53 protein-coding genes and 1 pseudogene (2 of these 54 running past the window's edge) are annotated in these 56823 nt (G+C 64.2%); 31 read left to right on the top strand and 23 right to left on the bottom strand.

What is annotated here, in order from left to right; all coding sequences use genetic code 11:
* From ACX80G_RS01790 to ACX80G_RS01750, 9 genes are all read left to right on the top strand, one after another.
* Nucleotides 1-208 carry the 3' portion of a glycosyltransferase 87 family protein gene (locus tag ACX80G_RS01790; RefSeq protein WP_459305254.1) on the top strand. 1043 nt of this gene lie to the left of the window's left edge, so the window shows 208 of its 1251 coding nt (coding positions 1044-1251); the start codon falls outside the window, past its left edge; the stop codon is at nucleotides 206-208.
* Nucleotides 209-363: 155 nt separating this feature from the next.
* A complete protein-coding gene (sucC, locus tag ACX80G_RS01785) occupies nucleotides 364-1533 on the top strand; it encodes an ADP-forming succinate--CoA ligase subunit beta (RefSeq protein ID WP_459305253.1) in 1170 nt (389 codons plus the stop codon).
* Between the two features lie 59 nt (nucleotides 1534-1592).
* A complete protein-coding gene (sucD, locus tag ACX80G_RS01780; protein WP_459305252.1) occupies nucleotides 1593-2495 on the top strand; it encodes a succinate--CoA ligase subunit alpha in 903 nt (300 codons plus the stop codon).
* Nucleotides 2496-2715: 220 nt separating this feature from the next.
* The gene (locus tag ACX80G_RS01775) at nucleotides 2716-3771 is read left to right on the top strand and encodes a zinc-dependent alcohol dehydrogenase family protein (RefSeq protein ID WP_459305251.1); all 1056 of its coding nucleotides are present in this window, start codon (nucleotides 2716-2718) and stop codon (nucleotides 3769-3771) included.
* A gap of 140 nt (nucleotides 3772-3911) precedes the next feature.
* Nucleotides 3912-4535, top strand: a complete 624-nt coding sequence (locus ACX80G_RS01770; RefSeq protein ID WP_459305250.1) for a TetR/AcrR family transcriptional regulator — start codon at nucleotides 3912-3914, stop codon at nucleotides 4533-4535.
* Complete coding sequence (locus tag ACX80G_RS01765) at nucleotides 4532-6181, top strand: MDR family MFS transporter (protein ID WP_459305249.1); 1650 nt, start codon at nucleotides 4532-4534, stop codon at nucleotides 6179-6181. Before ACX80G_RS01770 ends, ACX80G_RS01765 begins: the two co-directional genes overlap by 4 nt.
* Nucleotides 6182-6242: 61 nt before the next feature.
* Nucleotides 6243-7904, top strand: a complete 1662-nt coding sequence (locus ACX80G_RS01760) for an alkaline phosphatase D family protein (RefSeq protein WP_459305248.1) — start codon at nucleotides 6243-6245, stop codon at nucleotides 7902-7904.
* A complete protein-coding gene (locus ACX80G_RS01755) occupies nucleotides 7901-9163 on the top strand; it encodes an alkaline phosphatase family protein (RefSeq protein WP_459305247.1) in 1263 nt (420 codons plus the stop codon). Before ACX80G_RS01760 ends, ACX80G_RS01755 begins: the two co-directional genes overlap by 4 nt.
* A gap of 43 nt (nucleotides 9164-9206) precedes the next feature.
* Nucleotides 9207-9644 (top strand): SRPBCC family protein, encoded by a 438-nt coding sequence (locus ACX80G_RS01750; RefSeq protein WP_459305246.1) that lies wholly within the window; start codon nucleotides 9207-9209, stop codon nucleotides 9642-9644.
* A gap of 21 nt (nucleotides 9645-9665) precedes the next feature.
* Here the strand turns inward: ACX80G_RS01750 and ACX80G_RS01745 are convergent, their stop codons facing one another.
* Nucleotides 9666-10763 (bottom strand): VIT1/CCC1 transporter family protein, encoded by a 1098-nt coding sequence (locus tag ACX80G_RS01745; protein WP_459305245.1) that lies wholly within the window; start codon nucleotides 10761-10763, stop codon nucleotides 9666-9668.
* A gap of 342 nt (nucleotides 10764-11105) precedes the next feature.
* On the opposite strand from ACX80G_RS01745, the gene ACX80G_RS01740 reads away from it, so the two are divergent.
* From ACX80G_RS01740 to ACX80G_RS01725, 4 genes are all read left to right on the top strand, one after another.
* Nucleotides 11106-11501 (top strand): YidH family protein, encoded by a 396-nt coding sequence (locus ACX80G_RS01740; protein ID WP_459305244.1) that lies wholly within the window; start codon nucleotides 11106-11108, stop codon nucleotides 11499-11501.
* A 10-nt stretch (nucleotides 11502-11511) separates the two neighbouring features.
* The gene (locus tag ACX80G_RS01735; protein WP_459305243.1) at nucleotides 11512-11847 is read left to right on the top strand and encodes a DUF202 domain-containing protein; all 336 of its coding nucleotides are present in this window, start codon (nucleotides 11512-11514) and stop codon (nucleotides 11845-11847) included.
* Nucleotides 11848-11929: 82 nt separating this feature from the next.
* The gene (locus ACX80G_RS01730) at nucleotides 11930-13642 is read left to right on the top strand and encodes a long-chain-fatty-acid--CoA ligase (protein WP_459305242.1); all 1713 of its coding nucleotides are present in this window, start codon (nucleotides 11930-11932) and stop codon (nucleotides 13640-13642) included.
* 87 nt (nucleotides 13643-13729) lie between these two features.
* Complete coding sequence (locus ACX80G_RS01725) at nucleotides 13730-14947, top strand: AI-2E family transporter (RefSeq protein WP_459305350.1); 1218 nt, start codon at nucleotides 13730-13732, stop codon at nucleotides 14945-14947.
* Nucleotides 14948-15007: 60 nt separating this feature from the next.
* Here ACX80G_RS01725 and ACX80G_RS01720 read toward each other — a convergent pair whose 3' ends face one another.
* The gene (locus ACX80G_RS01720; RefSeq protein ID WP_459305241.1) at nucleotides 15008-16540 is read right to left on the bottom strand and encodes a sodium:solute symporter family protein; all 1533 of its coding nucleotides are present in this window, start codon (nucleotides 16538-16540) and stop codon (nucleotides 15008-15010) included.
* A 186-nt stretch (nucleotides 16541-16726) separates the two neighbouring features.
* Here ACX80G_RS01720 and ACX80G_RS01715 point away from each other — a divergent pair, with 186 nt between their 5' ends.
* Nucleotides 16727-17305, top strand: coding sequence for a helix-turn-helix domain-containing protein (locus tag ACX80G_RS01715; protein ID WP_459305349.1), 579 nt, complete (start codon nucleotides 16727-16729; stop codon nucleotides 17303-17305).
* Nucleotides 17306-17332: 27 nt separating this feature from the next.
* On the opposite strand, the gene ACX80G_RS01710 is transcribed toward ACX80G_RS01715, so the two are convergent.
* The gene (locus ACX80G_RS01710) at nucleotides 17333-19141 is read right to left on the bottom strand and encodes an APC family permease (protein WP_459305348.1); all 1809 of its coding nucleotides are present in this window, start codon (nucleotides 19139-19141) and stop codon (nucleotides 17333-17335) included.
* A 353-nt stretch (nucleotides 19142-19494) separates the two neighbouring features.
* On the opposite strand from ACX80G_RS01710, the gene speB reads away from it, so the two are divergent.
* From speB to ACX80G_RS01685, 5 genes and pseudogenes are all read left to right on the top strand, one after another.
* Nucleotides 19495-20487, top strand: coding sequence for an agmatinase (gene speB, locus ACX80G_RS01705; RefSeq protein ID WP_459305240.1), 993 nt, complete (start codon nucleotides 19495-19497; stop codon nucleotides 20485-20487).
* On the top strand, nucleotides 20488-22158 hold the full coding sequence (locus tag ACX80G_RS01700) for a thiamine pyrophosphate-binding protein (RefSeq protein WP_459305239.1): 1671 nt from the start codon (nucleotides 20488-20490) through the stop codon (nucleotides 22156-22158).
* A gap of 58 nt (nucleotides 22159-22216) precedes the next feature.
* Nucleotides 22217-22753 (top strand): DUF222 domain-containing protein, encoded by a 537-nt coding sequence (locus ACX80G_RS01695; RefSeq protein ID WP_459305238.1) that lies wholly within the window; start codon nucleotides 22217-22219, stop codon nucleotides 22751-22753.
* A pseudogene (locus tag ACX80G_RS01690) lies at nucleotides 22740-22997 on the top strand (HNH endonuclease signature motif containing protein); the annotation flags it as partial. The gene ACX80G_RS01695 and the pseudogene ACX80G_RS01690, both read left to right, overlap by 14 nt.
* Before the next feature lie 51 nt (nucleotides 22998-23048).
* Nucleotides 23049-23201 (top strand): hypothetical protein, encoded by a 153-nt coding sequence (locus ACX80G_RS01685; protein ID WP_459305356.1) that lies wholly within the window; start codon nucleotides 23049-23051, stop codon nucleotides 23199-23201.
* A gap of 223 nt (nucleotides 23202-23424) precedes the next feature.
* Here the strand turns inward: ACX80G_RS01685 and ACX80G_RS01680 are convergent, their stop codons facing one another.
* The 4 genes from ACX80G_RS01680 to ACX80G_RS01665 form a co-directional block, all read right to left on the bottom strand.
* On the bottom strand, nucleotides 23425-24552 hold the full coding sequence (locus ACX80G_RS01680) for an FAD-dependent oxidoreductase (RefSeq protein ID WP_459305237.1): 1128 nt from the start codon (nucleotides 24550-24552) through the stop codon (nucleotides 23425-23427).
* A complete protein-coding gene (locus ACX80G_RS01675; protein ID WP_459305236.1) occupies nucleotides 24545-25264 on the bottom strand; it encodes a class I SAM-dependent methyltransferase in 720 nt (239 codons plus the stop codon). The genes ACX80G_RS01680 and ACX80G_RS01675 overlap by 8 nt, the downstream gene beginning before the upstream one ends.
* Nucleotides 25265-26395, bottom strand: coding sequence for a type III polyketide synthase (locus tag ACX80G_RS01670; RefSeq protein ID WP_459305235.1), 1131 nt, complete (start codon nucleotides 26393-26395; stop codon nucleotides 25265-25267). It abuts the gene before it with no gap.
* A 62-nt stretch (nucleotides 26396-26457) separates the two neighbouring features.
* Nucleotides 26458-26928, bottom strand: a complete 471-nt coding sequence (locus ACX80G_RS01665) for an SRPBCC domain-containing protein (protein WP_459305234.1) — start codon at nucleotides 26926-26928, stop codon at nucleotides 26458-26460.
* A 206-nt stretch (nucleotides 26929-27134) separates the two neighbouring features.
* On the opposite strand from ACX80G_RS01665, the gene ACX80G_RS01660 reads away from it, so the two are divergent.
* Together ACX80G_RS01660 and ACX80G_RS01655 are read left to right on the top strand one after the other, a co-directional pair.
* Nucleotides 27135-27812 carry a hypothetical protein gene (locus ACX80G_RS01660; RefSeq protein ID WP_459305233.1) on the top strand — a complete coding sequence of 226 codons (678 nt, stop codon included), beginning with the start codon at nucleotides 27135-27137 and terminating at the stop codon, nucleotides 27810-27812.
* An 86-nt stretch (nucleotides 27813-27898) separates the two neighbouring features.
* Nucleotides 27899-30325, top strand: coding sequence for a Tex family protein (locus tag ACX80G_RS01655; protein WP_459305232.1), 2427 nt, complete (start codon nucleotides 27899-27901; stop codon nucleotides 30323-30325).
* A gap of 133 nt (nucleotides 30326-30458) precedes the next feature.
* Here ACX80G_RS01655 and ACX80G_RS01650 read toward each other — a convergent pair whose 3' ends face one another.
* Nucleotides 30459-31178 (bottom strand): transglycosylase family protein, encoded by a 720-nt coding sequence (locus tag ACX80G_RS01650; RefSeq protein WP_459305231.1) that lies wholly within the window; start codon nucleotides 31176-31178, stop codon nucleotides 30459-30461.
* 270 nt (nucleotides 31179-31448) lie between these two features.
* Between ACX80G_RS01650 and ACX80G_RS01645 the strand changes: the two genes are divergently transcribed.
* Nucleotides 31449-31919 carry an acyl-CoA thioesterase gene (locus ACX80G_RS01645; RefSeq protein ID WP_459305230.1) on the top strand — a complete coding sequence of 157 codons (471 nt, stop codon included), beginning with the start codon at nucleotides 31449-31451 and terminating at the stop codon, nucleotides 31917-31919.
* An 87-nt stretch (nucleotides 31920-32006) separates the two neighbouring features.
* Here the strand turns inward: ACX80G_RS01645 and fdhA are convergent, their stop codons facing one another.
* The 5 genes from fdhA to ACX80G_RS01620 all read right to left on the bottom strand — a co-directional run bounded on the left by fdhA (nucleotide 32007) and on the right by ACX80G_RS01620 (nucleotide 35712).
* Complete coding sequence (gene fdhA / locus ACX80G_RS01640; protein ID WP_459305229.1) at nucleotides 32007-33224, bottom strand: formaldehyde dehydrogenase, glutathione-independent; 1218 nt, start codon at nucleotides 33222-33224, stop codon at nucleotides 32007-32009.
* Nucleotides 33225-33489: 265 nt separating this feature from the next.
* Nucleotides 33490-33690, bottom strand: a complete 201-nt coding sequence (locus ACX80G_RS01635; protein ID WP_459305228.1) for a hypothetical protein — start codon at nucleotides 33688-33690, stop codon at nucleotides 33490-33492.
* A 258-nt stretch (nucleotides 33691-33948) separates the two neighbouring features.
* The gene (locus ACX80G_RS01630; protein WP_459305347.1) at nucleotides 33949-34032 is read right to left on the bottom strand and encodes a hypothetical protein; all 84 of its coding nucleotides are present in this window, start codon (nucleotides 34030-34032) and stop codon (nucleotides 33949-33951) included.
* Nucleotides 34033-34072: 40 nt separating this feature from the next.
* Nucleotides 34073-34993, bottom strand: a complete 921-nt coding sequence (locus ACX80G_RS01625) for an NAD(P)-dependent alcohol dehydrogenase (protein WP_459305227.1) — start codon at nucleotides 34991-34993, stop codon at nucleotides 34073-34075.
* Nucleotides 34990-35712: a DUF4386 domain-containing protein gene (locus ACX80G_RS01620; protein ID WP_459305226.1), complete on the bottom strand. Its 723-nt coding sequence runs from the start codon at nucleotides 35710-35712 to the stop codon at nucleotides 34990-34992. Before ACX80G_RS01620 ends, ACX80G_RS01625 begins: the two co-directional genes overlap by 4 nt.
* Nucleotides 35713-36050: 338 nt before the next feature.
* Between ACX80G_RS01620 and ACX80G_RS01615 the strand changes: the two genes are divergently transcribed.
* The gene (locus ACX80G_RS01615) at nucleotides 36051-36776 is read left to right on the top strand and encodes a TetR/AcrR family transcriptional regulator (protein WP_459305225.1); all 726 of its coding nucleotides are present in this window, start codon (nucleotides 36051-36053) and stop codon (nucleotides 36774-36776) included.
* A gap of 246 nt (nucleotides 36777-37022) precedes the next feature.
* Here the strand turns inward: ACX80G_RS01615 and ACX80G_RS01610 are convergent, their stop codons facing one another.
* Nucleotides 37023-37493: a DUF4383 domain-containing protein gene (locus tag ACX80G_RS01610; RefSeq protein ID WP_459305224.1), complete on the bottom strand. Its 471-nt coding sequence runs from the start codon at nucleotides 37491-37493 to the stop codon at nucleotides 37023-37025.
* Nucleotides 37494-37891: 398 nt separating this feature from the next.
* Between ACX80G_RS01610 and ACX80G_RS01605 the strand changes: the two genes are divergently transcribed.
* Nucleotides 37892-38131: a YegP family protein gene (locus tag ACX80G_RS01605; protein WP_459305223.1), complete on the top strand. Its 240-nt coding sequence runs from the start codon at nucleotides 37892-37894 to the stop codon at nucleotides 38129-38131.
* Nucleotides 38132-38138: 7 nt separating this feature from the next.
* Here ACX80G_RS01605 and uvrA read toward each other — a convergent pair whose 3' ends face one another.
* Complete coding sequence (uvrA, locus tag ACX80G_RS01600; protein WP_459305222.1) at nucleotides 38139-40685, bottom strand: excinuclease ABC subunit UvrA; 2547 nt, start codon at nucleotides 40683-40685, stop codon at nucleotides 38139-38141.
* A gap of 10 nt (nucleotides 40686-40695) precedes the next feature.
* A complete protein-coding gene (locus ACX80G_RS01595; RefSeq protein ID WP_459305221.1) occupies nucleotides 40696-43977 on the bottom strand; it encodes a DEAD/DEAH box helicase in 3282 nt (1093 codons plus the stop codon).
* Between the two features lie 217 nt (nucleotides 43978-44194).
* Between ACX80G_RS01595 and ACX80G_RS01590 the strand changes: the two genes are divergently transcribed.
* The gene (locus tag ACX80G_RS01590; protein ID WP_459305220.1) at nucleotides 44195-45328 is read left to right on the top strand and encodes a hypothetical protein; all 1134 of its coding nucleotides are present in this window, start codon (nucleotides 44195-44197) and stop codon (nucleotides 45326-45328) included.
* 103 nt (nucleotides 45329-45431) lie between these two features.
* Here ACX80G_RS01590 and ACX80G_RS01585 read toward each other — a convergent pair whose 3' ends face one another.
* Nucleotides 45432-46211, bottom strand: coding sequence for an isocitrate lyase/PEP mutase family protein (locus ACX80G_RS01585; RefSeq protein WP_459305219.1), 780 nt, complete (start codon nucleotides 46209-46211; stop codon nucleotides 45432-45434).
* Between the two features lie 23 nt (nucleotides 46212-46234).
* Complete coding sequence (locus tag ACX80G_RS01580) at nucleotides 46235-47068, bottom strand: alpha/beta fold hydrolase (protein ID WP_459305218.1); 834 nt, start codon at nucleotides 47066-47068, stop codon at nucleotides 46235-46237.
* Between the two features lie 88 nt (nucleotides 47069-47156).
* On the opposite strand from ACX80G_RS01580, the gene ACX80G_RS01575 reads away from it, so the two are divergent.
* Nucleotides 47157-47729: a TetR/AcrR family transcriptional regulator gene (locus ACX80G_RS01575; RefSeq protein WP_459305217.1), complete on the top strand. Its 573-nt coding sequence runs from the start codon at nucleotides 47157-47159 to the stop codon at nucleotides 47727-47729.
* A gap of 28 nt (nucleotides 47730-47757) precedes the next feature.
* Here the strand turns inward: ACX80G_RS01575 and ACX80G_RS01570 are convergent, their stop codons facing one another.
* Both ACX80G_RS01570 and ACX80G_RS01565 read right to left on the bottom strand, forming a co-directional pair.
* The gene (locus ACX80G_RS01570; protein WP_459305216.1) at nucleotides 47758-48534 is read right to left on the bottom strand and encodes a VldE C-terminal domain-containing protein; all 777 of its coding nucleotides are present in this window, start codon (nucleotides 48532-48534) and stop codon (nucleotides 47758-47760) included.
* A gap of 100 nt (nucleotides 48535-48634) precedes the next feature.
* A complete protein-coding gene (locus tag ACX80G_RS01565; RefSeq protein ID WP_459305215.1) occupies nucleotides 48635-49234 on the bottom strand; it encodes a cupredoxin domain-containing protein in 600 nt (199 codons plus the stop codon).
* A 346-nt stretch (nucleotides 49235-49580) separates the two neighbouring features.
* On the opposite strand from ACX80G_RS01565, the gene ACX80G_RS01560 reads away from it, so the two are divergent.
* Entirely contained in the window at nucleotides 49581-49784 is a 204-nt protein-coding gene (locus ACX80G_RS01560) for a cold-shock protein (protein ID WP_019483883.1), read from the top strand.
* A gap of 175 nt (nucleotides 49785-49959) precedes the next feature.
* On the opposite strand, the gene ACX80G_RS01555 is transcribed toward ACX80G_RS01560, so the two are convergent.
* Together ACX80G_RS01555 and ACX80G_RS01550 are read right to left on the bottom strand one after the other, a co-directional pair.
* The gene (locus ACX80G_RS01555) at nucleotides 49960-53505 is read right to left on the bottom strand and encodes a TM0106 family RecB-like putative nuclease (protein ID WP_459305214.1); all 3546 of its coding nucleotides are present in this window, start codon (nucleotides 53503-53505) and stop codon (nucleotides 49960-49962) included.
* Between the two features lie 56 nt (nucleotides 53506-53561).
* A complete protein-coding gene (locus ACX80G_RS01550) occupies nucleotides 53562-54047 on the bottom strand; it encodes a MarR family winged helix-turn-helix transcriptional regulator (protein WP_459305213.1) in 486 nt (161 codons plus the stop codon).
* A gap of 45 nt (nucleotides 54048-54092) precedes the next feature.
* On the opposite strand from ACX80G_RS01550, the gene ACX80G_RS01545 reads away from it, so the two are divergent.
* The 4 genes from ACX80G_RS01545 (at nucleotide 54093) to ACX80G_RS01530 (ending at nucleotide 56312) form a co-directional block, all read left to right on the top strand.
* Nucleotides 54093-55016 carry an EamA family transporter gene (locus ACX80G_RS01545; protein WP_459305212.1) on the top strand — a complete coding sequence of 308 codons (924 nt, stop codon included), beginning with the start codon at nucleotides 54093-54095 and terminating at the stop codon, nucleotides 55014-55016.
* 79 nt (nucleotides 55017-55095) lie between these two features.
* Nucleotides 55096-55554: a DUF3817 domain-containing protein gene (locus tag ACX80G_RS01540; RefSeq protein WP_459305211.1), complete on the top strand. Its 459-nt coding sequence runs from the start codon at nucleotides 55096-55098 to the stop codon at nucleotides 55552-55554.
* 45 nt (nucleotides 55555-55599) lie between these two features.
* Nucleotides 55600-55905, top strand: coding sequence for a hypothetical protein (locus ACX80G_RS01535; RefSeq protein WP_459305210.1), 306 nt, complete (start codon nucleotides 55600-55602; stop codon nucleotides 55903-55905).
* Nucleotides 55902-56312 carry a 2-polyprenylphenol hydroxylase gene (locus ACX80G_RS01530; protein ID WP_459305209.1) on the top strand — a complete coding sequence of 137 codons (411 nt, stop codon included), beginning with the start codon at nucleotides 55902-55904 and terminating at the stop codon, nucleotides 56310-56312. The genes ACX80G_RS01535 and ACX80G_RS01530 overlap by 4 nt, the downstream gene beginning before the upstream one ends.
* Here ACX80G_RS01530 and ACX80G_RS01525 read toward each other — a convergent pair.
* Nucleotides 56309-56823, bottom strand: the 3' portion of a protein-coding gene (locus ACX80G_RS01525; RefSeq protein ID WP_459305208.1) for an MBL fold metallo-hydrolase. The gene runs 127 nt beyond the window's last position; 515 of the gene's 642 nt are visible here — the last part of the coding sequence; its start codon lies off the right edge, out of view; its stop codon occupies nucleotides 56309-56311. The two genes, ACX80G_RS01530 and ACX80G_RS01525, sit on opposite strands and share 4 nt — an antisense overlap.

Genomic DNA, 56823 nt, shown 5'->3' with positions numbered 1-56823 from the left:
TATGGCAATGATTCCCCTGTTCATGCTGTCGTCGATCACCATCACCTTTGCCCTGGACGGCAAGGTCAGCGGACGGGGTCCAGTGGGTTTGGAAGTGTTCACGAGTCTCGGCGTCATGCTGGCGATCGTTGCTCTGGTCTACTGGCTAACCGAGCGACGAGGCTTGATCGCCGACATGACGCCAGGGAAACTGGCTGGCCGAGCCTGACGCTAGGGAGTGCGCTATAGCTCATCCATCGACATTTCTACAAACCATAGAAGTGTGCCCTTGGTCACTAAACCGGTAGTCTGTGCAGGGCGCCGAACGCCGAGGGACTAAAGTTCCCTGTGTAAACCCACTTCGACGTAGAAGGACACTGGCCTGTGGATCTGTTCGAATATCAGGCGCGCGATCTTTTTGAGGCACACGGGGTACCCGTGCTCGCCGGCATCGTGGCGCACACCCCCGAGGAAGCAAAGGCGGCGGCCGAGAAAATCGGCGGCGTCGTCGTCGTCAAGGCTCAGGTCAAAGTTGGAGGCCGCGGCAAAGCGGGCGGCGTTAAAGTCGCCAAAACGCCCGACGAGGCGTTCAAATACGCCTCGGACATCCTTGGCATGGACATCAAGGGTCACACTGTTCACAAGGTGATGATCGCGCAGGGCGCCGACATCGTCGAGGAGTACTACTTCTCGGTATTGCTGGACCGGTCCAACCGCAACTACCTGGCCATGTGCTCGGTAGAGGGCGGCGTGGAGATCGAGCAGTTGGCCGTGGAGCGCCCCGAGGCGCTGGCCCGCATCGCCGTCGACCCCGCCGTCGGCATTGACCAGGCGAAGGCCCGTGAAATCGTCGAGACGGCTGGGTTCGCCCCTGAGCTGCACGACGGTGTCATCACCGCGATCATCAAGCTGTGGGACGTCTTCGTCAAGGAGGACGCCACCCTCGTGGAGGTGAACCCGCTGGTCAAGACCGGAAGCGGCGAGATCATCGCCCTCGACGGCAAGGTCACCATCGACGAGAACGCTGGCTTCCGTCAGGCAGGCCACGCAGCCCTTGAGGATCAGGATGAAGCCGATCCTCTCGAAGCCAAAGCCAAGGCCAACGACCTCAACTACGTCAAGCTAGACGGCGAAGTGGGAATCATCGGCAACGGTGCCGGCCTGGTCATGTCAACGCTCGACGTCGTCGCCTACGCCGGCGAAGCCCACGGCAACGTGCGGCCAGCCAACTTCCTGGACATTGGCGGTGGAGCATCAGCGGCCGTCATGGCAGCGGGGCTCGACGTCATCCTGAACGACCCGCAGGTCAAGAGCGTGTTCGTGAACGTGTTCGGTGGCATCACCGCGTGTGACGCGGTCGCCAACGGCATTGTTGAGGCGCTTCAGATCCTGGGCGACAAGGAAAACAAGCCCCTGGTAGTCCGCCTCGACGGCAACAACGTCGAGGAAGGCCGCCGCATCCTTGCCGAGGCGAACCACCCGATGGTCACCCTCGCCGACACCATGGATGAAGGCGCCGACAAGGCCGCCGAACTGGCTTACGCCGCCCGCTGATCGAGCCTGCACTTCCCGGCTTACGAACGTGCCGGGTCCAAAGGATTAAGGAATAACGTATGTCAATCTTTCTCACCAAAGACTCCAGGGTCATTGTGCAAGGCATCACCGGCGGCGAAGGCACCAAGCACACCGCGCTGATGCTCGCTGCGGGTACCCAGGTGGTCGGTGGAGTCAACGCCCGCAAGGCTGGCACCACGGTCACCCACGGCGATGTCATCCTGCCGGTCTTCGGCAAGGTCAGCGAAGCCATGACGGAAACCGGCGCGGACGTCTCTATCGTGTTCGTGCCCCCAGCCTTCACCAAGGACGCGGTCGTTGAGGCGATCGAGGCTGGCATCGGCCTGGTCGTCATCATCACGGAAGGTGTTCCCGTGCAGGATTCGGCCGAGTTCTGGGCGCTTGCCCAGTCACGCGTCGACGCCGACGGCAACCAGGTCACCCGGATCATTGGACCCAACTGTCCCGGTATCATCACGCCGGGCGAGTCCCTGGTCGGCATCACCCCGGCGAACATCACCGGCAAGGGCGGCGTGGGTCTCGTCTCCAAGTCAGGCACCCTGACCTACCAGATGATGTTCGAGCTGCGCGATCTGGGCTTCTCGACCGCCATCGGCATCGGGGGAGACCCCATCGTGGGGACCACCCATATCGACGCACTTGCTGCGTTCGAGGCGGACCCGGAAACGAAGGCCATCGTCATGATCGGTGAAATTGGTGGCGACGCTGAAGAGCGGGCCGCCGAGTACATCAAGGCCAACGTCACCAAGCCGGTGGTCGGCTATGTGGCGGGCTTCACGGCTCCCGAGGGCAAGACCATGGGCCACGCCGGCGCCATCGTCTCCGGCTCCGCGGGAACGGCCCAGGCCAAGAAGGAAGCCCTTGAGGCTGCCGGGGTCAAGGTGGGCAAGACGCCATCCGAGACCGCCACACTGCTCCGCGAGGTGTACGCGGGACTGTAATTCCTTCACCGAGAGGCCCCGGGGGCTGGATTCGTCCAGCCGCCGGGGCCTTTTTTGTGCCCTCGGCGCACACCTGCCCGTTGGGAGGGGGGCGCCGTCGGGCATAGACCTCCATGCTCACCGGGGAGCCAGTCTTAGTGGGCAGCTGTGCCGGAACCCGTGCCGTGATGGCCGCGCTAAGCTGATTGAACACCCACACCCCCCAGTCTGAGGAGTATGCATGCGTGCCACAATCATTCACGGTCCCGGCGACATCAGGGTTGAGGACCGTGACTATCCGACGATCAAGCGTCCAACCGACGTCATCGTGAAGGTCACTGCCTCCTGCGTTTGTGGCTCGGATCTCTGGCCGTACCGCGGGATCAGCAAGAACCGCGGCACCCGGGCGATCGGGCACGAGTTCGTTGGCGTCGTCGAGGAGGTCGGCGCCGAGGTGAAAGACCTGGCCGTCGGCGACTTTGTGATTGCCCCCTTTGTCGACAGCTGTGGCGCGTGCCCCCAGTGCCTGAACGGAGTGACAGTCGCCTGTGACCACCTCACCTCCTGGGGAGGCGACGATGAGTTCGGGCATTACGTTGAGGGAGCACAAGGTGAGGCTGTCCGCGTACCCCAGGCAGAAGGCACCCTCCGACGGGTTGACGGCGTGACGGATCCCGACCGGGAACTGACCGCGAGTCTGCTCACCCTTTCCGATGTGATGTCCACCGGGCATCACGCCGCGGTGAGTGCTCAGGTGGGCCCGGGCCGCACCGTGGTGGTGGTCGGCGACGGCGCCGTCGGCCTGTGCGGTGTGCTGGCGGCGAAACGGCTCGGTGCCGAGCGCATCATCGCCATGTCCCGGCACGAGGACCGGCAAGCGTTGGCGCGCGAGTTCGGCGCCTCTGACATTGTCGCGGAGCGCGGCGAGGAGGGCGTAGCAAAGGTTCGTGAACTGCTCGGGGGAGTGCTGGCGGACTCGGTGCTCGAGTGCGTAGGCACCAAGGAGTCGATGGAGCAGGCCCTGGCCAGCACCCGTCCCGGCGGAAACCTCGGGTTTGTCGGCGTTCCCGCCGGTGGCGCGGAACTACCCATCGGTGTGCTGTTTTCCAAGAACATCACAGTGGGCGGCGGTATGGCGCCGGCCCACACCTACATCCCGGACCTACTAGCCGATGTGCTTGCCGGGAAGCTCAACCCGGGCAAGGTGTTCGACGTCGAGATGCCACTCGAGGATGCAGCGGAGGCCTACAAAGCCATGGACGAGCGCCGCGCCATCAAGGTGCTCCTGAAGCCGTAGCTCCACCCCTGAACGCGCCGGCAGTTGTTGCACAGCGACTGTCGGCGCGTCGGGCGTTTAACGCCCACCTGAACACGAAGATTATGCAGCGCCGCAATTTTGCGGTTGTGTAAAACGTCACCGGGTGGCACAATCGTTCGGTGAGTCAACTACTTTCCCTGCGGGACCGGAAACGCACCGAGACGTGGGCCGCGCTGCATGATGCTGCCGCCCGGCTCACCCTCGAGCACGGCCCCGACCGGGTCACCACCGAGGCGATCGCCGCTCGGGCCAATGTTTCGGCTCGCACCTTCTTCAACTACTTTGGCACCAAAGAGGACGCGATCCTCGGCCTGCAGGATCCGTCAATCGACGACACCTGGCTGACGGCCTTCGACGTCGAAGCGAACCTCCTCGACCAGGTGTCCCGATTGCTCGTCCAGGTGGTGCACTCCACTGAGGGTGGCGGCGACGGCGAAAGTCTCCGCATGGAGGTGATGCAGCAGTTCCCGCAACTCCGCCAGCGCCGTTTCGCCTACTTCCTGAAGGTAGAACAGCTGGTCCGCGACGTGGTCACCGCGGGCATCACCGACTCGGCAAAATGGGCCGACGTCGCCCACCAGCACCGGTCCGAAGACATTTCCCGCATGATCGTGCTGATCGCCGGAGCACCCCTGCGCTACGCGATGCAGGAGTCCGCACACGCCCCCACCCTTGACCACCAGTTCGCGGCCCTCACCACCGCCAACGCACTCCTCAGAGAGGTCCTCCCGGAAATCCAATGAGCACCAGTACCACAACCGCACCGGCCGCCGTTGTCGAGAAACGCACCGGCATGCTCCTGCTGTTCATCGGCCTCATGCTCTCCATGCTTCTGGCGGCCCTCAGCCAGATGATCCTCAGCACGGCGCTACCGACGATTGTCGGCGAGCTCAACGGGGTTGACCAGATGCTCTGGGTGATCACCGCCTACATTCTGACCGCCACTATCGTGATGCCGATCTACGGCAAACTCGGAGACCTGATGGGCCGCAAGAACCTGCTGCTTATCGCGATCAGCATCTTCATGGTCGGCTCGATTGTTGGCGGTCTCGCCCCGGACATGCCGTGGCTGATCACGGGCCGCGCCATCCAGGGACTTGGCGGGGGCGGGCTGATGATCCTCTCCCAGGCGATCATCGCCGACGTCGTCCCCGCCCGCGAACGCGGAAAGTACATGGGCACCATGGGTGGCGTCTTCGCGTTCGCCTCGGTCGCCGGACCCCTGCTCGGAGGCTTCTTCACCGAAGGCCCCGGCTGGCGCTGGATGTTCTGGATCAACATGCCGCTCGGCGTCCTCGCGCTCCTCGTGGTGGGGTTCTTCCTGCACCTGCCGAGCCGCAAGATCAACAGCTCCCGGCTCGACATCGGGGGCATGATGCTGCTGGCCATCGCCACCACCTCCGTAGTGCTGGTCGGTACGTGGGGCGGAACCCAGTACGACTGGACCTCGTCGGTCGTCCTCGGTCTCATCGCTGCAACAATCATCAGCGGTGTCGCCTTCGTCATGGTGGAGCGACGCGCCGCCGAGCCGATCCTGCCGATGCACCTCTTCCGGGAACGCAACTTTAACCTGACCACCGCGGGCGGCCTCCTGATCGGCGTCACCATGTTCGGTGCCATTGGCTACCTGCCGACCTACCTGCAGATGGTCACCGGCGCCAGTGCCACCAACTCAGGTCTGCTGATGATTCCGATGATGGGTGCGCTCCTGCTCACTTCCACCGGGTCGGGGATCGTCGTCAGCCGGACCGGCCGTTATAAATGGATGCCCATCGTGGGGGCACTTATTGTCGCCGTCGCACTCTTCCTGCTCTCGACCATCCAGCCGGCCACCGCGCTGTGGATCATCTCCACCTACATTGGTCTGCTCGGCGCGGGCCTGGGCCTCAGCATGCAGATCCTGGTGCTGATCGTGCAGAACACGTTCCCCAACCGGATGGTCGGAACGGCCACCGCCTCCAACAACTACTTCCGCCAGATCGGTGCGACTCTGGGCTCGGCGATCGTCGGCAGCCTCTTCGCCACGCGGGTCGCCGATCTGATGACCGAACGTCTTCCTGGTGGGTCGGTGACCACCGAGGGCGGCGCCAACTCGCTCACCCCGCAACTGGTCTACACGCTGCCGGACGCCGCCAGGAGCGCAGTGATCGAGTCCTACAACGACGCCCTCACCCCACTTTTCCTCTACCTGGCGCCGCTGGGACTGATAGCTGCCGTGCTGTTGTGCTTTGTGGAGGAAACACCTTTGTCCACGGTAATCGAGCCGGACCCCCTTACATCCGCACCACTGGGCCGGGCCGACATGGGAACCCGGCCAGACACGGGGAACACGCCACCGGAACCAACTTCAGGCCAACTTTCGCCGTCGAGTACTGAAACACTGCGTTAACGTTGCCGCACAGGCGGGATAATTAGTCGCCGGCACCTCATCGTCGTTATCTAATTGAGACATGATGCCCCTCACTCGACGAACTTTACTGCGCTCCGCAGGTGTCACCGCGGTAGCCGGGGCTGCCGCCTGGCCGGCAGTCCTTCCTTCGGCCCAGGCTGCTCGTGTGAGCCGGCCCACGGTCAGCCCCCAGTTCCGGTTCGGGGTCGCCTCCGGTGACCCCCTTCCGAACGGCGTGCTGCTGTGGACGCGGGTCACACCGGAAGCCGCCGCGACCCCGGGCTCCGGCAGAGGGGCGGACGTCACGGTTAAGTGGGAGGTGGCATTGGACCCAGCCTTCCGCCGCGTCGTTGCCCGCGGCGCCACGCTGACAGGAGCCTCCCGTGACCACACCGTCAAAGCTGAGCCAAGGGGCCTGGCTCCAGCAACAACCTACTGGTACCGCTTCAGCTTCGGAAAGACCGTCTCACCGGTTGGCCGGACCCGGACTGCACCGGCACTGGGTGCACCGGTGGATAAGCTGCGAATTGGCGTCGTGTCCTGCGCTAACCTCCAGGCAGGTTGGTTCTCTTCCTACCGGCACCTAGCCGCCCGCGGTGACCTGGATCTTGTGCTGCATCTCGGCGACTACCTCTACGAATATGCTCCCGGTGAGTACCAGGCCCGCGACGTCGTCGTCCGGCCGCATGACCCGGCCGTCGAGATGACCACCCTGGAGCACTATCGCCGACGCCACGCGCAGTACAAGACCGACCCTGATCTCCAGGCGCTGCATGCCGCGGCGCCGTTTGTGGTGACCTGGGACGACCATGAGTCTGCCAACGACGCCTGGGCGAATGGTGCGGAGAACCATACCGAGGGAGCCGAGGGGGCCTGGCGAGCGCGGTTCGGCGCCTCGCAGCAGGCCTATGCCGAGTGGATGCCCGTCCGGTATGAACCGGGTGGCAACTTATACCGGCGGCTCACCTTCGGGGCACTGGCCAGCATTTCGATGCTGGATCTGCGTAGCTACCGTAGCGAGCAGGCATCCTCAGTGGTGGATCCCGCCATCAACAGCCCGGACCGCACCATTACCGGTGAAGCTCAAATGTCCTGGCTGCTCAGCGGGTTGACAGCGCCGGAAGCCCAATGGAAGTTGGTGGGCAACCCGGTCATGATCACGCCGGTTCGCTTCCCTTCGACGCTGAGCGCGTCAGAGGTGGGTGCCGTCCAGGAGCTGGTCGGCACCACCACGGTCGACGGTGCTCCTTACAACGTCGATCAGTGGGACGGCTACACGGCCGACCGGTCGCGGGTCCTTCGGCATCTGCGGGACAACGCTGTCACCGACACAGTGTTTCTGACCGGTGACATCCACTCGGGTTGGGCCTGCGACCTTCCGGCGGATCCTCTCACCTACCCGGCTTCGGGCAACTCCGTTGCCACCGAACTGGTCTGCACCTCAGTGACCAGCGACAACCTCGATGACATCCTGAACGTTCCCCCTCGCACAGCGTCGATCGCGGTGGAGGAGGCCTTCAAAGCCAGCAATCCACACGTGAAGTACCTGGACTTCGACTCCCACGGGTACTCGGTGCTGGACGTCACCCCGTCCGGGGTTCGAATGGACTGGTACGTGTTGTCTGAGCGAACAGACAAAGCCTCGACCAGCAGAATTTCCACCTCGTGGCGGGTCGACGCAGGCACTCAACGCGTCACTCCTGCTGCAGGCGGTGTACTGTGAGCGGCTCCTCACGCAGGCAGTTCCTGCGGATAGCCGCGGCAGGTGGAACCGCCGTCGTTCTTTCCGGAATGCACGGTGCGGCTTGGGCGCGGACCACGGCGGCGAGCAGCCCGCTCAGGGTGTATGTGCTGGTGGTGGATGGCTGCAAACCCAGCGAAATTACGTCGTCGCTCACACCGAATTTGGCGCAGCTGCGGTCACAAGGCACCAACTTCCCGGCTGCGCGCTCCCTGCCGGTGATGGAAACCATTCCCAATCACGTCATGATGATGACCGGCGCCCGGCCCGACCGGACCGGGGTGCCAGCGAACAAGATCTATGACCGCGCCGAGTCGGTGCTGCGCGATCTCGACCGGCCCTCCGACCTCCGGTTCATCACCCTCTTGGAACGCCTGAATGCGGCGGGCCATACCACCGGTACCGTGCTCAGCAAGGACTACCTGTTCGGTATTTTCGGTGAGCGGGCAACGTACCGCTGGGAGCCGAACCCGATCATTCCCGTGAGCGGCCATGCCCCGGACGTTGCGACCATGAACGCGCTAATCGCTATGGTGGACTCGGTGGACCCTGACCTGGTCTTCACCAACCTGGGTGATGTGGATCGGATGGGCCACAGCGATCTCAGCGGCACCACGGTGAAGGCCGCGCGTACCGCTGCCCTCAAATCGACTGACCTTCAGGTGGGCCGGTTCATCACCCGTCTTAAAGAAACGGGGAAATGGGAATCCAGCGTAGTTCTCGTGCTGGCCGATCATTCGATGGACTGGTCCATTCCCACCAACGTTATTTCGGTGAATTCCATCCTCGGCACCCGTCCCGACTTGCGCTCGCAACTGGTGATCGCCCAGAACGGTGGCGCCGACCTGTTGTATTGGATTGGTGATCCTGCGGCACGGGAGGCGGCATTGACGGAGATCCGGGGTCTGGTGTTGTCGCACCCGGGAGTGCTCGCCGTTGATGTTCCAGCCAATCTCCGGCTTGGACCGGAGGCGGGGGATCTGATCGCTACCTGCCGGGCTGGCTGGCGCTTCTCGGATCCTGCCGTGGTGTCCAACCCGATTCCCGGAAACCACGGTCACCCGGCGACTGAGCCCATCCCGTTCTTCGTCACCGGAGGCCACCCACGGGTGAAACGCGGCCGGGTATCATCCGAACCGGCGCGAACCATCGACGTCGCACCTACGGTCGGGACACTCTTCGGCCTGGGCGCACCGGCTGGGGGTTATGACGGTGCGCCCCGCACCGTAGCGTTCAAATAGGCGTGGTCTGGGAGCGCCAGCTTGGGCAGGGCAGAATAGGTTCATGAGCCCCTACCTGATTACCCGTGAACGATTCATCAACGCACCCGCAAGCGACATCTTTGAGGTTCTGGCAACGCCCGCGCTGCATAGCGTCATCGACGGCTCGGACACGGTCAAGGGCGAGCAGCCGGGTGGCCCGCAGCGCCTCTACGAAGGTGCCAAGTTCGGGATGGACATGCGCATCGGGGCGAAGTACAAGATCCTCAACAAGGTCACCGAGTTCGAGGAGGGGCGCCGGATCACCTGGCGCCACTTCACGAAGGCCACCTGGAGTTATACCCTTGAGCCCCGTGATGGCGGCACTTTGGTGACCGAGCAGTGGGATGCCCGCTCGGTCACCGGGCGCATCGTCCTGCGGCCGATGGGATTTCTCCGCAAGAATCCCGCCGCGATGGAGAAGACCCTGGTGAAGCTGGAGAAGTACGTCACGAAGGCCTGACCTCCGGACAACAAGACCCGATCAGAGGAGCCCGACCCCGAACAGCAGCCCCAGCAGATAGGTGGCGGCGGCGGCACCCAGTCCGATCGCCACCTGCCGCAGCGCCAGCTTCAGGGGTGACGCGCCCGAGAGCAGCCCGACGACGGCGCCGGTTCCCAGCAGCGCCAAACCGACCAGGACGCAGGCGATGATCACGGCTGGCAGCCCGCTGAGCCCGACCAGGTACGGCAGGATGGGGATCACGGCGCCGGAGGCGAAGAAGCAGAAACTGGACGCGGCTGCCCCCAGCCCCGTCCCGATCTGCTCGTGTTCATCCTGGCTGCCAGCGGTTTCTAGTTGGAGGGACAGGCTCGGATCGCAGTCGCAATCAACCAGGCCCAGCCGTTCCGAGGCGCGGTGCTCGGCCGCTTCCCGGGACATCCCCCGGGCCCGGTAGACCAGCACCAGTTCGTTGGCGTCGATGTCCAGCTCTTTGGCAGCGGTCAGGGTGATCTGGGTGGGTCGGGACGCAGCCAGCAGTTCACGCTGCGACCGCACCGACACGTACTCGCCGGCACCCATGGATAAGGCCCCGGCCAGCAGACCGGCGATGCCGCTGAAGAGAACGAACCCGGTGGAGACGCCGGTGGCGCCGACGCCCAGCACCAGGGCCAGGTTGCTGACCAGCCCGTCATTGGCCCCAAATACTGCTGCCCTGAAGTTGCCGGACAGGCGGTTTCGGCCGCGGGTCGCCAGCCCACGGATCACCTCTTCGTGGATCTGCTCATCGGCTGCCATCGCGTCCGTTGCCGTGGGATCCCCGGCGTAGGGTGACCTGCTTTCGGCCCGTTGGGCCAGGGCCAGCACAAACACGCTGCCAAAACGCCGGGCCAGGAAGCCGAGCACCAGGTTACGCAGGGAGGGGCGGGCCGGTTTCCCGGCGTCGGGGCCCAACAAGAATAGCCAGTGTGCTTCGTGCCGACCTTCGGCTTTGGCCAAGGCGAGCAAAATTTCGCGTTCCTCGCCGTCACGGCGGCTCGCCAGATAGCGGTAGGTCGCCGCCTCGGCGCGTTCATCTGCCAGATACTGCCGCCAGCGGCGGATATCGGCGGGCGCTGGATCGTCGTGGGATTGTGTCACGTGGGTCTCCTGGTCTGTAGCGACCAGGGCCGTGACGGGGCTCCGGCCGTCGTAAAGCGGCCGAAGGTCTCGCTCGCCGGCAGCCTTCGCCGGTGGATTGCCGGGCCATCGTCATCGATGGCCAGTGTGTCGACAGGCCGCTGCTCAGTTCCCCGGGTGGCAAGGGTGCTGAACGGGAGCTACTCCCCTTCTCGGGTTCAATCCTATCCTGGGTGCGTTCCAGAGCGAGACCGCCCCTCCGCCGAACAGCGAGATCTGGCGACTCGGCGAGTTCAAGTGGTCGCGAGATCTGACTGTGCGGCGAGAGGAGAAGGGAGGGAGGGGGCTCGCTAGGATGAGGGGATGGCCGTCTCATCAGATAAATCTCCTCACCGCGTGTCTCTGACGCAGCGGTTGCTGGGTGGCGGTACCGATCCGGATCCCCGGTTCACGCTGGCCAACGAGCGGACCTTCCTCGCCTGGATCCGGACATCGCTGGCGCTACTGGCCGGCGGAATCGCCGTTGAGGCCTTCGCCGTCGACCTGTTTGACCCGGTGGTCCGCAAAGCCATCGCGATCCTGCTGTTGTTGCTGGCCATGCTGATCGCTGCAGCGGCGTGCTTCAGATGGTTGAGCGTAGAGCGGTCCATGCGCCACGGATCGCCGCTCCCGCTCCCGCTCCTTGCCCCGTTACTGGCTCTCGGCGCGACGGTGGTCGCGGCCGTCGTCGTCGTTGTCGTGGCCATCCGACCGGCCTGACCGCGTCCGGATGAGCAGCGCGAAGCCCGCTGACACGGGGCTCCAGCCCGAACGCACCTCATTGGCCTGGGGGCGCACACTGTTGGCCCTGGTGATCTGCGGGGTGCTCTTTGTGCGCTGGGTGCCCCAGCACGGGTGGTTTGCCTTGATCCTCATCACCGCGTTGCTGGCTGCGGCGCTCGGGATCTATGTAAGCCAGCGGGTCCGATACCGCCGCAGCCTGAAAGGGATGGGCAGCGGTGTCCTCGCGGCGGACGTGGCAGCAGTACTCATGACCTCGGCGGTGGTGATGGCAGTCGGCGCGGCTGGTATTTACGCAGTCCTGTTCCGGCCACTACATGACTGAGACGTAATCTAAGGGGCAGTGGGTGATCGGCTGCCCCGCCAATCAGGATAGAGTTCAACAGGCTTAGACAGAAAGTAGACTGATGACTTTTGAAACCACTGCCCCCTGGGTGCGTAACTACGGACCGGGAGTCCCCGCCGCCGTCGCCGTCCCGGATGGTTCCCTTGTCAACCTCGTCGAGGAATCTGCGCAGCTGTACGGCCAGAAGACTGCCCTCGAGTTCTTCGGCGCGGAGACCACGTACCGCCAGCTCGATGAGGCGATCCAGCGGGCCGCCGAGGGGCTGCGCCGGCTCGGTGTGGTGGCGGGCGACCGGGTGGCCCTGGTACTGCCCAACTGCCCGCAGCACGTAGTGGCCTTCTATGCGGTCCTGCGGTTGGGAGCAATTGTGGTCGAACACAACCCCCTCTACACCGACCGCGAGTTGAGGCACCAGTTCGAGGACCACGGGGCGCGGCTGGCGATCGTCTGGGACAAGGCCGCGCAGCGGGTGCAGGACCTCCCGGCCGACGTCCCGGTCACCGCCCTTGTGACGGTCGACCTGACCCGGGCAATGCCGTTCTCCAAACGGGCCGCCCTGCGGCTTCCCGTCCGGAAAGCACGGACGGCCCGGGGTGCGCTGACTACCCGCTCCAAGCTGTCCGGCAGCAGGAGCGTCACCTCCTGGGACTCCCTGGTGGGGAACAAGCGGTTGGCGGCCACCCACCCCGGCCCGGTAGCCACCGACGTCGCCGCCCTGCAATACACCAGCGGCACCACCGGGCACCCAAAGGGAGCAATCCTCACGCATCGGAATCTGCTGGTCAACGCGGCTCAGGGGCGGGCCTGGGTGCCGGGCCTTGACGATGGCAAAGAGGTTATCTACGCTGTCCTGCCGATGTTCCATGCCTACGGGCTGACCCTCTGCCTGACGTTCGCCATGAGTATCGGGGCCCGCCTGGTGCTCTTCCCAAAGTTCGATGAAGACCTGGTGCTGGACGCGGCGAAGACCCATCCGCCCACGTTCCTGCCCGCGGTCCCGCCGATCTATGAGCGTCTGGCGAAGCGCGCTGTGGAGCGCGGTGTCAGCCTGAAGAGCGTTCGCTTCGCAATTTCCGGTGCGATGAACCTGCCGCCTGCAACGATCGAGTTGTGGGAATCGGTGACCGGCGGCTATCTGGTGGAGGGGTACGGGCTGACCGAAACGTCGCCGATCTCCCTCGGGAACCCCATTGGTCCCAGCCGCAAGCCCGGGACCGTGGGGGTGCCGTTCCCGAATACTGAAATCCGCGTGGTCGATCCGGAGGATTCGACAATAGATCGAGAGCCGGGCGACGCCGGTGAACTGCTGATCCGCGGGCCCCAGGTGTTCAAGGGGTACTGGCGAAATGATGAGGACACGCGAGCCGTCCTGAGCGCCGACGGCTGGTTTAAGACCGGAGACATTGTCCGGGTCGACGCCGATTGGTTCGTTACCATCGTGGACCGGATCAAGGAGCTTATTGTGACCGGAGGCTTCAATGTCGCCCCCACCGAGGTGGAGGAAGCTCTGCTGAGTCATGACAGTGTGGCCGACGTCGCGGTGGTTGGAATGCCGCAGGCCGGGGGAGGCGAGGAGGTGGTGGCCGCCGTCGTCGTGCGCGACGGACACCCGTTCAGCGGTGACACCCTGAAGGCGTATTGCCGGGGCTCGCTGGCGGCCTACAAAATACCGCGCCGTATTGTTGAAGTAGACGAACTGCCGAGGTCACTCATTGGCAAGGTGCTGCGGCGCCAGGTTCGAAACCAATTGATCAGTAGAGATGCGAACGAGTGACAAGCATTTAATTGGGCTGTCAGCCAGTGACATCAGCCAAGCAAGGAGACAGGGACTGTGTTTAGGAAACCCAAGCACACCAATGAGATGGCCGCGCGCGAAGAGGCACGCCAGGAGGATAAGGCCCGCTCTGATGCTGCCCGGGCCGCGGCGCTGAGCCCGTGGAAGGACTCTCTGGGCCGCAGCAGTACCAGAGCCGCGCAGGTCTTGCTGCTGCTGGTCCTGGCAGTGGTGCTGGTCTTCGGCTTGATCCAGATCCGGCTGGTGGTCATTCCGCTGCTGATAGCCCTAATCCTCGCAGCTGCGATTGGTCCGCTGGTCAACTGGCTGCGGCGCAAAGGGTGGCCCAGTTCGCTCGCCACGGCGTTCTCTTTCCTGGTCCTTCTAGGCGTTCTGGGCGGACTGATCACTGGCATCGTGTTAGCCGTTCGTAACCAGGCGAGCGAACTGGTGGAAAGCGCGACCGCCGGATTCGATCAGCTCTACGAGTTGATCCGCAACGGCCCTCTGCCGATCGATGAGCAGCAGATTCAGGAAGCGCAGACCGCGCTGACTGAGTTCGCGACCAGCAGTACGGTGGGTGCCGGTGCCGTGTCAGGCCTGACCGCAGCCGGCGAGTTCCTGACTGGCGCCGCCCTCATGGTAGTGATCCTGTTCTTCTTCCTGAAAGACGGCGATCGGATCTTCGCCTTCGCCCTCCGGGCGTTCAAGGGCGAGCGCCTGGTCAAGGCCCGCCGGGTCGGCACGCACGGACTAGAAGTGCTGGGCGGCTATGTGCGCGGCACGGCAATCGTGGCTCTCGTTGATTCGTTCTTCATCGGCCTGGCCCTGTTTGTCCTCGGCGTTCCGCTGGCGCTGCCGCTGGCGGCGATTGTCTTCATTGGTGCGTTTATTCCCCTGGTGGGCGCAACGGCCGCTGGCATCCTCGCGGCGCTCGTCGCCCTTGTGGCCAACGGGCCGACGACGGCGCTGATCGTCGTCGTCGTCGTCATCGCGGTGAACCAGCTCGAAGGAAACTTCCTGCAGCCTGTAGTCATGGGCAGGTCCCTGAGCGTCCACGCGCTGGTCATCCTGATTGCCCTGACTGCTGGCACCATCCTCGCCGGCATCGTCGGAGCCATCCTGTCGGTTCCCCTCGCTGCGGTCACCTGGAGCGCCATCAAGTCCTGGACCGGTGAAGAGGATGGTCCGATTTCCCTGGACGATATTGCGCGTGCCGAGCGTGAGACCAAGGCCGACGCCGTCGGCCGCGGTCGCAGCAGCAGGCCCGGCAGGAAGCTTTCTGCCTCGGCGCCCGGCCGTTAGATTAACTTTCGGTGCCGGGGTGCCGGGGTGCGGGGGTGCGGGGGTGCCTGGGTGCGGGGGCTAGCGCGTGGCGGCGACGCCGGGCACCTGGGCGTCGTCGTCATGCGCACCGGCTACCCGACGCTCCCAGGCAGCCATGACCGCCGGATCGGTCCGCTTGGTGATCAGGGAGACGACAATGAAAACAAACGCCGAGGCGCCCAGACCGTAATAGATCGGCTCGTTCGCGTAGATGCCCTCGTACTGGTTCTCGGCATTGACCTCAAGGTAGATCATGGTGCCCAGCGTGAAGACGGTGCCGGCAGCCATCGACGCAGCTGCGGCAACGCCGGTGGCCCGCTTCCAGACCAGGCCGCCCAGGATGGCGATCAGGAGTCCGCCGACCAGGATGGCGTAGGCGATGGTCAGCGCTGCGACCACATCCTGCACCACGACGGCTAGCGCGATCGTCACCAGGCCCAGACCCAGCACCCACCGGCGGTTGGCTGCCACATCGTGCTCGGGATTATCGGCGGCCTCTTCGGTGGAGGTGTCGATGGTGGTCTGCCCGCTGCGGCCGAACCAGCTACTCACGAAGGGGACGACGTCGGCGCGCGCCACGGTGGCGGCGGCGATCAGCGATCCTGAGGCGGTGGACATCATGGCGGCCACGGCGGCGGCGAGGACCAGTCCGCCAATACCGATGGGCAGGACGTTGATGGCAATGTCGGCGTAGACGTCGTCCTGGGACTCGATGTTGGGCAGGATGACGCTGGCCGACATGCCGATGACCGCTCCCGCCACACCGTAGAGGATGCAGTACACGCCGGCTGTGACGCCGCCCCACCGGGCTACCGTCGGCGTCTTCGCTGTGAATACGCGCTGCCAGATGTCCTGCCCAATGAGCAGGCCCAGGGTGTAGACCACGAAGTAGGTGATGATGCTTTGGAGCCCGATGCCGGTGATGCTGAAGAACTCGTCTCCCGCGCGCTCGGAGATGCCGTCGAAACCGCCAGCGTTGATCAGGGCGAAGGGAAGCATCAGCGCAAACACGCCGATGGTTTTGATGATGAACTGAGCCATGTCGGCGAGGGTGATGGACCACATGCCGCCGATGGTCGAGTAGATCAGGACGATCGCCCCGCCGACGGCGATGGACGCCGCGCGGTCCCAGCCGAACAGCACCACGAAGATGGTGGCGTAGGCGCCGGTCGAGGTGGCGCAGAGCATCAGGGTATAGGCCAGCATGACGATGCCCGACGCCTTGGTGGCTTCGGCCCCGTACCGCAGGGTGAGCATCTGGGACACCGTGTAGATCTTCAGTTTCTGTAGGGTGGGCGCAAACAGGAGGCTGAGCAGCAGCACGCCGACGCCGATGGCGACCACCAGCCACATGCCGGAGATGCCGTAGGTGTAGCCGAGGCCGACGCCGCCGACGGTGGACGCGCCGCCGAGCACGACTGCCGCCATGGTGCCGGTATAAAGAAGTGGTCCGAGGCGTCGGCCGGCGACGAGATAGTCGCTGGTGTTCTTGGTGCGGGATTTGCCCCACCAGCCGAAGGCCAGCATGCCCACGAGGTAGATCACCACAATCGTTATATTGATGAATTCCATGGTGCTCCTGAATGAGTGGACGATAAATGGAAAGTAACCTATAGGAAACTTATGTTTCGCTATAGGCTAGTTGTGATCTTCCTAACACGTCAAGTAGGCGGGCAGAAGGTCTACTGGGAAATCCTCGGTATGCTCAGAGTCGATGTTCGCCCGGGGGAGAGCCCTGGTCAGAGAGACGGGACGCCAGTGAAGGCCTTACCTGTAGAACCTAGTAACGCCCCGGTGGCCATCGGGTCACGCATCCGTGCTGCCCGCCAATCCCAGCGGATGACCATTGAGCAGGTCGCCGCTGCAACGTCCCTGACCAAGGGATTCCTTAGCCGGGTTGAGCGGGATCTGACGTCGCCGTCGGTCGCGTCCCTGGTCACGCTGTGCCAGGTGTTGTCAGTATCGATTGGCGATTTGTTCCAGGTGCCGGAAACCCACCTCACCCGACTCGGCGAGGCGCCGCGCATCAGCCTCGGGGGCGAGGGGATCAACGAGCGCCTGATGACCGCCCGCTCGGAGCGCCGGCTGCAAATGATTCGCGCGGTGATCGAACCCAATGGGCGCGGCGAGTCGGAGCTCTACTCGGTGGACTGCGAAGTCGAAACACTCCATGTGGTGGCGGGCAAATTTGTCCTGATCTTCTCGAATGACCGTTACGAGTTGGAGGCTGGAGACACCGTGACGTTCCCCGGCCGCGAGCCGCACACCTGGGTCAACCCCACCAATGAGCAGGCGATTGTGCTCTGGACTCTGGTTCCTGCCGCCTCGGGCGGATGATCTCCGCTTCCGGCAAGGGGCCCGCTGTCAGCCGACGTGCACCCAGGGCCTGCGGGTCACATCGCGCTCCGCTTCCCGGAGGACCTCCCGGGTCACCGGGGCAATCTCTCCCTCGCCCGTGATGAGGAACTTGAACAGATTGGTCAGCGGATGCCCCTCGGTCCAGCGGAAGTAGACGTGCGGCATCAGCCCGGTGATGTCACGAATGTGCAGCATCACCGCGGCGATGGTGGCGGGCACGTTCGAACTGTGGACCTCGAGGATCCGATAGCCATGCCGGGTCACGCCGTGCACCTGCAGGGCGGTCTCGAACTCTGACGAGTCGTCAACAATCACCTCAATGAACAGCGGATTATCGGCGGGGGTCAAATGGCTGACCGTGCAGGCGTGTTCGAGTTTGCGGCGGTAGGCACCCGCCGTGAGACGCTGCGGCTCGTGCGCGATCAGGAGGATGTCGCCGTCGTCGGTCGAGGCGACGAATCGGAGCGCTTCGTCGTCGAGCCGGATCCCGGTGGTTCGCAGTTCAAACGCGCGGCTAAAACGCGACGCAAGCGAGACCACCACGATGCCCAGGATGAACAGACCGGCGATCCGGACGCCGTCGGGCCGCTCCACCATGTTAATGATGGTGGTCAGCGACAGGACCACGGTGACGAGGCCGAAGCCCAGGGTGGCGAGGGTTTGGCTGCGGCGCCGCGCAGAAAGGGTGACCGCCACCGATGCCGAGGTGATGAGCACCAGCACGCCGGTGGCGTATGCGCCGCCCTGGGCCTCGACGTCGGCCTTGAACGCGATCGTGACCAGGAAGGCGACGGCGGTGAAGACGATGACCAGGGGGCGGACAGCCCTGGACCAATTGGGGGCCATCCCGTATCGCGGGAGGTAGCGGGGGACCAGGTTAAGGAGCCCGGTCATCGCTGAGGCGCCGGCGAACCAGAGGATGGCGATCGTGCTGATGTCGTACGCGGTCCCAAAGCCGTCGCCCAGGTATTTGTGCGCCAGATAGGCCAGCGCCCGGCCGTTGGCTTCGCCGCCCTCCTGGAATTCCTCGGCCGGAATCAGGATGGTGGTCGCAATGCTTGACGTGATGAGGAACCCGCTCATGATCAGCGCGGCGGAGGTCAACAGCTTCTTGGCGCCGGCGATGCGGCCTGCCAGGTCTTCTTGCTCACCGCCCGGGTTTCCCTTGATCAAGGGCATGACAACGACGCCGGTCTCGAACCCGGACAGGCCCAGCGCCAGGCGGGGAAAAACCAGCAGTGCCACGACTACCATCATCATGGGGTCGCCATGCTGGGTATTCAGGGCCGTCCACCAGTCCTCGACCAGCGGCGACTGGAGGGCTACCTGCCCGAGAGCCACCACAATCACCACCAGATTCAGTGCCAGGAAGACGGCGACCAGTGCGACGGCGATACCCACTGCTTCACGGAACCCACGGAGGAACACCACCGAGAGCAGAGCCAGGAAGACCAGGGTGATGATGACCTCCTGGCCGTGCATCCAGCCGGGGGCAAATGGGTTTTCGATCAAGTGGGCGCTGGCATCGGCCGCGGAGAGCGTCATGGTGATCAGGAAGCTGGTGGCAGCGAAGCCCAGGAGCACAAGCACCAGCATCTTGCCACTCCAGCGGGGAAGCAGGCGCTCCAGCATAGCGATTGAGCCTTCGCCATTGGGGCTTTCCTCGGCCACACGCTTATACACCGGAAGCGCGCCGAGGAGAGTGACCAGGACCAGGACAATCGTCGCGATGGGGGACAGCACGCCCGCTGCGACGGCGGCGATGGCCGGCTGGTAGCCAAGTGTGGAGAAGTAGTCGACGCCGGTCAGGCACATCACCTTCCACCACGAATGGGTGGCGGTGCTGTTCGACCGCTTCGGCTTCCGTTGGTTCTCGTCGTCCAGCAGCCAATGGCCGAGCCGCCGGGCCCGGCGGGAGGCTTTGATGTTGCGCAGAGTTGTCGTCACGCCTTGACTGTAGGCCCTGCTGAGGACGGAATCGGCGGTATTTATGGATCCTTTACGGAGCAGTTTCGGCCGCTTCCTTGTGGATTCGTCTGCGGCCGGTGTTGACCGAGACGGACATCACAATTAGCCTTACACAAAACAGTTGATGCTTATATGGCAACTTCTGTGTTTACTCTCGACCGATCTGTATGGGCAGCCGCTGCCCCAACCCGGAGGTACCCATGGAACAGCCGCGCGTCACGGCCAATGGAAACGTTGGCCCCATCGACTCCTCACGGATCCCACGCTACGCCGGCGCCGCGACGTTTGCCCGATTGCCGCGGCTCGATGAGGTGGACCGCGCGGATATCGCCGTCGTCGGTGTCCCCTTTGATTCGGGTGTGTCCTACCGACCCGGCGCCCGGTTCGGGGCGAACCACGTCCGCGAGTCCTCACGCCTGCTCCGCCCCTACAACCCGGCCCTGGACATCTCCCCGTTCGAGCGGGTGCAGGTGGCCGACGCCGGTGACATGGCCGTCAATCCCTTCAACATCAATGAAGCGATTGAAACCATCCAGCAGAATGCGCTGGATCTGACGGCCGACGGCGCCAAGCTGGTTACGCTCGGCGGAGACCACACCATTGCGCTGCCGCTGCTCCGCGTGGCGTCCGAACGGGCCGGCGCACCGGTGGCGATGGTGCACTTCGACGCGCACCTCGACACCTGGGACACCTATTTCGGGGCCGAGTACACGCACGGCACCCCCTTCCGCCGCGCGGTGGAGGAGGGCATCCTCGACACTGAGGCGATCTCCCACGTGGGTACCCGCGGGCCGCTGTACGGTGTGAAGGACCTTGAGGATGACCGGCGTTTTGGCTTCGGCATCGTCACCTCCTCCGATGTGTTCAGGCAGGGCGTCGACGAGGTGATCGCCAAGCTCAGGGACAGGATCGGCAACCGCCCGCTGTACATCTCCATCGACATCGACGTTCTCGACCCGGCCCACGCGCCCGGAACGGGAACCCCTGAAGCCGGCGGCATCACCAGCCGGGAGCTTCTGGAAATTCTTCGCGGGATGCGCGGCATGAACCTCATCGGGGCCGACGTCGTCGAGGTGGCCCCCGCGTATGATCATGCGGAGATCACCGGCGTTGCCGCATCGCACGTCGCCTACGACCTGGTCAGTCTGCTGGCCGACCAGGCAACTACCAGCACCCCTGCGGAGGAACGCTAAATGGTTACCAGTGACAGTGTCGCAACAGCACCTCCACAGCCCCTGACCGGAGAGCGTAATGGCGGGGATCTCGTCGTCGAGACGCTCAGCGCCCTCGGGGCGACGACGGTCTTCGGGATTCCCGGGCAGCACGCGTTGGGATTGTTCGATGCACTGTCCCGTTCGGATCTGCGCTTTGTGTCCTCGCGGGTGGAGAACAACTCGGCGTTTGCCGCAGACGGGTTCTCCCGCGCCACCGGGCAGGTCGGTGTGCTGTTCCTGTCCACCGGGCCCGGCGCGCTGACGGCGCTCGCCGGACTGCAGGAGGCCTACGCCACCGGAGTGCCAATGGTGGTGATTGCCAGCCAGATTCCGCTGGAGGGCCTCGGCGCCCGCCGCAAGGGCATGCTGCACCAGCTCGATGACCAGAAGGCCTCGGCGGCCAACGTCACCAAGAGTCAGCGGCTCATCCAGCACGCCTCGGGTATTCCGTCTGCGATCCAGGACGCGTGGACTGAGGCCGTGTCGTCCCCGCAGGGTCCGGTCTGGATCGAGGTGCCACAGAATGTGCTGCTCGATCCGGTGATGGTGCCGCAGGTGGAGGATGCGCTCGCCGACCCGTTCGACAACCCGCCCCGGGTGGAGCTGGTCCGCGAGGCCGTGAAATGGCTGACTGAGTCCAGGCGGCCCGCCATCGTCGCGGGCGGCGGCACCCGTCGCGGCCATGCCGAATCGTGGTTGCTGTCGATTGCCGAGAAGCTCGGCGCGCCGGTGCTCTGCTCACCGGGCGGTAACGGGGCCTTCCCCTGGAACCATGAGCTCTCACTGCAGGCGTGGGTAGAGGACCGCTATGTCACCGAGGTCCTTGAGGACGCCGACGTGGTCCTGGTGATCGGGTCATCCCTCGGCGAGGTGACCAGCAACTACTTCACGCTGGAACCGCGTGGGCGGATCATCCAGATCGACGCCGAACCTCGTGTGCTCGAGTCCAACCGACCTGCCCTGGGCATCCGCGCCGACGCCGGTCAGGCCCTCGCGGCTCTGGACGACGCGCTACCCGTGCTGGCCCGCGATCGCACCGGCGGGTACGACGCCGTAGCGCTGGTCGCTGAGACCCTCGCCAAGGTGCAGGGCCGCCTGGATTCGCAGGATCTGGGCAAGGAACGCACGTTCATGGCTGACATCCGGGCAGCTGCACCCGCCGGGTTGCAGACCTTCTGGGACATGACGATCGCCGCGTATTGGGCTTGGAGCTGCTGGGACGCCAAGGACGGCCAGTTCCATTCCGCCCAGGGTGCCGGCGGCCTCGGTTACGGATTCCCCGGGGCGATTGGCGGCGCCGTCGGGCTGGGAGAACGCGTGCTCGCAGTGTCCGGCGACGGTTCGTCGATGTACTCCATCGCCGAGCTGGCGACCGCGAATCAGCACAACCTGCCGGTCACCTGGCTGATTGTCGACGACGGTGGTTACGGGATCCTGCGCGAATACATGGAGGGCGCGTTCGGGAAGGCTACCGCCACCGAGCTGACCCGCCCCGACTTCGTGAAGCTCGCAGAAGCGTTTGGCGTGCCGGCGGTCAAGGTGGCGCCGGGTGATGTGCGGCAGGCCTTGGAGGACAGTTTCGCGGCGGAGGGGCCCAACGTCGTCGTCGTCGAGACCCTGCTGCGTCTCTTCGCCCCGACTCACCTTTAGTCTCTTCGGCAGGCTCTCGCGCCGGCATGCGTGGGCGGTCGCCGAGGAGACCAGCAGTATGCCCCGCACCGCGACCGACGAGTTTGCCGCCGACTCCGAGAGCAGACTTATCACGCTGGCGGGCCGGACCACGGTGACGAAGTTCTGCCGTCAGGCCGGACGGTTACGCGAGGCGCTGCACCCCGAATCGATTAGCACCCGGCACCAGAAAGCGGTCAGGGAACGCGGAGTCCTCCTCAACCCGGCCTATGACGGGATGGCCTGGCTCGCAGCGTATTTGCCCGTCGAGGATGCCGCGGGAATCTACCACCGGGTGGACACTGCTGCCCGGAACATGCAGGGCCCCGACGAACCCCGCACGCTCACCCAACTCAGGGCTGACGTCCTCATCGACGCCCTCACCGGCGCCGGCCCGGGATCCGTTGGTGAGACTCACCCTGAGAGGGCTACCGGTGATTCCTTTGCCCGATCACAGGCCGAAGCACCCGGCGAGGGCAACCAGTCCGGGGAGGGCAACCAGTTTTGGGGTGTGCAGGCGAAGGTTTTCGTGACGGTCCCGGTGTTGACCCTCATGGGTGGGGATGTGCCCGGGTGAGTTGGAAGGGTACGGGCCAATCGACCCGGACACTGCCCGGAGGCTCGCTGGGCACGCGCCGTCGTTTACGAGGATCCTCACCCACCCGTATACGGGGGCCAGGCTCGGGGCTGATGCGACCACGTACCGGGTCCCCAAAGACCTCCAAGATGCTGTGAGAGTCAGAGACGGGACCTGCCGGCATCCGGGGTGTAACCGGTTGGCGGTGTTCTGCGAACTCGACCACACGATCCCCTGGGCTAGGGGCGGGACGACCAGTTACTCAAATCTGGCAGCGCTCTGTAAACGTCACCATATGTTCAAAACGGAGGGTTTCTGGCACTACACCCAACCCGAACCCGGGACGATCATCGCGATCTCCCCCGCCGGGGAAACCTACACCACCAAACCCAACCCACCACCCACACCACCACCAAAACCGCGACCAGAAACCCCACCACCGTTCTAGGGTGAAGCCCTTCGGAACGGCTCGCCTCCGATGCCCCGTGACCCGGCGCAGCTCTAGTGCACGGCCCAGTGAAAGCCGGACCGGGTCCCACCGCCTAGGTGGGAGGTCTGGCGCGACAAACGGCCGCTAGCCCACCGGATCTCACCATTCGGCGGGAAAAGGGCGGAAAGGGTCTACTCACCGGAAAGGGTCTGCTCGGTGGGTTGGCAGAAGAGACGGTGGGCTACTGCATCGTGAAGGTGCGGGCGATGGCGTCGTGTACGGCTGGTACCGCATTGACCCGTTTGAACACGGCGTTCCGCGCGGACAATACCTGCCGGGGCAGGGGACGCCCCAACGCCATGTTGAGGTGCGCCTGGCGTGCAGCCGTCGCAGCAGCCCGACGACGGCGCGTGTCGAACGCCGCCAGTTCCCGGCCGATGTCTCGCCCGTCAACCAGCGACGCACTGATGATCGGCACCAGCTCGGTGGCATCCAGCCATCCCAGGTTCATCCCTTGCCCGCCGATCGGGCTGACCTGGTGGGCTGCGTCGCCGATCAACACCGTCCGGCCTGCCACGAAGCGTTGTGCCAGCCGCCGCTGCACATCGAACGCACTCAGCATTGAGGTGCTGGCAACGTCCACGTCAACACCGGTCCGCGCGCGGATTAATTCTGCCAGGGCGTGCGGCGTGGGCGAGCGGACTAACGACGGCGTCCGCACCACCCAGCGTCGCACCCCGTCGGGCAGCGGGAAGGACTCGACAATCCCGTCCGACTCCAGATACAGCACCGCGGACGACCGGTCCGTTGACGCGTCGGCGAAGTCGCCCATCAGATAGGTGTCCGGGTACCGTTGCAGCGACGCAGACACGCCGACGCTAGTGCGGACGGTGCTCTTGCCGCCGTCGGCCCCAATCACCAGCTGCGCCTGCAACACGTCCCCGGTCGACGTTGTCACCAGCATCGACCCGCTAGCGTCATGTACGCCAGTCACCGACACTCCCCGGCGGAAGGCGCCGGGCGCGACGGCCGCGAGCCGGGTTTCCAGTACCTGCTCGGTCTGGATCTGGGGTATGGCGAGGACAAACGGGTAGTTGCGCGGCAGCCCGGCGAAGGACAACCGCGTCACTTCTTGCCCAGCGCTGCGGGCCACGCCCTGATGGATGGACACCCCGCGGGTAATCAGGTTCTCCGCGATGCCGGCCTGGGCCAGCGCCTGCAGCGCGGGCGGATGGATACCGATGGCCCGCGATTGGATGCTGCGGGACGTCCGCTGCTCCAGCACCAGCACATCGAGTCCCGCCTGCCGCAGCAGGATCGCGGCGAACAGGCCCACTGGTCCGCCGCCGACCAGGATCACATCATGCATGGGACGCCCGGTGGATCAGTAGGGTGTGGGACGGGAACCGCGCGGTAATTTCCCAGTTTGGCGGTACGGCCGCAGCGAGTTCGGCCGCCGTGAAACTGCGCTTGATCGACGTCAGACCGTCCTGGCGGATCAGCGAGCGGCGGAGCGCGAGGGTTCCCAGGGAGAACAGCAGGTAGCCCAGTCGGCTGCGTTCAATGTCGTTGTGCACAGCGATACCTTGGCATAGCTGCTCGGAGTCGGACAGGAGCCCTCCAAGCTGTCCTGGCGTCAGGTGGTGTAGCAGGTGGTTGGAGGTGACGACGTCGAACCGCTGGCCCTCGGTCACCAGCTCTGCGCTGAACGCCCGCCGGAAGGTGAGTCCCGGCACAGGTGGTTGCGAGGTGGCGAAAGTGTGGGCTCGCTCATCAGGGTCAATGGCGAGGATAGACAGCGGCAGGCCGTCACGCGCCGCCCATCGTGCGAAGGCGCGCGGCATGTCGCCGCCGCCCGATCCGATGTCGAGCAGGGTAGAGGGCCGCGACGCCGATAGCTGAGGACGGATCTGCGTGGACCAGGTGCGCCGCCAGCCGGCAACCGCGGCATTGATCAAACCGAACTGGGCGTACGTCCGGTCCAGCAGCACCGGATCGCAATCCGGTTTGTCCATTTCCTCAACCGCGTCAGCGTCCCGGTGCGCGAGGAAACCATTCTCGCGGTGAGCGAGGAACTGCACTCAGGGACCCACCTTGGTGAACAACGCGGTTTCGACGGTCAGGCCTGGGCCGAACGCCATCGAGCAAATTCGCTCATCCTGCCCCGTGAACGGCTGATCGAGAATGTGCTTCAACACGAACATCACCGTGGCGCTGCTCATGTTGCCGTAGTCGCGCAGCGTCTCCCGGGCGGGCACCAACTGGTCTTCTTTCAGATCCAGCTTGGCCTCTACCTTGTCCAGGATGCTGCGCCCGCCCGGGTGGATCGCCCAGTGTTCAATGTCCTTGTACTGCTTCTCCGCCAGGGACGCGTCGCGGGCCAGGAGAGGCTCCAGCGCCCCCACAATGTGCTCGTCGATGATGTGCGGCACGTAGGTTCCGAGCACCATCTCGAATCCTTCATCGCCGATGTTCCACGCCATGGACTCCTCGCCGACCGGCGTCAGGACCGTCTCGAAGAAGTCGAGGCTCAGGGCCGGAGCCGTAGCGGTGTATTCCCTGGCGCTGATGACGGCTGCGGCCGCTCCGTCGGCGAACAACGACGACCCCACAATGGTGTCCGGATTGTTGGACGACCTGACGTGAAGTGAGCACAACTCGGCGGCCACTACCAGCACGACGGCGTCAGGCTCGGCCTCGCAGAAGGATTTGGCGGCTCGCAGGGCAGGAAACGCGGCGTAGCAGCCCATGAAGCCGAGGTGGTAGCGCTGCGCTGCGGGGCTCAGCCCAAGAGCGCGGACCACTTTGTAGTCCGGCCCGGGATTGAAGAAACCGGTGCAGGAAACGGTAATCACATGGGTAATGTCCAGGGGCCCGATCCCCTCGGCGGCGGCGAGCGCCTTACTGGCCGCCTCGACGAACAGTTTGGTGCCCTCTTCCGCGTAAACCTCGTTGCGGACCTTGGTGCTGGGTGACAGGATGCGTCGTTCCGCCGAATCAAAAAACACGGGATTCTCCGACGGCGCGTCGAGGGTCATCTCCTTCACTGCCGTATACCGGGTCTCAATCCCTGACGAATCAAACGCAGCACCGACCAGGCGTGTCCCCAGCCGGCTCAGGCCGGGTTGGGCGGCGAAGACGTCCCTCACATCGGACTGCACCATGACGGTCTCGGGAACGGCGGTTTCGAGGGACCTCATGATTACTGTCATAGTTCATTCTTAGGGGAGTGAGCCCGTTAAGACAATGCGATCTACTGAGCCGGTGAACAGGATTAGCTGTTACCCGGAGCCGGATACTGGGCGTTGTCGTTCTCGAGGAGGGCCTGCAGATTAGTGAGGATCGGAGACCACTCGGCGCTGACCTTCTCAACGTCGGATGGTGCTGCGAGCCGGTCGTGCACCAGACGGAAAAGCATTCCGCCGCCGCTGATCTTTTCGAGGTCGACGGTGACCCTGCTGGCGGCGTCCTCCCGCGGATCGGTCAGCCCGTCCTCGCCGTCGGGCACTTCGCTGAACGTATACGACAGGCGGGTGGGCTCATCAGCTTCCAGTACCACGCCGTGGTGGGTGACTTCCTCGGAGCTTCCATCGTAGAAGCGGACTGGGGATCCGGGAACCCAACTGGATTCCAGCCGCCGCCCAAACCAGTAGCGTCGCGTTACGTCGCCGTCGGTCAGGGCTTCCCACAGGCGCAACGGGGAGGTGGCAATCTCAGTCTCATGCACAAACGCAGGCTCAGTCATAGCAATAGCGTAGCTCAGCCGGTTACGGTTGACCCAGTGTTCAACCGCGGCCGGGCGCGGTTGAACAGATGCAGTGAGAGGCGCTTGCCACGCGCGATATTGGCTGGGTCACCAAACCCTCGGCCCGCCAGGTACGAATGACAGGTAAGCGCGGCCCGGGATTACGCCGCGGCCTAACCCAATGAGCCCCCAGAGCAAGAGGAACCATGCTGACCAGAACCGCTACGATCCTAGGCATTTCAGTGATCACCGCAGGACTGATCTCCGGCTGCGGTGGGGTGGAGAACAACCCCCTTAACGTGAACAGTGCGCCGCAGCCAAGCCAGGGTGCGAACGTTGCCGAGGCTCCCGCCGCTGGTGTGGTTCCTGCGTCCCTGGGGGATGATCCTTTGCAGTTGGGTGCTAATGGCGCCAAACTCTGTTCGGTTGAACCGGCGCTGGGATACCAGGAGTACACGGTGCTGATCCACAACGAGACGCTCGAGTCGTTCACTATCGACGACGTCAGCCTCGGCTCCCCATCGGGTGTCACCTTGGACTCCGCCGAGGTGACTCCCGCCAATCGTGGTGGTCACGGCACCCATGGCATGGCCGACGGAACCGTCATGGGCGGCGGAGATGAGCATTCCGGTGCCCATGGCGCTGACAAGATGGCCGCTGAGAGTGACATGCCCGAAAATGTCTTCTTCACCGAGCCGGTTCCGGCGGTCGGCTACGAAATTTCCACTCTCGAATACCTCAACGTGGTGGTCTCGGTCTCCCTCGAAGAGGATGCCGAAAGGGGCACTTCCGAGTTCGTCGAAATCGACTACTCCACTGCAGATGGGTCCTTCACGGGCCAGCACCCACTCTCGATCACCATCGACAGTGACTCCTGCGCGTAATCCGGACGCCAGAGGGTGGAGCCCTTCGGCGGGTAGACACCCGCGCGTGTGCTGCGGCTGGAAGCTTCCACCCGCGGTAGGCGACAATGATTTACGTGTTATCTCTAACCTCAGACGCCGTTATATTCGATCTTCTCGCCAATGAACTGGGAGTCCACGCCTGGCAGGTGAAAGCCACTGTGGACCTGCTCGACGCAGGATCGACTGTCCCCTTCGTGGCCCGGTACCGCAAGGAGGCCACGGGGTCCCTCGACGACGCTCAACTACGCTCCCTCGATGAGCGGTTAGGCTACTTGCGCGAGTTGCAGGATCGTCGTCGGGCAGTCCTTGAGTCGATCGAGGCGCAGGGGAAGCTCACCGATCTGCTGCGTGCCGCCATCGCTGCCGCTGATACCAAGTCCCGGCTGGAAGACATCTATCTCCCCTTCAAGACCAAACGGCGCACCAAGGCGCAGATCGCCCGGGAGTCCGGTCTGGAGTCGCTCGCCGACGCGCTAATAGCAAATCCTTCGTTGGATCCGACCACGGAGGCGGGCCGCTACGTCACCGGTGTGGTGCCGGATGCTGAGGGTGCGCTCGCGGGGGCACGATCCATCCTGGTGGAGCGCGCGGGCCAGAACGCCGACCTGCTGACCTCGGCACGGGAAAGGCTCTGGAAGCAGGGCCTCGTGAGGTCCAAGGTTCGCGCCGGCAAGGAGACCGAGGGGCAAAAGTTCGCCGACTACTTCCAGTTCGCGCAGGCGCCATCTGCCATGCCATCCCACCGTGTCCTCGCCCTGTTCCGCGGCGAGAAAGAGGGGATGCTTGAGTTGTCCATCGCCGAGGCGGATCCGACGGACGCTGCGGAATTCGCCCGGGCGCGGACCAAGTATGAAAGTTCGGTGGCAGCGGTGCTCGGAATCACTTCTACCGGCCGGCCAGCCGACGCTTGGCTCACTCAGACGGTGCAGCAGGGTTGGCGCCGGATTCTCGCCAAACTCTCGCTCGACCTGCGGGTTCGCCTATTCGCTGCCGCGGAGACCGAGGCAGTACGGGTCTTCGCCGCCAACCTCCGGGACGTGCTGCTCGCCGCGCCCGCGGGAGGCCGAACCACTCTCGGGCTTGACCCCGGGCTCCGCACCGGCGTCAAGGTGGCGGTGGTGGACGGCACAGGCAAGGCTGTTGCCACGCAGACCGTTTACCCGCATGCTCCAGTGAAGAAGTGGGACGCCGCGCTGGCTGCCCTCGCGAAACTTGTCGCCGACTACGACGTCGAACTTATTGCCATCGGTAACGGCACCGCATCGCGGGAGACGGACAAGCTCTCCACCGAATTGATCAAGGCGCTGCCGGAACGGAAGCTTCAGAAACTGGTGGTCTCCGAGGCCGGCGCATCGGTGTATTCGGCATCAGCCCTGGCATCCGCCGAACTGCCCGACCTCGATGTGTCCCTGCGGGGTGCGGTGTCGATCGCGCGTCGTCTGCAGGATCCGCTGGCCGAATTGGTCAAGATCGACCCCAAGTCAATCGGGGTGGGTCAGTACCAGCACGACGTGACAGCCGCCAACCTTGAGCGCTCCCTGAACGCGGTGATCGAGGACTGCGTCAACGCCGTCGGAGTGGATGTGAACACTGCTTCGCCTTCCCTCCTGAGCCGGGTGGCCGGCGTCGGCCCGCTGCTGAGCGAGAATATTGTGGCCCACCGCAACACCCACGGGCGTTTTGCCCGCCGGGCCGACCTCCTGAAGGTGTCACGCCTTGGGGCCAAAGCCTTCGAGCAGTGCGCCGGGTTCCTGCGGGTATCGGGCGGCACCGAGCCTCTTGACGCCTCAAGCGTCCATCCGGAGGCCTACGGGGTGGCCCGACGGATCCTCAGCGCGGACGGCACGTCGCTCCGCGAGCTGGACCTGACGGCCTTCGTCAACGATACCTTCGGGCTGCCAACCATCAAAGACATCGTCGCCGAGCTGGAGAAGCCAGGGCGCGATCCCCGGCCCGAGTTTGTGACCGCTTCCTTCTCGGAGGGAGTGGAGAAGATTTCCGATCTGGTGCCGGGGATGACGCTCGACGGCGTGGTAACCAATGTCGCAGCCTTTGGTGCGTTCGTCGACGTCGGCGTCCATCAGGACGGGTTGGTCCATATTTCGGCCATGTCGAACCGCTTCGTCAGTGACCCACACGAGGTGGTGAAGTCGGGCCAGGTGGTCAAGGTTAAGGTGCTTGAAGTGGACCCTGAACGCAAACGGATTTCATTAACCCTGCGGCTCGACGACGAACTCCCGAGCTCTCCGGCCGGGCGTGCTGACACTGCGCGCCCGGACCGAGCCCGCGGGGGGAAGCCCGCAACCGGGAAGCTTACTGCTGGGAAACCTACTGCCGGGGAGCCCGCAACCGGGAAACCCCTGAGCGGGAAACACATGGGAGAGGGGCCTGCAAAGGGCCAGCCCGCTGCAGGCAAACACGCCGGACGGACGCCAGCGCCCCCAGCGAATTCGGCAATGACCGAGGCACTCCGCAAGGCAGGGCTGGCGTAGACAGGGCAGGTGCTCGCGCGACACGCAAGTGGCATTGAACCAACAAACGACGGCAGCCGCCCGGGATCAACCGGACGACTGCCGTCGTTTGTTGGTTCAGTTAACTGGTGGTTCAGCTAACTACAGCGGGAGCCTATGAGGCCGGGAGCTGCAGAACGTCACCGGTGAAGATGAGGTCAGCGTGAATGACCGTGTCAGCGTTAGCTTCGTACAGTGCCTGCCAGCCGCCAGCAACGCCCAGCTTCTTGGCGATGGTAGCGAGGGTGTCGCCGGACTGGATGGTGTAGGTGTCGCCGCTGAGTGCGGGTGCAGCGACTGGGGCTTCGACAGCTGGAGCGGGGGCTGCTGGTGCTGCTGGAGCCTGAGCAACGGGGGCAGCTGGAGCCTGAGCTACGGGTGCCTGGGCGACGGGTGCCTGCTGGACCTGAGGCTGAATCTGCTCAGCCTGAGCCTGCACGGGTGCCTGTGCGACGGGTGCCTGCTGCATTGGCTCTGCTGATGGGTTGGCCCCACCGCTCAGGCCGAGCTTGGACGAGCATGCTGGCCATGCGCCCCAGCCCTGCCCCTGCAGAACGTTCTCTGCTACGGCAATCTGCTGTTCGCGGCTGGCGTCCTGAGGAGCGCCTTGTCCGCCGAAAGCGGCCCAGGTTGAAGGGGTGAACTGCAGTCCTCCGGAGAAGCCGTTTCCGGTGTTGATGCCCCAGTTTCCGCCGCTTTCACACTGTGCGAGGGAGTCCCAGGTGCTGCCGGGGGCTGCATTAGCCACACCAGCGGATGCTCCGAGGCCAAGGCCTGCGAGAGCGACGACGGCAACACCGCGGCGGGCGGTAGTACTGAATTTTTGGTTCTTCATGGGTCAGATGCTCCGAAAGGCCACCAACGCTAGTTCCGTCCCCGGACATTTTCGCGCCGCTGCTCGCCTCGACTGTTTAGTGGTCATGTCTGTGGTGGCTACCGGACGAGCAACGTCGGGTGGATTGGCAGCACCGGGCATATTCCACCACGATCTCAGAAGAGGTAGTGGTGGAGTGTTTCCCTGAACGGGTTATTGTCTACGGTAGAACAGATTCTAATCGTTGCCAAATCGAGACATGTTGATGCTTGACGAAAGTGTGGAAAAGGGATGGATTTGGCTGGCCAGACGCTAACCTGCTGGGTGCCGATGCGGTGGTCTGATATGGACGCCTATGGGCACATCAACAATGTACAGGTCTTACGGCTACTTGAGGAAGCCCGAATCCACGCCTTCGGGCCGCCCGGCGGGACGGGAGCCGATGGCGAGCAGCCTCCAGTAGCGGTGTTCTCCTCGATAGCTCCGGGCGTCCAGGCCCTGGTGGTCGAGCATCGGGTCCGGTTCGTCGATACCCTCGACTACCGAAATATTCCGGTGCGCATCGACGTGTGGGTGAGCGCTCTGTTACCGGCAAGTTTTACCCTCGCCTACCGGATCCGTGATCCCCTCACCGAGGCAGCGTGTGTGAAGGCCGAAACGATTCTCGCTTTCGTCAACACAAACTCGGGGGGCCTGCTCCGTCTGACTGAGGAACAGAAGGATGCTCTTTCACCATTCCTGGGCGAACAGCTTTTCACCTGAATCGATCCCTCGCCCGTTACCCCCGTTACCCCCAAGGCTGGGACCGCGGGCACCGACGCCGGTGCCCGCGGTCCCAGTGACGCGATGCTACGCGGCGACGTACCCGTGGGGGTCGAGCACGTACTTGGTGGCAGCGCCGGCGTCGAACTCCTGATAGCCGCGCGGGGCGTCTGTCAGGCTGATTGCCTTAGCGTTGACGGCCTTGGCAATCTGCACCTTGTCATGCAGAATCGCCATCATCAGACCGCGGTTATATTTCATTACCGGACACTGTCCCGTGGTGAAGGACAGGGACTTAGCCCAGCCCGTTCCGAGGCTAAGGGACAGCGAACCAACCTTTGCGGCGTCGTCCACCGCTCCCGGATCACCCGTGACGTACAGTCCCGGAATGCCCAGGGCGCCGCCGGCGGCGGTGATGCTCATCAGCGAGTTCAGCACGGTGGCCGGTGCTTCGTGGGACGCATCGGCACCGTGACCGCGTGCCTCAAATCCCACAGCATCGACTCCACAGTCCACTTCCGGCACGCCGAGTAGTTGGGCAATCTGGTCCTTCGGATCACCCTTCGACACGTCGACCGTCTCGCAGCCGAAGCTGCGGGCCTGAGCCAGCCGCTCCTCGTTGAGGTCGGCAACGATGACGACTGCAGCACCGAGTAGTTGCGCTGACACTGCCGCGGCAAGACCAACCGGCCCTGCGCCCGCCACATACACGGTCGAGCCCACGCCCACGCCAGCGGTCACCGCACCGTGGAATCCGGTGGGGAAGATATCCGAGAGCATGGTCAGATCCAGGATCTTCTCCAGTGCCTGATCCCGGTCCGGGAACTTGAGCAGATTCCAGTCAGCGTAGGGAACCAGCACGTACTCGGCCTGGCCTCCCACCCAGCCACCCATGTCGACATACCCGTAGGCGCTGCCTGGGCGGTCGGGGTTGACGTTCAAGCAGATGCCCGTCTTGCGTTCCTTACAGTTTCGGCACCGCCCGCAGGCGATGTTGAAGGGCACCGAACAAATGTCGCCTTTCTTGATGAACTCCACGTCGCGGCCTACCTCGACCACTTCGCCGGTGATTTCGTGGCCGAGAACCAGATCGGAGGGGGCAGTGGTACGCCCGCGAACCATGTGCTGGTCGGAGCCGCAAATATTTGTTGTCACAGTCTTGAGGATGACCCCGTGGTGAACCTGACGACCAATATTGGCCGGGTTGACTCCAGGTCCATCTTTGAGCTCGAAGGTGGGATAGTCGATGTCGATGACCTCCACTTTCCCGGGTCCTTTGTAGGCAACGGCTTTGTTTCCAGGCATGAGCTTCCCTTCCAATTCCGAACAGCCCTGTCGTCGGTGACGGGGCCCATGGCGAACGTACCGTGAGGCGGGTTGCACGAAGGTTGCATTCAGGTTGCATGGCTGGTTAACGTTGCGTTCGCTGTTGCGTGGGCGTGTGGCAACCCTTCGAAGGTAGCCAGGGGTTTCGCTTCCTATAATGGGGGGACCACAGCAGTAGCCTTCTAATATTCGTGCACCGTCCCGACAGGCTTTTACACCAAGTCTCTGCCGAGATTGCTCAGCACTAACCGAGGCGCACAGCGCGAGCACCACGGCTGACCCGGTCGGTTGCCAACTGCAAAGTAGTGGTTAGTACGTTCCAGGTCACGCCTGAGAAGCCGCCGATGAACAGTGCGATGTCAATGAGATCGATGTTCGAGGTCAAACCGGCTGCGACAAACCAAATGGCCCAGCCGACCAACGACAGGATCAACAGCACCCGCATACTTAGAGCCCTTTTCCCGATACGGGTCTATCCGAATGGGCTGGCCAACTACCCGCGGCTGTATGTGTCTACATCGTATGGGGTTCCAAAATGGCGCGCTACGTGGCCGTTCGATGTAGCACCTTCAAGCCTCGTGACATTGCATTCGATGGCGTCGAGACGCAGCGGTTCTGTGAATCAGCTGCCCGCGCGGATCCCGTTTTGGCGAACTGGCCACCTGGCGAGGCCGGCTGCTCGAGACCCGGCCGGCGATAAAGACTAACGGGGTCTGTAAATGCTGGACCGGTGTTCGATGCGGTGAACGTACAAGATGTGTTTTTCGACATCGAGGGTGAACAGCACCCGGTAGTCACCCCGTCGCGCGGTGCGAAATCCCAGGACTTCATGGGGGTGCTTCGACGGCGTCGGCCAGGTCGTAGGTGCGGTCAATGACGGGCCGGTACCGACCGGTCTCCGCAAGGTGGACGACGAAGGCCAGGCTATCCGCTGTGAACGCTGCGCTCGCGGTGATCAGCTTTCCGCTCCTGCGGCTCCGGACGGACGCGAGCATCATGCCTTTGAGGCTGGAGGTGACTAGCAGCAGCGCCCCGCCAGGCTTCAGCGAACCCTCGGCCCTCTCAAAGCATGCGGTGCCTGCGCAGTCGACGACGACGTCGTACTTGATTCCCTCGGCGGTGAAGTCATGGCGTGTGTAGTCGATAACGCGGTCAGCCCCGAGTGATCGAACGAGCGTCGCGTTGGCGCCGCTGCACACGGCTGTGATCCTCGCGCCCGAGTGCTTCGCCAGTTGCACGGCAGCCGTTCCGACAGACCCGGAGGTGCCGTTTACGAGCACCGAGTCGCCTGGACTGATCGGTACCTGGTTCAGGAAGCCGCGGGCCGTGGTGCCGCCGAAAACGAGTGTGGCGGCCTCTTCGAAGCCGAGGTTGCGCGGCTTGGCCGTAATGGTGCCGTCCTCCGGTACGCACACGTACTCGGCGTGACCGCCGAACCAGGACCCGAGCATCGCGGTCACCTCCTCACCGGGTGTGAAGTGTCTGACGCCAGCGCCTACCGCCTCGATGACGCCAGCGACATCCATTCCCAGGATGGGCTGACGCGGCCTAAAGAAGCCGAGTGCGAGGCGTGCGAGGATCCCGCGGCCGGCGGGCACGTCGCGGGTGCGCGCTCGGTAATCGGCCGTGCTGACGGTGCTCGCGTGAACTTTCACGAGGGCCTCGTTCCGGGTGGGATAGGGTGCTGGTTCCTCGGTGACCCCGACAACCTCCGGCGGCCCGAAGCGCCGGAGTGCCGCAGCTCTCACCGGGCGGCCGTGGCTGGGACGGGACCGGAGGCAGTGTTGGTGAGGATGCGCACCGGGCGGAAGCCCTTGACGATGAGCCACAGAGCCAGACTCAGCTCCCAGGCGAACACGGGCAGTGCGACGATCAGGCCCAGGGTGGAAAACTGTTCATAGGCGCCCAACATCACCGCGACTGCGGAGAGGGAGATCAGGAACCCGCCGGCCAGCCCGAGGGCGGCGATCGGGCGCGGTACCAGCCGTGATGAGTACATCAGAACGGCCAGCAACAGCGAGGCGGCGCCGAGTGCGAAGTTCGGTCCGAACAGGTAGGTCCACTCGCGCAGGGCCACCAGCGAGGAGCCGATGGTGGAGAGTACCTCCGGGCCAGCGCCTGCGTCTTCGGCGAACTGCCGACGTAGCGTGACGATCGACAACAGGCTGAGGGTTCCGACGAGAATGACTACCGCCTCCAGCAGTCGGGCTGCGACGAAGGCCAGAGCGAGCCCCTCGTTCTGGCGCTTCACGATCGGATAGAGCGTCACTGCGGTGCCGACGGCGGCGATCACCAGGAGAAGTTCGAAGAGGCCGCCCAGGAGAATCCTGTTGTCCACCCCGGCGCCGGTGATGTAGCCGGTGTCATTCAGGATCGGACTGTAGAGGGCGGCTCCTACCATGGCGCCCACTTCAGTGAGCAGGAAGAACACCCCGGCGGTGACGGCGGTTGGTCTGGACAGGTCCATGAGGATTCCCTTGAATAAGGGTGTACGGCGTACACTAGGTGGGAACCACGCTAAGGCGTACGCTGTACTCCTGTCAAGAAGATCGTCGAGGTCATTTCCGGAGCATCAGGGAGGAATGCGGCGGATCCAGGGACGCTGCTCTCCACAGAAGTGGAGCCCAATACGGTTCACGAATTGGCGCATCAACTCACCCGTAGGAGGACGGTGTTTTTCGGCGGGTGACTGTCACTCCTTGATGGTGGTGACGTGCGGCGTATATCGTAGGCAATAGGGAGCAAGGTGAACGCTGTACTCCCCGCTAATGAACTCTTTGGTGGATGGCGGGAAGGCTGTAGGGAGTGACCGAAGAACCCGGATTGGACCAGCGTGTCCGCCTTAACAGGGATCGTGTCCTGCAGGCCGCCGTCTCTCTTGCCGACGAATTCGGTGTTGACTCGCTGAGCATGCGCCGGCTCGCGCGGGAGCTCCGCGTAGTGCCGATGGCACTCTACAAGCATGTTTCAAACAAGGAGGAGCTTCTCGACGGCATGGTCGAGACCATCGTCGCCGAGATCGATCCTCCTGCAACAGGTGTTGACTGGAAAAGCGCAGTCCGGCTGCGGATACTCTCGGCCAGGCACGCACTGCAGCAGCACCGGTGGGCGCGCCGGGTGATTGAATCCCGCACTACGAAGACCCCTGCCGTCCTCGCCTATATGGATACTTTCATTGGCATGTTCCTCGCGGGTGGCTTCTCCGCCGATCTCACTCATCACGTCATGCATGCTTTGGGCGGACGCATGTGGGGTTTCACTCAGGAATTGTTCGATGACCATGACACGTCCGTCGATCAGGCTGCGATGCCACCGGCAATCCAGGATGTGACGCTCCAGAGGATGTCCGAGTTTTATCCAAACATTGCTGTCCTCGCCGCGGCAAGCGCCCACGATAGTCTTACGGTTGTGGGACAGGGCTGCGACGACCAGTTCGAGTTTGAGTTTGTCCTCAAATTGCTCCTGGACGGGTTCGAGCGGCTGCACCAGGAGGGCTGGACCTCCCGGTCGGGATTGCGCGTCAAGTCGTAACCACCGGGATCTGACGACGTGTTGATCAACCAGCCAGACCGCCAGCCCCCTCCTTCCGCCAATCAAGCCAAGCCCCCTTGCCCCCAGAAGTGAGAACGACCCCTTGAATCCGGACCTCGCCGCGATCCGCAGCCTTGCCCAGCCGACCGCGACGTAGCCGTCCAATGTCGCCGATTAATGAAAATTGCCTTGCACCGAATGGATCGGTGCAAGGCAAACTGTTTATGATCTGGACCGACGGCCCCTCTAGGTGTTGGTTGATTGGCCACCTCCACGGTGACGGGCGATATGCGCGATGGCTAGAGCGCCGGCGATCAACGCGATGATCAGGTGCATCCAGTTGCCTGCCGCATTGAAGGACAGGAAGTTGGCCGTCGACTCAAGATCGATGACCACCCCGTAAATCCACATGACCAGGAAAAGGGCGCCGCTGCCCAACAGGAAATTACGGGCCCCCGTACTATCCCTGCTCATGATGACCCCGGCCGCTCCGACAATCAGATAGACGAGGTTGAGCAGGATGGACACCTGGAAGACGCCGAAAAGCAGCGCCTCGGAGCCGCTGGCGAAGGCCAGCGATCCGTACTGTGTCGTCAGTCCTGGCACGAAGGCCAGGACGCCCAAAAGCAGAAGGACTACGCCTATTCCCATTGAGCCGGTACGAACCAGCTCGTGGGTCACATGAAAGTCACGAGCATGTGGTGATGCGGTAGTCATTTCCCCTCCCTTGAATCGAGAAAAGAACCTGTGAAAATTGGAATCTATTCGCCGAGCTTTTACAGGGCCGTTGGCGCCGGGATGGCTACCGTGCCAGCAGTCCCATTTTACCGCCGGTAGCGGAAATGGGCGAAGAAAACGACTGCCAGATTTCGCTGCGCGAAACGATGGGAGGAGGGCGTCATGGCCAGGAGGCAGTGACCGACGGGCCCACTCTCGTTCCAAGGTGAGCCGGTCGGCACGGCGGACGGAGTCGGGCCAAACTCATTCCCGCATAATGGCAGAATTTCGCTCCGGCGGACGGGAAAAGATTTGTTTACCCGGATCATATCCAGCGGACCTGCGGATCCATAGTATGAAGGTACCCGTTCAGACATTCCTTACAAGGAGGTAAGAAAGTGTCAGGCTACTTCAAAATAGTGGATGCGCACGATGGTGGTTACCGGATCAAACTGATGGCAGGTGACGGAGCACTGGTCGCCGTCTCCGCATACTATCCAACCAAACCCGAGGCGGTCGCTGGCATTGAGCAGATGCGAGAGATCGCCGGTACCGGACCGGTCACCGATCAGAGCCGCGGAAATCACATCAGCGCAAGCGCCGCGGGGAAGAAGGCTTTCAGCGATCAGCGCGGGTAACTGAGATTCAGGCGGTGTCGCTCAGCCGGCGGGCCAGGTAGGGCGCCGTCCGGCTGACGGTGTTGGAGGCGACCGACGACGGCGTCCCGGCGGCGACAATCGTGCCGCCTTCATCGCCGCCCGAGGGGCCCAGGTCTATGACCCAGTCCGCCGCGGCGATGACTGACATGTCATGCTCGACGACGACGACGGTGTTGCCGGCGTCGACCAGGTTGTTGAGTTGAATAAGCAACAGTTGCACGTCTGCCGGGTGGAGACCGGTGGTGGGTTCGTCGAGCAGATACAGGGTGTGCCCGCGGCGGGCGCGCTGCAGTTCGGTGGCGAGCTTGATGCGTTGTGCCTCGCCGCCGGAGAGTTCGGTGGCGGGTTGGCCGAGCCGCAGGTAGCCCAGCCCCACCTGGCGGAGGGTGGTCAGGCTGCGCGCTGCCGCCGGAACACCGGCAAGGAACTCTGCGGCGGCATCGACGGTGAGTCCGAGCACCTCGGCGATGGTCTTGCCCTGGTAGGTGATCTCAAGGGTCTCCGGGTTGTAGCGTGACCCGGCGCAGGTGGGGCAGGGACCGTAACTGCCCGGCAGGAAGAGAAGTTCAACGGAGACGAACCCCTCGCCGAGGCAGGTCTCGCAGCGGCCGCCGGTCACGTTGAAGGAGAACCGGCCAGCCCCGTACCCGCGGGATTTGGCTTCGTCGGTGGCGGCGTAGACCTTACGGACGGCGTCAAACAGACCCGTATAGGTGGCCAGGTTGGATCGGGGGGTCCTGCCGATCGGGCGTTGATCCACCCGGACCAGCCGGTCAATCAGGTCGAGGCCCTCGATATGCCCCACGGTCATATGGTCGCCCGGTGCACAGTCGCGGTCGCTGCCGTCACTGTTGTTGTCACTGTCGGATTCCTCCACCGGGACGTCGGCGTGCAGGTAGTCGTTGACGACGTCGGCCAGCACCTGGGAGACGAGGGTGGACTTGCCCGACCCGGACACACCGGTGACAGCGGTCAGCACGTTGAGGGGGACCGCGGCGTCGAGGGCGCGGAGGTTGTGACGGGTGATGCCGTTCAACGTCAGCCAGCGCTCCGGTTGACGTTGAACCGCTTCGGCGGCGGGCGGTGCCTGTTCCGGGAAGAGGAACGGGCGGGTGACCGACTCGTCGACGCCGGCGAGGCCGGCCACGGCACCGCTGTAAAGGACCGATCCGCCAGCCTCACCAGCCCGCGGGCCAACGTCGACCACCCAGTCGGCGTTGCGGACCACATCCATGTCGTGTTCGACGACGAACACCGAGTTGCCGGACGTCTTGAGCTGTTGCAGGACCTCCAGGAGAGGTTCCGCGTCCGCCGGGTGCAGACCAGCCGACGGCTCGTCGAGCACGTAGATCACCCCGAACAGGCCGGAGCGGAGCTGGGTGGCGATCCGGAGCCGCTGCATTTCGCCGGGGGACAGGGTGGGGGTGGGCCGGCGGAGGCTTAGGTAGCCGAGTCCCAGATCCAGGAGGACGCCGACCCGTTGGTGCAGGTCCTTGGTCAGGGTGACCGCCACCTCGGTGGTCTCACCGGAGCTCAGCGCGCGGGAGCTGGATCCAGCGTGTTGCAGGGTGGCCGTGGGCTCGACGATCGCCGCGAGTTCGGCCAGGGGGACGGCGGTGAGCTCGGCGATCGAATAGCCGGCGAAGGTCACGGCCAGCGCGGCCTGCTGCAAGCCGCTGCCGTCGCAGAGTGGGCAGGGCCCGCTGTGCATGAATTGGAGGACTCGTTCCCGCATGGACTGGCTGGAGGAGTCGGCGAGGGTGTGCAGGACGTAGCTCTTCGCGCTCCAGAAGCGGCCCTTGTAGGGTTTCGCCACGCGGTCCCGTTGGGGGGTGACCTCAACTACCGGCTGTTCCTCGGTGAACAGGATCCAATCGCGGGATCCCTGGGGTAGCTGGTTCCACGGGGTGTCGATGTCGTGACCGAGTTCGCCCAGGATGTCGCGGAGGTTCTTGCCCTGCCACGCTCCCGGCCAGGCGGCGATGGCCCCGTCCCGGATGGTCAGCGACGTGTCCGGAACCAGCGATTCCTCGCTGACCGTGTGGGCGATGCCCAGCCCATGGCACTGGGGGCAGGCGCCGGCGGCGGTGTTGGGAGAGAAGGCATCGGAGTCCAGAGACTCGGCGCCGTCGGGGTAGGTGCCGGCCCGGGAGAAGAGCATCCGTACCGAGTTGGACAGGGTGGTGACGGTGCCGACCGTAGAACGGGAACTAGGAGTGCCCCGGCGCTGCTGCAGGGCGACCGCGGGTGGCAGGCCGGTGATCTCGTCGACGCGCGGGTTGGACCCCTGCTGGATCAACCGCCGGGCGTAGGGTGCCACCGATTCAAAGTAGCGGCGCTGCGCTTCGGCGTAGATGGTGCCGAAGGCGAGCGAGGATTTTCCCGACCCGGAAACCCCTGTGAAGGCCACGATGGCGTCCCGCGGGACGTCGACGCTGACGTTGCGGAGGTTGTTCTCGCGGGCACCCCGCACTTTGACGAATCCGGTGTTGGGGGCGGTGGCGGGCAGGTCGGCTGATAGTTGTTGACTCACCCCTTCGACTCTAGCCCTCCAGCAGGCCCCGGATGTCGTCGGCGGTCAGCGCGGAGCTGAAGACGGCGTCGTCGTCCAGCACTGAACTGAACAGCTTGGCCTTCTGTTCCTTGAGCTTCATGACCTTTTCCTCGATGGTGCCGGCGGCCACCATCCGGTACACCATGACGTTGCGGGTCTGGCCGATCCGGTGGGTGCGGTCGACGGCCTGTGCCTCGGTGGCGGGGTTCCACCAGGGGTCCAGGAGGAACACGTAGTCCGCCTCGGTGAGGTTCAGGCCGAACCCACCGGCCTTGAGGCTGATCAGGAAGACCGGGGCGTCGCCGTCCTTGAAGCCGTTGATCACGTCACCGCGGCGCAGGGTGGAGCCGTCGAGGTAGCTGTAGGCGATGCCTTGGGCGTCAAGCCGCTCGGCTGCCTTCCTCAGAAAGGAGGTGAACTGGCTGAAGACCAGGGCCCGGTGGCCCTCGGCGACCACATCCTCAAGCTGCTCGAACAGGACGTCGAGCTTGGCGGAGGGGACGCCGTCGTACGCCTTATCCACCAGCGACGCGTCGAGGCTCAGCATCCGCAGCAGCGTGAGTGACCTGAACACGATCATCCGGTTGCGGTCCAGGTCCTCGATCAGGCCGAGCAGCTTCTGGCGTTCCCGTTGCAGATGGGTCTGGTAGATCTTCCGGTGCCGGGAATGCAGCTCCACCTCCAGCACCTGCTCCTGCTTCGGTGGCAGGTCGGAGGCGACGGCCTCCTTGGTGCGCCGCATCAGCAGCGGCCGGATCCTGCGGCGCAGCCGGGCGAGACGCTCGGTGTTGCCTGTCTTCTCGATCGGGTTGCGGTAATCCTCGGTGAACCGGCGGGCGGAGGGGAACAGGCCCGGCGCGGTGATGGAGAACAGCGACCACAGCTCCATCAGGTTGTTCTCCATGGGGGTGCCGGTGATGGCGAGCTTGAACGGCGCCGAAAGCTCTTTGGCGCACAGATGGACCTTCGCGGTCCGGTTTTTCACAAACTGTGCCTCGTCGAGGATTAGCCCGGCCCATTCCCGCGCCTGGTAACCCTCGAAATCGAGGCGGAACAAGGTGTAAGAGGTGATGACGACGTCAGCTCCTCCGATTAGGGTCGCCAGATCCGTGCCGCTTTTCGCCTGGGTGTCGGTGATGCCGGTGACGGAGAGGCCGGGGGCGAAGCGCTGGGCTTCGGACACCCAGTTCGGGACCACCGAGGTGGGGGCGACGACGAGGAAGGGCCTGGTTTCGCCGGTTTCACGTACATGGGTGAGGAGGGCCAGGGTCTGCAGGGTTTTGCCGAGGCCCATGTCGTCGCCGAGGACACCACCGAGTCCGTGCTGATAGAGGAACGCGAGCCAGTTAAAACCGTCCTGCTGGTACGGACGGAGGGTGGCAAACAGGGTGGGGGGCAGGGGAGTGGGGGAGATTTCCTGTAGATCGTTCAGGCCCGCCACCGCTGACCGCCACCCCTGGGCCTCCTCGGTTTCCTCGGCCAGGTCCTCGAACTCGGCCCACAGCCCGGCCTGGTAGCGGCTGATCTTCAGTCCCGGCTCCCATTCGTTGAGGGAGCGGGCTTCCTCGATCAGTTCGCGCAGCTGTTCGAAGATGGGCTGGTCCATGGACAGGTAGCTGTTGTCCACCAGCTTGATTTTCTTTTTCCCCTGGGCGAGGGCACGGAAAATGTGGTCGAACGGGACCTTGCGGCCCTGGACGGTGACGAGCACGCCGAGGTCAAACCAGTCGCGGTTGTCGGTTTCGACGGTCGTGATGGTGAGCTGGGCGGGCTCGGTGAGCTCCTCATAGGTGGGCTTCTCGCCGATCACGTCAACCCTGATGCCGTCGAATCCCGTCAGCTTCGGCAGGGTGTCCTCGGTGAACTCGACGGCTGCCATGTCCTCCAGGGTGAGTGCCTTGAGCGGGGTGGACCCGAGCTGGGTGCGTGCGGCGTGGAGCAGCTCTTCCTCGGCAGCGGCGTCGCGGTAGTCCTGGGCGCCGGGTTCGGCGAGCAGTGATTTACGGGTTGGTTCGTCGCCGAGCCGGTACTCCCAGTCCCAGTCGAGTTCCAGCCGGTCATCCGCGGTGTAGTGGGCGGTGAGGATGAGCAGTGGGGGCGCGATGTCGGGGAAGTTGACCGACTCGTCGCTGCTGATGACCTCGATCGCCTGGCGAAGCCGTGGGTAGAAGCTGTCGAGGAAGAGGGGAGTTTCCTCGGTGGGGATGATTACCGGGGCAGTTTGCAGCAGGAGCCCGATGTCGTGATCGGTGAGCCGTTTCGCCGACGGTGCCAGTGTAATGACGGTGCTTCGGGTGGGAGTTCCGGGGTCGACGGTGTAGATGCCGTGGGTGCTGATTGGCCGGGCAGTGTCGGGCGGGTGCTGGTGACCGTCGATTTCCAGGACCGGGCATAGGCTCAGCTGGAGGTCGGTGGTGGCGGTGGCATCGAGTTTGAGGGTGGCCGTCCCGCCCAGCACCACTGCGACGCCCTTGGTGGAGCCGACAAATTCGATGCCGAGGCGCCGTGCTTCGCGCAGCAACTGCCACAGGAGCGGGTTGCTGAAGTCTTCGAGGTACAGCCAGGAATCGTTGTTGCCGAAGTAGCTGACCCCGGTTCCACGGTGGAGTGAGGGGAACTGGGAGAACCAGCGGTGCTGGTCGGGGTCGAGGAGGATGCCGTACGTCTGATAGCTGATGCTGCCCCAGGTCAGGTTGTTCTTGACCCAGTTGCCTTTGCTGTTGCGGACCACCGGGCGGACACCCAGCCGAGGCTTGGTGGCTTTTCGCGATGAGCCGTTTGACGACCATCCCGGGCGGGAGTTGGGGGCGGACCGGAGCTCAAACTGGAGCGCGAGAGGGGTGAACGCAGTGGCGGCCCGGGCGGCGTCGTCGGGCGCGGGCTCGATCAGCCCGGTGAGGGAGCTCTGCCAGCCCTGCGGCTCTGCTCGCCGAAGGGGGGTAGTGAGCTCCGCACGGGAAAGGAGATGCTCGGTGTTGCTTTGCAGCGCCGTGGCGGCCACATGCTTGCAGTCGAGGCTGATGGGGCAGCTGCAGAAGCTGTCCCTGAGGCGGTAGCGACCGTCGCCCTTTGCTGACAGGAAAAGGCGCGTGCGGTACGCGGCGGGTGAATTTCCCTGGACCCGGGCGTCAAGAGTATTGCCCGACGGATCCCAAGCAAGCTGGGACACTGCACCCTGCTTCGCGTAGGTCTGTCCACGCTGGAAGGAGGCGCCGCCCACCATGCGGATGATGTCGGTGACATCGATCATGGGAGAGCTGGTTGGGGGCATGCATTAATGCTCTCACGCGCTACTGGCGGAATTGTGTGAGGTCCGCGGGCCGTCCAGAAACTGTAGACCAAAAGCGGTGACGTGAAACCCGTCCGGGAGTAAAATTGCCCAAGAGGGCAGGGAGCGCGCCATGAAACTAGGCACAGGTGCACGTTGCAGATTGGTGTGTTGCGTAGCCATGGTGGGGCTCGTCGCCCCGACCTTAACAACAGTGGCGGTGGCAGCACCACCCGGAGGCACGCAGCAGGAAAACCTGCGGTACTACCAGGCTGCGGTCAACCTCCTTCCCGCGACGGACGGAGCCTACGCCGGTGCGGTCTCCTTCCGGCAGGAGGTCGGTGCTGCTGCGACGGTTGATGTTTTCCTGTCCCGGGCGGCCACCATCACCTGCCCAGATCTGAGCGAAGACATCGCCACCACCACGGTCCAAACCGAAACCCGGGACGCGAGCGAGCCGGGTCCGGTAACCTTCGATATCGGGCATAGCCTCGACCAGGCCGTCGGGCACGCGGTCGTCAACCTGGTTGTCACCGCCAACCCCGGGTGCAGCGACCCGGGATCAACCACGACGCTGCCCGCACAGGAGGTGCAGATTACGGTGATGGGTACTTCGGTCAGGTTCTTTACGGGTATCGGAGGCACCACGTCTGCTGGTGCCGATCGTACGACTGGTCGGTCCTACAGTTTCGCCCGCGATGGCACCGGCTCCGTTAGCGTGGGCCCGCTCATCGTTGAGGCGGAGAGCCCCGCGGCCTTCCTGAAATACGCTGTGGAGCGGCAGCGAACCCACGGCGACGCCCCGGTTGCCCCCGACCCGGTCGCACCGCCGGGCGGCACAGGAGCGCGGGGCGACTACAGCGCCGAGTTTGACCCCACCGGTCCGGGTGTCCTCCTTGAGGACGACATTGTGCAGGCCAGCACCACCAGCCCGCCGGGGCGTGCGACGACGGTCAGTGCGTCGAGCTTCACCGCCGAACTGATCGACTGTGGTGACGGTACGACAGGTGTCCGCGAGCAGTTCGTCGTCGGGTCGGGACCAGGGGTGCTGACCATCGGCCGCAAGCTGGGAACAGCCACCGCCTCCGGATCCATCCAGTTCGAGCGGTTCATCACTGACGAATGCCAGGGTGGCGTGACGGTATCCGACACGGTTATCCTTCCCGTGGCGCTGGACCTCGTGGCGACGGCGCCGATCGTGCGGGTCAGCGACACTCGATGGCAGGTCCGGCCTGGCGGAGGCACCGAGCGCATGCACGGATGGTACCTCGGGCGGCAGGCCACCGGCACAGTAGCGATCGGCGTGGTGACCGCGACGACTCATCTTGCTGCCATCGGTTCCTCCGGCCCCTGACCTGCCCGAAAGGTGCGGGCTGGTTTTGAGCCTGCCGCGACAGACGGAACGGCTGGCGGTGTCGATCGACACTGGTCACATGTCCAGCCGTCCCGTCCTGTGCCTAGTTCAGGGCCGGGGTATCGGCCGGGATGACCCCTGACCCGTATAGGTCGGTGGCGAGATCCCGAAGTGCGTGCAAGGCAACCCGCTGGGTGAAGGGTCCATAGGAGATGCGGGCTACCCCGAGGTCCTGCAGCTCGGCTGCTGCAAGGGCGCCGGGGGCTCCGATGACTGAAAGCTTTCCCCGTCCTAGGCCGTCAACGAGAGGCTCGATAACGTCGCGGGTAAGAGCCCCGGGGACGAATACCAGGGCGGCGCCGGCGTCGAGAAAGGCCCGGCCCCGGCTGATGGCGTCGTCAATGCTGTCCTTCAGCGGGCGGTCACCGCCACGCACAATCGCGTCCGTGCGCGCGTTGAGCTGAAACGCGATACCCTCGTCGTTTGCCGCAGCGACGATGGCGTGCACGCGGGCAACTGACTCATCAAAAGGTCGGAGCCGGTCTTCAACGTTGGCGCCAACGACGCCGAGCCCGATCGCCCGGCGAATGGTCTCAGCCGGATTCTCGTATCCGTCGTCGAGATCGGCAGTGACCGGGAGGTCAACGGCGTCAACGATCGTCTTCACCCCGGCCAGTGCTGTATCCAGCGGCATGGTGCCGTCAGCGTAACCGTAGGCCGCAGCGATCGAGTGCCCCGCAGTAGCAATCGCTTTTGTCTCCGGCAGCGCGGCGACAGTTGCGGCGCTGATGGCGTCCCAGACGTTGACTACCCGAAGTATCTCCGGTGCCGTGTGTAACGCTTTCAGCTGCTGGGCGCGGTCCAGTGTGTTTTTGTCAGTCATTGCTCTTCTCCGTTTTCTGTCGGTTACTTAGCGAGAAAGCTGAGGAGGATGTTGTTGACCTCAGTGGCATGCGTCCACAGCATGCCATGCGGGGCTCCCTCGATCTCAACGTAGTCGGCATCAGGGAGCGCTTTGTGGAACTCACGTCCTGTCGAGTCGATCGGCAGAATATTGTCTGCTGTGCCGTGCACGATCAGGGCAGGCACCGAAATCTTGGCTACATCTGCACGGAAGTCGGTGAGCCAGGTGGGTTGCGCCCACACAGAGGCGTAGGACGAAGCCGCATTGGCAAGGTTCTTGTTTGCCGCCAATGCTTCCTCGCTGAGTCGGTTGCCGAGGGTGTCTTTGGTATTGAAGAAGTTGTCGAAAAAGTCGGTGAAGAACGCATACCGGTCCGATTTGGCCGCGTCAAGCAGCCCGTCAAAGACCTCCTGAGGAACCCCAGCAGGATTGTCATCGGTCTGCAGCAGGAAGGGCTGAAGCGAACCGAGGAATGCTGCCTTCGCGACCCGGTCCGAACCGTAGGTACCCAGGTAGCGTCCCACCTCGCCGGTTCCCATGGAGAACCCGACCAGGACTGCATCCCGAAGATCGAGCGATTCCATCACAGCCTGCAGATCAGCGGTGTACGTGTCGTAGTCATGGCCGGTAGTCGGCTTGGAAGACTTGCCAAAACCGCGCCGGTCGTAGGTAATGACCCGGTAGCCGGCATCCAGGAGGGCTGCGCTCTGTTTCTCCCAGGACGACCCGTCAAGCGGGTACCCGTGGATCAGGACGACTGGCTGGCCGTCCCCGTGGTCCTCGAAATACAGCTGAATAGGTGCTGAGTTTTCGTTTCCGGCAGTAATGAACGGCATTCTGTGTCCTTCCAGAGGATGGAGAACGTACGTTCTCCTGAATGTTATCTTACGGGAACGATGGTTCTCCCGCAAGTACACTGGGGTAATGGATGAGGAAAAGGTGCGCAACAGGGTTATTGAGGCTGCTGACGAGCTGTACTACGGGCGCGGCATCCAGGCTGTAGGAATGGATGATGTGCGGGAAGCTTCCGGGGTATCCCTGAAGCGGCTATACCGGTTGTTTTCGTCGAAAGAGGCGATAGTGCTTGCGGTACTGCAGTATCGGCACCGGCTGTGGACCGACGGAGTCACAGCCTCCGTTGACCGAGCCGCCTCCCCGCGGGGCCGCCTCCTGGCTGTCTACGATTACCTCGCCGACTGGTTTGCCAGCGACTCATTTCGGGGCTGTGGATTCATCAACGCCTTTGGGGAGCTCGGCGCCGTTTCGCCTGCGGTCGCCGAGGTGGCCCGACTCCATAAGCACTCCTTTCAGGAATATCTCTCCGGCCTCGTCGCGGACATCGGTGGGACAGCGGAACTTGCGGCCCAGTTGGCAATCCTGGCCGAAGGCGCGCAAACCACCGCCGCAATCAGCGGCACCACCGAACCCGCAAGGCAGGCCCGCCGGGCGGCTGAGATACTGATCGACTCGTCGATTCCACTCCAGGCTCAACCCTGACCGCACGGCAGCTATGCGCGCCGGTAGGTCAGCCGGGACCTCCACCGAGAACGTCCACGTGCACATGATCGAGATGGCGCAGGATTTCGTTGCCGGGAGCAGGCGCCTCGTAGTCGTGCCACCGCCCGCGGGCGAGATGTGCGCTCCAGAACTTGTCATCGAAGATGACGTATTGGATGTCCAGGTCGTCCGCATGCGCAACGAGCCAGTGGGCAAGGATCCACCCCTCACGTCGATTCTCCTCGGTCACCGGGCGGTAGAAGACGTCGATGGCCCGGCCGTCATAGTGGGTAGACGCCTCGCCGTGGCCCTCGCCAACCCCTCCCGGGGCGAACCCGCCGAGACTCTGCTCCCCGAACACCTCGGCCATCGCTTGCCGCACCTGTTCCGCGCGGGGCGTCAGGCCGGTGTCAGTGGGTGGCTCGATCTCAAGGTCAGTGGCGGCCGAGCCCCGGCAGTGAAAGCTAGGCCCTGCGTCGTCGGGCGATCCAGCTGTCAGCCGCCTTATGACTGCCGCGTCGATGGTTGAGGTATCCGGTGCTTCCAACCCCTGGATCAGGAGCGCGGCGGTGGTGGTGGCCCGCTTCGCCTCGTCGCCGGTGAGGCCGACGTCGCCGTTGGCGGTTTTGACTGTGCACTCGGAGCCGCTCAGGAGGGAACTCCCAAGGAGATTCATGCCGGTGACCAGACCGGGCCCGACGGACGCCAGCGCCCACGAGAGTATGCCGAGTAACAGCAAGATCAAGAGGATCCGAAGCGGTCGGCGGCGGTGCTGCCGAGGCGACTCGTCAGCGGTCGGCGACATGCGCCAGTGCTTTCATGCGTTTCCAGACAGTATGTGACGGCGGAGCGCAGCCCCAGACCGGTATGGAGGTTGCATACGCTCCATACCGGTCGAGCGGTCGCTAGCTGCTGCTTGTCGCCCGGCGCACCACGTAGGTGCTGCCTGCCGCCAAGGCGAGGACCAGCCCGCCGCCGAGAACAATCCCGCCAAGCGCACCCTCGGAAGGGGACTCCTGAGCGCCGGTATCGGCGCCGCCCTTGGGCATTTCGCCCATTTGGGACGTTGGAGTCGGGGTGGGGTCCGGGGTCGGAGCCGGGGTTTCGGCTGGGGCGGGGGCCGCCGCCGCCTCGACGACCAGGGTTCCCATCATGTTGCCGTGGAAGTCGCAGATGAACGGGTACTCGCCAGGCTCGCTGGGGGCACTGAAGGTAAGGCTGGTCCCGCCAGCGATTGATCCGGATTCCAGGGCGGTCGACGATACCGTGTGGGCTTCTGAATCGTTGTTGGTCACCGTCACTGTGGCGCCCGGGCTAACCGGCCCGGAAACATCGAAAGAGAAATCCGTGATGGTGATGACTACGTCCTCGGCCTGAGTCATCGCAGGCAGGGAAAGAGGGGCACTCGCAGGTGCTGCGACGGCCATGCCGGCTGTACCCAGGCTGACCGCTCCGGCGAGGGTGGCGGCGAAGGCCACGCTCAGGGCTTTGGAGGTGGTGTTCATGGTGTTGCCTTTCATCGGGCTTGGTAGCTACTGACTTTTGCGAACTGATGTTGTTGAAGCCGTCCACTACGAGTCGAGGACTGCTCGCTACATGTTCTTCGTCACAGACCGACGAGCGGATCGCTCCAGGTTCTCTCTATTTTTTGGGCGGCGCCCGCACCGCGGTTTTGCCTCCAGCAAAATCCATGTAGACTCTTACGCAGTTGTAGTGTTGCGCATTTTGTATTTCAAGCGGCGAAACCCAGACGGGCCAGCCGCTTTTTCTGTAGAAGCGGGAAACGAACGCCGCGACTGAAACTGCCCGACAGTCGGGATTGGTTTCATATTTCCAGAAGGATGATTAAAAATGGCAACAGGTACCGTGAAATGGTTCAACGCTGACAAGGGCTTCGGCTTCATCGAACCAGAAGATGGCAGCGCCGATGTGTTCGCTCACTTCTCCGCTATCAACTCGAGCGGCTTCAAGTCCCTCGACGAGAACCAGAAGGTTAGCTTCGAGACCGAGCAGGGCCCCAAGGGTCCTCAGGCCGTGAACATCCAGGTCGTCTAGTTCGACTTAGTGGTCACTGACCACTGAAATAGGGCGGGAAGCAATTCCCGCCCTATTTTGCGTTAATCGTCACATCTTTGATCCAAGGGGGTGGGCCGGAAATAGGTCGGAGTCACGCCGCCAACCCACTACGCTGCCTCCCCCCAACGGACGGGGGCTTGGTCGCCAGCCCTGGCTAGAGCGAACCATCCGTCCCCGCCATGCACAACCCGACAAAGGCTCCCAACTCCTCGAACTGTTCCGGCCGGGGCGGTAAATGGTGGGTGAGCAATGGCGAACGGATGATGACTGCCCGCCATTGCCCTCGCGACACTGCAACATTGACCCGGTTGCGGTTGAGGAGGAATCCGACCCCCCGGGGAGCCTCGACCGCCGAGGAGCAGGCCATCGAAACGATCACCACCGGAGCTTCCTGACCCTGAAACTTGTCGACGGTTCCCACCCTCACGCCCTTCAGCCCAGCCATCTTAAGGCGGGTCTGGATTTCCTGCACCTGGGCGTTGTAGGCAGCCACGACCAGTAGGTCGTCGGACTCCAGCGGGCGAGGACGCTCGCCCGTGCCACCCGCCCATTGAAGACCGAGATACGCTGTCACCTGGGCGACCACCTCCGCGGCTTCCTCGGGCGACGAGGTGGTATTGCCGGCATGCTCCACCATGATGCACTCAACCCCTGCCGGTGGTCCCGCAAGGAAGCGCTGGGCGGCTGCAGGCGCCGACTCGAGCTTTCCGTCGTAGGACAGCCGGGACACGACTGCGCAGAGGTCGGGGTGCATCCGCCAGCTATCGGCCAGAAAGTAGCCGAGCTCTGGGGGAAGGGTCGCGTGACCCGCCGAGAGCCAGCCCAGCGCTGAGGTATCCACTGGTTCGGGGTGGGTTCCCTGGGTCACCTGCGGCAGCTGCTGCGGATCGCCCAGCAGCAGGAGGCGCGTGGCTGCCCGCGACACCGCGAGGGTGTTCGCCAGCGAGTACTGTCCTGCCTCGTCGATGACCAGCAGATCCAGGGAGCCGGCTGGGACCTTGCTGCCCGTCATCGTCCAGGCGGTCCCGCCGACCAGCGCTCCGCCTGGGGAAACGAGGAGCGCCGCAACGCCATCGTCGGTGGTGTGGGCCCACGGTGTCTGGGGATCTTTGGTCTTCTTCGCGGTGCGGTCAGCCGGGACACCGGCCGCGAGTGCCTGCCGGATCAGGTGCTCGACCACCTTGTGGGATTGGCCCACCACTCCTACTTTCCAGCCGCGGGCCACCAGCGCGGAGATGACGTGTGAGCCGACGTAGGTCTTGCCGGTCCCCGGCGGGCCCTGCACGGCCAGATAGCTGTGGTCCAGCGCGGTGACGGCGGCGGTGATGGCGGTGACGTAGTCGCCGTCGACCACCACCGGCAGGGACCCCACACCAGAGAGCCTGGGGTTGGCCCGGCGCAGCACCTCCAGCCCCGGGCTGCGGGGCAGGTCGGGCACCACTGACCCCACCTGGTGGGCCAACTCGGCCAACGCGGCGCGGATACTCTTCGTCGCGATCGGCTGATCGGGGGTCAGCGCGATGGGCGGTTCGCTATACACGGCACCCTTGGTCCTGAGCTTCTCGCGGATCACCAGCACGTCCAGGACGCCGTCGTGGTCCCGGGAGACTACCTCGGTGCCGAACCAACCGGCCCTGAATGAGGTCTCCGTCCCGGCTTCGGCAGCGAGGTCGTCCGGGAACGGCCGGTCATACAGGCGAAACAGGGTTTTCCCCGGCTCGAAGTCGGATCCCTCGGACGCCACGCCCGTCAATCGGAGTGTGCGGACCGGGTTGGTTCGAGAGGTGGGCTTTTCCCAGTCATCGAGAACCTCGGCCCCCTGCACCACAAAGACGTTGCGGGTATCCGGCCAGTCCTCGATCGCCGTGTCCAGCCGGTCGAAATGCTCCCACCAGAACTGCTTGTCTTCGCGGCGGTGATAGCCGACAGCTGCGGCGACCATCGCCACGGCCTGCTCATCAGCGGTCAGCTCGCGGGTCAGGGGGAGACCGTCAAGGTACGCCAGAAGTCGGGTCTCCTCGGGGGGTGGCTCCTGCAGTTCTGTCGGGGCATCCTGCCGGGGGCCGGGAGCGGCTGTGACGCCCCGTTCGGCGGCCCGGTCGAGCAGCCAGTCGCGGAGCCGGAGAGTCGAGAGGCAGTCGTACTCGTTATAGTCGCGGATTCCGGCGAGGATCTCAGCGGCGAGGACTTCATTACCGGAATCCCTGGCAGTGCAGTAGTCGGCGTAGGCAACCACTGAGGCTCCGGCGTCCATAACATCCCCGCTGCGCAGATGTTCACCCATATAGAGGGGTTCGAGCTTCTTGATGCTGTAGGAACGCTCGGAAATCCTCAGGCTGTGGCGCACCGTCTCATACAGGTCCACGAGGACGCCTTCCCGAAGCAGGGCGTCCACCGCATCCTCGCCGACCACGTGGGCCAGCGACAGGTTGCGCAGCGCAGTCTTCTCATAGGAGGCGTAGTGGTAGATGTGCAGGTTGGGGTACCGGGCCCGGCGGTCGGCGACGTACTTAAGAAAGTCAGTGAAGGCGTGGCGCTCCTCGAGGCGGGAGTGCGCCCATAACGGCAGGAACGGGGGAGGGTCGCCGGGGCGGTCTGGGTTCTCGACGACGCCGAACAGATACTCAAGACCCCATCTGCCGGCACTGTCCTGCCACAACGGATCGCCCTCGAAATCGAAGAAGATGTCCCCCTGGCTGGGCGCAGGGAGGGTGGCCAACGTGTGGTCGGGGAGAACTCGGTAGCTCAACGTGGTCGGCAGGCCCTCCTTGCCGGTGTAGACCACGCTGCCGTCGGGGTGGGCTGTGCCGGTCTGCATCCGCGCCTGATCTCCCAACCGAAGCAGGCTCTTGTTATTGATGGGAACGTCGAGGGCGGCCAATTGGTCAATGGTGCGAATGCCGTCCTGGTGGAGCTTTGCCCGGCGGGTGGTGCTCATTCCTGCGACCAGCAGCAGGTCCCGGGTTTCGACGACCTTCAGCTGGCAGTAGTTGCAGCGGCCGCACTCGGTGTGGCCAGCACGTCCCCACCGCACCGGTTCGGGCTGGCTGCGGTGCTTGTCGACCAGGCGCAGGAACCGTGCGCGGCGCTCGCGGAAGATGGGCAGAATGTCGGAGAGACTGTGGATGCTGTGCGCTCCGTTGCCCAGCACCAGCGTGACCTCGGGCGCCGTCGGGATGCCAGCCGCCAGCAATTGGTCACCGTAGGCAGCGAGTTGCAACAGGGCGCTTACCTTCGCGTGGCGGGCCAGTTTCGTGTCCCAGACCGCGTACTGTCCCTCAGTGGTTTTCACCAGGAAGTCGGATCTGCCGTGGAACTGGCCGTCGAAGAACGCCGCCTGGAAGACGACGTCGGCCCCCGACCTCAGCGCAGCAATCGATTCCCGATGCTTGTCCACCAAAAGGGTGCGGTGCATTCCCACGGCGGGGACGACGTCGTACACCCCAGTCTGGGTGTCAGGATTCCAGGGGCCGTGCTCAGCAATGAGGGCGTCGAACACGTTGCGTTCATGGACATCGCCGAGGACGGCGGTGCGCTCCAGGATGGCGTCGACGTCGAACACCGGCCGGGTGGAACGGCCCAGCTTCTCGTCGAGAGCGGAAAGCAGCCGGTACTCGCATTCGGCGGCAGTGACCAGGTCGGTGGCGGAAAAGACCAGGTCCGGCGGCCCACCGGGAAGGGTGGGGTCGAGAAGAAACACTGTGCCTCCCAGCAGCTGCAACCTTTGAGCGGTTTGCGGTATCAGGACTGTTTCAGCTAACCACGTGCCGCTGAGAGTTTGGTCAGTAGCACGGCGAGGGCGTCCCGCTCATCGGATGATAGGGCGGAGAGGATCCGCTGTTCGGTCGCCAGGTGCTCGGGGAGGGCAGCGTCGATCAGTTTAAGGCCGTCGGGGGTAAGTGCTACCTGCTTGCCGCGTCCGTCGCCGGGGTCCTTGGCGCGGGTGATCAGCCGGCGTTCCTCAAGTCGGTTGAGGCGCTGGGCAATGGCGCTGGAGGTCACCATCGAACTGGCGGTGAGTTCGCGAGGGGTCAGAGCATAGGGCTGACCGGACCGGCGTAGGGTAGCGAGGACGTCGAAGCTTGCGGCGTCCAGCCCATGGTTGAGGAAGGTCTGCCCAAGCTCCCGGTCGATTTGCCGGGACAACCGGGATAGCCGCCCGATAACCCCCATGGGGGAAGCATCGAGGTCGGGCCGTTCGGCATTCCATTGCCTGAGGATGCGGTCAACGTGATCGATCATGAACCAAGCCTAGACACTCGCTAAGCACTTAGCTAAACTAGCTAAGTGCTTAGCAATCGAATGATCCTGGGAATGACAGCTTTCGCTCCCGCCATCTGGGGGACAACGTATCTGGTGACCGCCGAGTATCTGCCACCCGACCGTCCACACCTCGCTGCGGTGCTGCGGGCGCTGCCCGCGGGGCTGGTCCTGCTGCTCTTGATCCGCCGGTTGCCGCAGGGTAGTTGGTGGTGGAAGGCCGCAGCCCTCGGGGTGCTCAACATTGGCGCGTTTTTCGCGCTGCTGTTCATCGCCTACCGGCTTCCCGGCGGTGTGGCCGCCACAATGGGAGCCATCCAGCCGCTCGTCGTCGCCGTCCTTGCCTCGGTGGTCGTTTCGGAGCGGCTCACCGCGCGGAAAATAGTCGCGGGCATGGCCGGCATCCTCGGGGTGGCCCTGATGGTCCTGTCCGCCGAGGCCAAACTCGACCCGATCGGCGTCGCCGCGGCGCTTCTGGGCACCGCCTCCATGGGCACCGGGGTTGTCCTGCTGAAGAGGTGGGGGCAACCCGCGTCGCCTCTGACACTGACAGCGTGGCAACTCGTCGCTGGCGGCTTGTTCCTGATGCCGTTGGCATGGCTGGTCGAAGGGCCGCCGCCCGCAGTGCTGACCCCAGCGAATATTGCTGGCTACCTCTACCTCATGAGTATCGGTACGGTCGTCGCCTATTTCCTCTGGTTTCGCGGACTGAGCCGGCTCCCGGCGTCGACCGCCTCATTTTTCGGCTCGCTCAGTCCTTTGACGGCGACGTTGTGCGGCTGGGTCTTCCTGAGCCAAACCCTCTCGGTTGGCCAGCTGGCCGGGGCAGTCATCATTATCGCCACGCTGATCACGGTGGCCCGGTCAACCGGCAGCCGTGATCCGGTGGGAAGGGGAGACCCAACAGCGACGGGCTTGCGGCGGCTACCCACACCAAAGGTACAGATGTGACGTGTCCAACGCCGGATGGGTGCGGGCGGGTGCAACGCCCTGCGGTAATTTGGAAGGACCGACCATTCTGGAGAGACGCATGAGCCCCCGCATCCTGTTCCGCACCGTCGCCGTCGCCGAGGCACTGACCTGGGCCTTCCTGCTCTTGGCCATGTTCCTCAAGTACGCGACCCAAACAACCGAGTCGCTGATCTCACCAGCTGGCGGAATCCACGGTTTTGTTTTCCTGGTGTTTGTGATGGTCACGATCTTCGTCTGGGTGAACCAGCGCTGGTCCTTCAAACTTGGTGTTGTGGGCCTGCTCTCGGCTGTTGTTCCTCTTGCCTCGGTCGTGTTCGACCGGTCAATGGAACGCCGCCGGAAGCTCGACGGCGGGTGGCGGCTCGCCCCGGGCGCCGCCACCCCGCGCGGCCCGGCCGAGCAACTGCAGGCCTGGGTGCTGCGCAAGCCCCTGCTGGCTGCGGTGGTGTCGGTCGCGGCGGTCGCCGTGGTCTTCGCGGCACTGTTGGTCGTAGGTCCGCCGGTCCCAAACAGCTAGTAGGTTGGTACCCTTAGCCAGCTACGCAGACCAAAGGATGAACCTATGTCCCAGAACTACCCCGGACAGCCCTCCCACTACGGGCCAACGCACACCATGCATTCCCAGGGTGCGATGCAAGGGCAGAAGCACGCCCAGCTGTCTCTGGTGTTTGGGATCATCGGACTGTTCTTTTTCGGCATTGTCTTCGGACCTCTGGCCATCATCCAGGCCAGCAGAGCCGAAAAATTCAATCAGGCGGCCACCATCGGCAAGGTGCTCGGGTGGATTTCGACCATCTGGGCGGTCCTCCTGATCGTAGGATTCTTCCTGTTCTTCGGGGCGCTATTCGGGCTGCAGGCTAGCCAGTGACCACCCAGACGCCCGACGACGACCGGTTCTTCCTGCATGAAGGCAGGAAATGGCGCCGCGCCGATCCCACCCTGCCCGACGACGTCGCCAAGCAGCTGCTATCCCAGCTGGGCCGCGCCCGCTCGGCCGTCAACAAGCACCGCAAGGCCAAACAGGAACCCAAGGTGAAGGAGGCGCGTCGCCGCGTGCAGATCGCCAAGGAAGGCCTCGGCGAGCGGGGCACACCCTGGTGGGAGCAATCACCCGCCGAACGGCAGACGCGCTGGGAAAAAGCCATTACGGCCCTCGATGAGCTCAGGTCTCACGAGGATCCAGCGAAGGACGGCGCCGCACCCCAAAACGCCGCACCAGGGGATTCCTCGCCCAAGGACTCTGCACCCGGGGCTTCTGCACCCAAAGACTCCTAGCGGATCCCGGTCTTCGCTGGCGGGTTGTGCCCGGCGCAGATCCACCGCACACCACCGCCGGCGATCCTGGCCCGCAGCAGATCCTCGGTCTGCCGGGCCTGCGCTGGATCGCTGATGGTCAGCCGGTAGAACTGCCTGAGCTCACCGGCCGCCGACACTGCCACCGCATCGCCGGAAAAGAGCACCGCACCGAACTGGAACGCCATGTGCCCGGGGGTGTGGCCCGGCGTGGGAAACGCTGTGAGACCCTCGGCTACGGTTTGTTCGCCGGTCAGCTCAACGACCCCCGCCGGGTACCCGGTCGGGAAGACCCGGGCGAGGAAACGCCGGAAACGGGTGGGTTGAGGAACGTCCCCGCGCAGGATGGCGGCGTCGGCAGCGCCGAGCCAGACCGGGACCCCAAGCGTCTGTTGCAGTTGCTTTGCCACCCGCGTGTGGTCGGCGTCGTAGTGGGTCAGGAGGATATGGGTGACCGGACCAATCACAGGCTCCGCATCGCGCAGTTCGGTGA

The sequence above is a fragment of the Arthrobacter glycogeni genome (genome assembly GCF_054510815.1).
This window is presented reverse-complemented; position numbering and strand designations above follow the sequence as displayed.

Excerpts from the sequence above, each read along its gene's own strand:
- sucD (WP_459305252.1), top strand. The coding sequence starts at position 1,593 with ATGTCAATCTTTCTCACCAAAGACTCCAGGGTCATTGTGCAAGGCATC.
- ACX80G_RS01775 (WP_459305251.1), top strand. The coding sequence starts at position 2,716 with ATGCGTGCCACAATCATTCACGGTCCCGGCGACATCAGGGTTGAGGAC.
- ACX80G_RS01765 (WP_459305249.1), top strand. The coding sequence starts at position 4,532 with ATGAGCACCAGTACCACAACCGCACCGGCCGCCGTTGTCGAGAAACGC.
- ACX80G_RS01760 (WP_459305248.1), top strand. The coding sequence starts at position 6,243 with ATGATGCCCCTCACTCGACGAACTTTACTGCGCTCCGCAGGTGTCACC.
- ACX80G_RS01750 (WP_459305246.1), top strand. The coding sequence starts at position 9,207 with ATGAGCCCCTACCTGATTACCCGTGAACGATTCATCAACGCACCCGCA.
- ACX80G_RS01740 (WP_459305244.1), top strand. The coding sequence starts at position 11,106 with ATGGCCGTCTCATCAGATAAATCTCCTCACCGCGTGTCTCTGACGCAG.
- ACX80G_RS01735 (WP_459305243.1), top strand. The coding sequence starts at position 11,512 with ATGAGCAGCGCGAAGCCCGCTGACACGGGGCTCCAGCCCGAACGCACC.
- ACX80G_RS01730 (WP_459305242.1), top strand. The coding sequence starts at position 11,930 with ATGACTTTTGAAACCACTGCCCCCTGGGTGCGTAACTACGGACCGGGA.
- ACX80G_RS01725 (WP_459305350.1), top strand. The coding sequence starts at position 13,730 with ATGGCCGCGCGCGAAGAGGCACGCCAGGAGGATAAGGCCCGCTCTGAT.
- ACX80G_RS01720 (WP_459305241.1), bottom strand. The coding sequence starts at position 16,540 with ATGGAATTCATCAATATAACGATTGTGGTGATCTACCTCGTGGGCATG.
- ACX80G_RS01710 (WP_459305348.1), bottom strand. The coding sequence starts at position 19,141 with ATGTGCCTGACCGGCGTCGACTACTTCTCCACACTTGGCTACCAGCCG.
- speB (WP_459305240.1), top strand. The coding sequence starts at position 19,495 with ATGGAACAGCCGCGCGTCACGGCCAATGGAAACGTTGGCCCCATCGAC.
- ACX80G_RS01700 (WP_459305239.1), top strand. The coding sequence starts at position 20,488 with ATGGTTACCAGTGACAGTGTCGCAACAGCACCTCCACAGCCCCTGACC.
- ACX80G_RS01695 (WP_459305238.1), top strand. The coding sequence starts at position 22,217 with ATGCCCCGCACCGCGACCGACGAGTTTGCCGCCGACTCCGAGAGCAGA.
- ACX80G_RS01685 (WP_459305356.1), top strand. The coding sequence starts at position 23,049 with ATGTTCAAAACGGAGGGTTTCTGGCACTACACCCAACCCGAACCCGGG.
- ACX80G_RS01680 (WP_459305237.1), bottom strand. The coding sequence starts at position 24,552 with ATGCATGATGTGATCCTGGTCGGCGGCGGACCAGTGGGCCTGTTCGCC.
- ACX80G_RS01670 (WP_459305235.1), bottom strand. The coding sequence starts at position 26,395 with ATGACAGTAATCATGAGGTCCCTCGAAACCGCCGTTCCCGAGACCGTC.
- ACX80G_RS01665 (WP_459305234.1), bottom strand. The coding sequence starts at position 26,928 with ATGACTGAGCCTGCGTTTGTGCATGAGACTGAGATTGCCACCTCCCCG.
- ACX80G_RS01660 (WP_459305233.1), top strand. The coding sequence starts at position 27,135 with ATGCTGACCAGAACCGCTACGATCCTAGGCATTTCAGTGATCACCGCA.
- ACX80G_RS01655 (WP_459305232.1), top strand. The coding sequence starts at position 27,899 with ATGATTTACGTGTTATCTCTAACCTCAGACGCCGTTATATTCGATCTT.
- ACX80G_RS01650 (WP_459305231.1), bottom strand. The coding sequence starts at position 31,178 with ATGAAGAACCAAAAATTCAGTACTACCGCCCGCCGCGGTGTTGCCGTC.
- ACX80G_RS01645 (WP_459305230.1), top strand. The coding sequence starts at position 31,449 with ATGGATTTGGCTGGCCAGACGCTAACCTGCTGGGTGCCGATGCGGTGG.
- fdhA (WP_459305229.1), bottom strand. The coding sequence starts at position 33,224 with ATGCCTGGAAACAAAGCCGTTGCCTACAAAGGACCCGGGAAAGTGGAG.
- ACX80G_RS01635 (WP_459305228.1), bottom strand. The coding sequence starts at position 33,690 with ATGCGGGTGCTGTTGATCCTGTCGTTGGTCGGCTGGGCCATTTGGTTT.
- ACX80G_RS01620 (WP_459305226.1), bottom strand. The coding sequence starts at position 35,712 with ATGGACCTGTCCAGACCAACCGCCGTCACCGCCGGGGTGTTCTTCCTG.
- ACX80G_RS01610 (WP_459305224.1), bottom strand. The coding sequence starts at position 37,493 with ATGACTACCGCATCACCACATGCTCGTGACTTTCATGTGACCCACGAG.
- ACX80G_RS01595 (WP_459305221.1), bottom strand. The coding sequence starts at position 43,977 with ATGCCCCCAACCAGCTCTCCCATGATCGATGTCACCGACATCATCCGC.
- ACX80G_RS01585 (WP_459305219.1), bottom strand. The coding sequence starts at position 46,211 with ATGACTGACAAAAACACACTGGACCGCGCCCAGCAGCTGAAAGCGTTA.
- ACX80G_RS01580 (WP_459305218.1), bottom strand. The coding sequence starts at position 47,068 with ATGCCGTTCATTACTGCCGGAAACGAAAACTCAGCACCTATTCAGCTG.
- ACX80G_RS01575 (WP_459305217.1), top strand. The coding sequence starts at position 47,157 with ATGGATGAGGAAAAGGTGCGCAACAGGGTTATTGAGGCTGCTGACGAG.
- ACX80G_RS01570 (WP_459305216.1), bottom strand. The coding sequence starts at position 48,534 with ATGTCGCCGACCGCTGACGAGTCGCCTCGGCAGCACCGCCGCCGACCG.
- ACX80G_RS01565 (WP_459305215.1), bottom strand. The coding sequence starts at position 49,234 with ATGAACACCACCTCCAAAGCCCTGAGCGTGGCCTTCGCCGCCACCCTC.
- ACX80G_RS01560 (WP_019483883.1), top strand. The coding sequence starts at position 49,581 with ATGGCAACAGGTACCGTGAAATGGTTCAACGCTGACAAGGGCTTCGGC.
- ACX80G_RS01550 (WP_459305213.1), bottom strand. The coding sequence starts at position 54,047 with ATGATCGATCACGTTGACCGCATCCTCAGGCAATGGAATGCCGAACGG.
- ACX80G_RS01540 (WP_459305211.1), top strand. The coding sequence starts at position 55,096 with ATGAGCCCCCGCATCCTGTTCCGCACCGTCGCCGTCGCCGAGGCACTG.
- ACX80G_RS01535 (WP_459305210.1), top strand. The coding sequence starts at position 55,600 with ATGTCCCAGAACTACCCCGGACAGCCCTCCCACTACGGGCCAACGCAC.